The 57671-nt window shown below is 54.0% G+C and carries 51 protein-coding genes, 1 tRNA gene, 1 other RNA gene, 1 pseudogene and 1 riboswitch (2 of these 55 cut by a window edge); of the genes and pseudogenes, 9 read left to right on the forward strand and 45 right to left on the reverse strand.

Annotated elements, in window-relative coordinates; translation table 11 throughout:
- The 5 genes from AC3Y2E_RS17620 to AC3Y2E_RS17640 form a co-directional block, all read right to left on the reverse strand.
- Window positions 1–227 carry the 5' portion of a retroviral-like aspartic protease family protein gene (locus AC3Y2E_RS17620; RefSeq protein WP_379212606.1) on the reverse strand. It extends 154 nt beyond the left edge of the window, so only the first 227 of its 381 coding nucleotides appear in the window; its start codon is at window positions 225–227; its stop codon lies off the left edge, out of view.
- The gene (locus tag AC3Y2E_RS17625) at window positions 224–481 is read right to left on the reverse strand and encodes a hypothetical protein (RefSeq protein ID WP_332075295.1); all 258 of its coding nucleotides are present in this window, start codon (window positions 479–481) and stop codon (window positions 224–226) included. The genes AC3Y2E_RS17620 and AC3Y2E_RS17625 overlap by 4 nt, the downstream gene beginning before the upstream one ends.
- A 167-nt stretch (window positions 482–648) precedes the next feature.
- The gene (locus AC3Y2E_RS17630) at window positions 649–3372 is read right to left on the reverse strand and encodes a cohesin domain-containing protein (protein ID WP_379212609.1); all 2724 of its coding nucleotides are present in this window, start codon (window positions 3370–3372) and stop codon (window positions 649–651) included.
- A 51-nt stretch (window positions 3373–3423) separates the two neighbouring features.
- The gene (locus AC3Y2E_RS17635; RefSeq protein WP_379212611.1) at window positions 3424–5208 is read right to left on the reverse strand and encodes a carbohydrate binding domain-containing protein; all 1785 of its coding nucleotides are present in this window, start codon (window positions 5206–5208) and stop codon (window positions 3424–3426) included.
- Between the two features lie 12 nt (window positions 5209–5220).
- Window positions 5221–7131 carry an S-layer homology domain-containing protein gene (locus AC3Y2E_RS17640; protein ID WP_379212613.1) on the reverse strand — a complete coding sequence of 637 codons (1911 nt, stop codon included), beginning with the start codon at window positions 7129–7131 and terminating at the stop codon, window positions 5221–5223.
- Window positions 7132–7648: 517 nt separating this feature from the next.
- On the opposite strand from AC3Y2E_RS17640, the gene AC3Y2E_RS17645 reads away from it, so the two are divergent.
- Window positions 7649–8956 (forward strand): extracellular solute-binding protein, encoded by a 1308-nt coding sequence (locus tag AC3Y2E_RS17645; protein WP_332075299.1) that lies wholly within the window; start codon window positions 7649–7651, stop codon window positions 8954–8956.
- Between the two features lie 154 nt (window positions 8957–9110).
- Here the strand turns inward: AC3Y2E_RS17645 and AC3Y2E_RS17650 are convergent, their stop codons facing one another.
- From AC3Y2E_RS17650 to AC3Y2E_RS17695, 10 genes are all read right to left on the reverse strand, one after another.
- The gene (locus AC3Y2E_RS17650) at window positions 9111–9497 is read right to left on the reverse strand and encodes a hypothetical protein (RefSeq protein WP_379212616.1); all 387 of its coding nucleotides are present in this window, start codon (window positions 9495–9497) and stop codon (window positions 9111–9113) included.
- A gap of 405 nt (window positions 9498–9902) precedes the next feature.
- Entirely contained in the window at window positions 9903–10565 is a 663-nt protein-coding gene (locus tag AC3Y2E_RS17655; RefSeq protein ID WP_379212618.1) for a hypothetical protein, read from the reverse strand.
- Between the two features lie 592 nt (window positions 10566–11157).
- Complete coding sequence (locus AC3Y2E_RS17660; RefSeq protein WP_379212707.1) at window positions 11158–12456, reverse strand: NCS2 family permease; 1299 nt, start codon at window positions 12454–12456, stop codon at window positions 11158–11160.
- Window positions 12457–12514: 58 nt separating this feature from the next.
- Window positions 12515–12614, reverse strand: a riboswitch (purine riboswitch).
- A 96-nt stretch (window positions 12615–12710) separates the two neighbouring features.
- A complete protein-coding gene (locus tag AC3Y2E_RS17665; protein WP_379212620.1) occupies window positions 12711–14177 on the reverse strand; it encodes a M56 family metallopeptidase in 1467 nt (488 codons plus the stop codon).
- Window positions 14174–14536 (reverse strand): BlaI/MecI/CopY family transcriptional regulator, encoded by a 363-nt coding sequence (locus AC3Y2E_RS17670; protein ID WP_379212622.1) that lies wholly within the window; start codon window positions 14534–14536, stop codon window positions 14174–14176. Before AC3Y2E_RS17670 ends, AC3Y2E_RS17665 begins: the two co-directional genes overlap by 4 nt.
- Before the next feature lie 279 nt (window positions 14537–14815).
- The gene (locus AC3Y2E_RS17675) at window positions 14816–15574 is read right to left on the reverse strand and encodes an ABC transporter ATP-binding protein (RefSeq protein ID WP_379212624.1); all 759 of its coding nucleotides are present in this window, start codon (window positions 15572–15574) and stop codon (window positions 14816–14818) included.
- 4 nt (window positions 15575–15578) lie between these two features.
- Entirely contained in the window at window positions 15579–17897 is a 2319-nt protein-coding gene (locus tag AC3Y2E_RS17680) for an ABC transporter permease (protein ID WP_379212626.1), read from the reverse strand.
- A gap of 46 nt (window positions 17898–17943) precedes the next feature.
- Window positions 17944–18567 carry a TetR/AcrR family transcriptional regulator gene (locus tag AC3Y2E_RS17685; protein ID WP_379212628.1) on the reverse strand — a complete coding sequence of 208 codons (624 nt, stop codon included), beginning with the start codon at window positions 18565–18567 and terminating at the stop codon, window positions 17944–17946.
- A 352-nt stretch (window positions 18568–18919) separates the two neighbouring features.
- Complete coding sequence (locus AC3Y2E_RS17690) at window positions 18920–19903, reverse strand: hypothetical protein (protein ID WP_379212630.1); 984 nt, start codon at window positions 19901–19903, stop codon at window positions 18920–18922.
- Between the two features lie 304 nt (window positions 19904–20207).
- Complete coding sequence (locus tag AC3Y2E_RS17695; protein ID WP_379212632.1) at window positions 20208–21035, reverse strand: YitT family protein; 828 nt, start codon at window positions 21033–21035, stop codon at window positions 20208–20210.
- A gap of 396 nt (window positions 21036–21431) precedes the next feature.
- On the opposite strand from AC3Y2E_RS17695, the gene AC3Y2E_RS17700 reads away from it, so the two are divergent.
- Together AC3Y2E_RS17700 and AC3Y2E_RS17705 are read left to right on the forward strand one after the other, a co-directional pair.
- On the forward strand, window positions 21432–21716 hold the full coding sequence (locus tag AC3Y2E_RS17700; protein ID WP_379212634.1) for a hypothetical protein: 285 nt from the start codon (window positions 21432–21434) through the stop codon (window positions 21714–21716).
- Window positions 21717–21730: 14 nt separating this feature from the next.
- Window positions 21731–22087 carry a spore coat protein gene (locus AC3Y2E_RS17705; RefSeq protein WP_379212636.1) on the forward strand — a complete coding sequence of 119 codons (357 nt, stop codon included), beginning with the start codon at window positions 21731–21733 and terminating at the stop codon, window positions 22085–22087.
- A 217-nt stretch (window positions 22088–22304) separates the two neighbouring features.
- On the opposite strand, the pseudogene AC3Y2E_RS17710 reads toward AC3Y2E_RS17705, so the two are convergent.
- Window positions 22305–22403 (reverse strand): annotated as a pseudogene (locus AC3Y2E_RS17710) (SHOCT-like domain-containing protein); the annotation flags it as partial.
- A gap of 137 nt (window positions 22404–22540) precedes the next feature.
- Between AC3Y2E_RS17710 and AC3Y2E_RS17715 the strand changes: the two are divergent.
- On the forward strand, window positions 22541–23497 hold the full coding sequence (locus tag AC3Y2E_RS17715) for a sigma-70 family RNA polymerase sigma factor (RefSeq protein WP_379212638.1): 957 nt from the start codon (window positions 22541–22543) through the stop codon (window positions 23495–23497).
- 76 nt (window positions 23498–23573) lie between these two features.
- Complete coding sequence (locus AC3Y2E_RS17720) at window positions 23574–23999, forward strand: SRPBCC family protein (RefSeq protein WP_028548475.1); 426 nt, start codon at window positions 23574–23576, stop codon at window positions 23997–23999.
- Window positions 24000–24078: 79 nt separating this feature from the next.
- Here the strand turns inward: AC3Y2E_RS17720 and AC3Y2E_RS17725 are convergent, their stop codons facing one another.
- The 12 genes from AC3Y2E_RS17725 to AC3Y2E_RS17780 form a co-directional block, all read right to left on the reverse strand.
- A complete protein-coding gene (locus tag AC3Y2E_RS17725) occupies window positions 24079–24495 on the reverse strand; it encodes a VOC family protein (protein WP_379212640.1) in 417 nt (138 codons plus the stop codon).
- 630 nt (window positions 24496–25125) lie between these two features.
- Window positions 25126–25490, reverse strand: a transfer-messenger RNA (tmRNA) gene (gene ssrA, locus AC3Y2E_RS17730).
- A 211-nt stretch (window positions 25491–25701) separates the two neighbouring features.
- Window positions 25702–26181, reverse strand: a complete 480-nt coding sequence (gene smpB / locus AC3Y2E_RS17735; RefSeq protein ID WP_317891258.1) for an SsrA-binding protein SmpB — start codon at window positions 26179–26181, stop codon at window positions 25702–25704.
- 126 nt (window positions 26182–26307) lie between these two features.
- Window positions 26308–28893, reverse strand: a complete 2586-nt coding sequence (rnr, locus tag AC3Y2E_RS17740; protein ID WP_379212643.1) for a ribonuclease R — start codon at window positions 28891–28893, stop codon at window positions 26308–26310.
- 324 nt (window positions 28894–29217) lie between these two features.
- Window positions 29218–29454 (reverse strand): preprotein translocase subunit SecG, encoded by a 237-nt coding sequence (secG, locus tag AC3Y2E_RS17745; RefSeq protein WP_190930271.1) that lies wholly within the window; start codon window positions 29452–29454, stop codon window positions 29218–29220.
- A 329-nt stretch (window positions 29455–29783) separates the two neighbouring features.
- Window positions 29784–30476, reverse strand: coding sequence for a M50 family metallopeptidase (locus AC3Y2E_RS17750; protein WP_379212645.1), 693 nt, complete (start codon window positions 30474–30476; stop codon window positions 29784–29786).
- Between the two features lie 87 nt (window positions 30477–30563).
- Window positions 30564–31856 (reverse strand): phosphopyruvate hydratase, encoded by a 1293-nt coding sequence (eno, locus tag AC3Y2E_RS17755; RefSeq protein WP_379212647.1) that lies wholly within the window; start codon window positions 31854–31856, stop codon window positions 30564–30566.
- Window positions 31857–31994: 138 nt separating this feature from the next.
- Window positions 31995–33533, reverse strand: a complete 1539-nt coding sequence (gene gpmI, locus AC3Y2E_RS17760; RefSeq protein WP_379212649.1) for a 2,3-bisphosphoglycerate-independent phosphoglycerate mutase — start codon at window positions 33531–33533, stop codon at window positions 31995–31997.
- Between the two features lies 1 nt (window position 33534).
- On the reverse strand, window positions 33535–34287 hold the full coding sequence (gene tpiA, locus AC3Y2E_RS17765) for a triose-phosphate isomerase (protein WP_379212651.1): 753 nt from the start codon (window positions 34285–34287) through the stop codon (window positions 33535–33537).
- A gap of 112 nt (window positions 34288–34399) precedes the next feature.
- Window positions 34400–35581, reverse strand: coding sequence for a phosphoglycerate kinase (locus AC3Y2E_RS17770; RefSeq protein WP_379212653.1), 1182 nt, complete (start codon window positions 35579–35581; stop codon window positions 34400–34402).
- 144 nt (window positions 35582–35725) lie between these two features.
- Window positions 35726–36730, reverse strand: coding sequence for a type I glyceraldehyde-3-phosphate dehydrogenase (gene gap, locus AC3Y2E_RS17775; RefSeq protein ID WP_379212655.1), 1005 nt, complete (start codon window positions 36728–36730; stop codon window positions 35726–35728).
- A 75-nt stretch (window positions 36731–36805) separates the two neighbouring features.
- Window positions 36806–37828, reverse strand: coding sequence for a sugar-binding transcriptional regulator (locus tag AC3Y2E_RS17780; protein ID WP_332075325.1), 1023 nt, complete (start codon window positions 37826–37828; stop codon window positions 36806–36808).
- A gap of 268 nt (window positions 37829–38096) precedes the next feature.
- Between AC3Y2E_RS17780 and AC3Y2E_RS17785 the strand changes: the two genes are divergently transcribed.
- A tRNA-Arg gene (locus AC3Y2E_RS17785) sits at window positions 38097–38171 on the forward strand.
- Window positions 38172–38494: 323 nt separating this feature from the next.
- Window positions 38495–39076 carry an ATP-dependent Clp endopeptidase proteolytic subunit ClpP gene (gene clpP, locus AC3Y2E_RS17790; protein ID WP_379212657.1) on the forward strand — a complete coding sequence of 194 codons (582 nt, stop codon included), beginning with the start codon at window positions 38495–38497 and terminating at the stop codon, window positions 39074–39076.
- Between the two features lie 548 nt (window positions 39077–39624).
- Here clpP and AC3Y2E_RS17795 read toward each other — a convergent pair.
- The 17 genes from AC3Y2E_RS17795 to AC3Y2E_RS17875 form a co-directional block, all read right to left on the reverse strand.
- On the reverse strand, window positions 39625–41394 hold the full coding sequence (locus tag AC3Y2E_RS17795; RefSeq protein ID WP_379212659.1) for a stalk domain-containing protein: 1770 nt from the start codon (window positions 41392–41394) through the stop codon (window positions 39625–39627).
- A gap of 191 nt (window positions 41395–41585) precedes the next feature.
- Window positions 41586–41855, reverse strand: a complete 270-nt coding sequence (locus AC3Y2E_RS17800; protein ID WP_110842828.1) for an HPr family phosphocarrier protein — start codon at window positions 41853–41855, stop codon at window positions 41586–41588.
- 114 nt (window positions 41856–41969) lie between these two features.
- The gene (whiA, locus tag AC3Y2E_RS17805; RefSeq protein WP_379212661.1) at window positions 41970–42899 is read right to left on the reverse strand and encodes a DNA-binding protein WhiA; all 930 of its coding nucleotides are present in this window, start codon (window positions 42897–42899) and stop codon (window positions 41970–41972) included.
- 6 nt (window positions 42900–42905) lie between these two features.
- Window positions 42906–43892: a gluconeogenesis factor YvcK family protein gene (locus AC3Y2E_RS17810; RefSeq protein ID WP_379212663.1), complete on the reverse strand. Its 987-nt coding sequence runs from the start codon at window positions 43890–43892 to the stop codon at window positions 42906–42908.
- A complete protein-coding gene (gene rapZ, locus AC3Y2E_RS17815; RefSeq protein ID WP_190930282.1) occupies window positions 43889–44791 on the reverse strand; it encodes an RNase adapter RapZ in 903 nt (300 codons plus the stop codon). Before rapZ ends, AC3Y2E_RS17810 begins: the two co-directional genes overlap by 4 nt.
- 157 nt (window positions 44792–44948) lie before the next feature.
- Window positions 44949–45896 (reverse strand): ROK family glucokinase, encoded by a 948-nt coding sequence (locus AC3Y2E_RS17820; RefSeq protein WP_379212666.1) that lies wholly within the window; start codon window positions 45894–45896, stop codon window positions 44949–44951.
- 177 nt (window positions 45897–46073) lie between these two features.
- A complete protein-coding gene (gene trxB / locus AC3Y2E_RS17825; RefSeq protein WP_379212668.1) occupies window positions 46074–47021 on the reverse strand; it encodes a thioredoxin-disulfide reductase in 948 nt (315 codons plus the stop codon).
- Window positions 47022–47073: 52 nt separating this feature from the next.
- A complete protein-coding gene (locus AC3Y2E_RS17830; RefSeq protein ID WP_379212670.1) occupies window positions 47074–48816 on the reverse strand; it encodes a tetratricopeptide repeat protein in 1743 nt (580 codons plus the stop codon).
- A 132-nt stretch (window positions 48817–48948) separates the two neighbouring features.
- Window positions 48949–49899: a ribose-phosphate diphosphokinase gene (locus tag AC3Y2E_RS17835; protein WP_332075330.1), complete on the reverse strand. Its 951-nt coding sequence runs from the start codon at window positions 49897–49899 to the stop codon at window positions 48949–48951.
- A gap of 503 nt (window positions 49900–50402) precedes the next feature.
- Window positions 50403–51092 (reverse strand): bifunctional phosphoribosyl-AMP cyclohydrolase/phosphoribosyl-ATP diphosphatase HisIE, encoded by a 690-nt coding sequence (gene hisIE / locus AC3Y2E_RS17840; RefSeq protein WP_379212673.1) that lies wholly within the window; start codon window positions 51090–51092, stop codon window positions 50403–50405.
- On the reverse strand, window positions 51089–51847 hold the full coding sequence (hisF, locus tag AC3Y2E_RS17845; protein ID WP_190930288.1) for an imidazole glycerol phosphate synthase subunit HisF: 759 nt from the start codon (window positions 51845–51847) through the stop codon (window positions 51089–51091). The genes hisIE and hisF overlap by 4 nt, the downstream gene beginning before the upstream one ends.
- Before the next feature lie 103 nt (window positions 51848–51950).
- Entirely contained in the window at window positions 51951–52553 is a 603-nt protein-coding gene (hisH, locus tag AC3Y2E_RS17850) for an imidazole glycerol phosphate synthase subunit HisH (protein ID WP_379212675.1), read from the reverse strand.
- 3 nt (window positions 52554–52556) lie between these two features.
- Window positions 52557–53165: an imidazoleglycerol-phosphate dehydratase HisB gene (hisB, locus tag AC3Y2E_RS17855; protein WP_379212677.1), complete on the reverse strand. Its 609-nt coding sequence runs from the start codon at window positions 53163–53165 to the stop codon at window positions 52557–52559.
- Window positions 53162–54445, reverse strand: a complete 1284-nt coding sequence (hisD, locus tag AC3Y2E_RS17860; RefSeq protein ID WP_223836875.1) for a histidinol dehydrogenase — start codon at window positions 54443–54445, stop codon at window positions 53162–53164. Before hisD ends, hisB begins: the two co-directional genes overlap by 4 nt.
- Window positions 54446–54473: 28 nt before the next feature.
- Window positions 54474–55112: an ATP phosphoribosyltransferase gene (gene hisG / locus AC3Y2E_RS17865; protein ID WP_379212679.1), complete on the reverse strand. Its 639-nt coding sequence runs from the start codon at window positions 55110–55112 to the stop codon at window positions 54474–54476.
- A gap of 16 nt (window positions 55113–55128) precedes the next feature.
- Window positions 55129–56331, reverse strand: a complete 1203-nt coding sequence (locus AC3Y2E_RS17870) for an ATP phosphoribosyltransferase regulatory subunit (protein WP_379212681.1) — start codon at window positions 56329–56331, stop codon at window positions 55129–55131.
- A 180-nt stretch (window positions 56332–56511) separates the two neighbouring features.
- Window positions 56512–56658 (reverse strand): hypothetical protein, encoded by a 147-nt coding sequence (locus tag AC3Y2E_RS17875; RefSeq protein WP_190930294.1) that lies wholly within the window; start codon window positions 56656–56658, stop codon window positions 56512–56514.
- A gap of 126 nt (window positions 56659–56784) precedes the next feature.
- Between AC3Y2E_RS17875 and AC3Y2E_RS17880 the strand changes: the two genes are divergently transcribed.
- Window positions 56785–57264 carry a PH domain-containing protein gene (locus AC3Y2E_RS17880; RefSeq protein ID WP_379212684.1) on the forward strand — a complete coding sequence of 160 codons (480 nt, stop codon included), beginning with the start codon at window positions 56785–56787 and terminating at the stop codon, window positions 57262–57264.
- On the forward strand, window positions 57257–57671 hold the 5' end (the start) of the coding sequence (locus AC3Y2E_RS17885; RefSeq protein WP_379212686.1) for a PH domain-containing protein. It continues 1079 nt past the right edge of the window; only the first 415 of its 1494 coding nucleotides appear in the window; the start codon lies at window positions 57257–57259; the stop codon falls past the right edge of the window. The genes AC3Y2E_RS17880 and AC3Y2E_RS17885 overlap by 8 nt, the downstream gene beginning before the upstream one ends.

Genomic DNA, 57671 nt, shown 5'->3' on the forward strand with positions numbered 1-57671 from the left:
GCATCAACGGACTTGGTGTACACATACTCAACACCACCCACGCCTCTAATTGTATCAACTACATCATCTTTTTCAGGAATCATATCTATCTTTCCAACGATATCCGCATTTAAAAGTGTGCTTGCAGACCCGGTGTCAATCAGGACCTTCTCCAGACTCAGCATCTTCCCCCTAAATTCTATAACAATACTTACAAAAGGAAGTCCATAACATTCTATTATATTCATCTCGGCCCCCTGACACCTACGTAGCGTTCATTTGCTACCACTTCAGAACGGGATGTATGAAAAAAACAATACTCCCGATGAGGATCCTTTTTATGCAACTCACTGTATCTTTTTAAGGCTTTCACAGAATCGTCGAAAGAATCAATGACAGCCATCTCTTCAATAAATCGTTGCCCCTCCTTTGAGTAAGCCTTGGTTGCCTCAAGAACGACCCACTCATTAGGAAAACGCTCCTGAACCTCTTCCCATCGCATTGTAAACACCTCCGTATTACATCCTATATTCAGTATATCATCTCCGATTGCAACTCTTAAGCTACTTATTCAAATTTACATCCAAACAAAAAGACACCTCGCAGGGTGTCTAAATTTGCAGGGATTAGGGAGACTGGCTCAGCAATCTTCATCTTCCCCTGCGATGCTCACGAAGATCTATACACTTTCAATCCAACCAGACCGAGATCGGTTATATCAATCTTGTTGTCACGGTTGAGATCCATATGACGATTGGTATCGTTGATTCCGGCCCCGATCTGCCGGGCAAGCTCGATCAAGTCAGCCGTATCGACGGTCCCGTCCTGATTCATATCCTCTTCGTAAACGTCCCCGATTCGGATCGGCCATGCGGTGTCTGTGCCCTGACGAAACGTCACCCCGGTCACATCGCCGTCGATGCGGATCGTTTCCGACTCGCCGAGCAGGAGCAGCTTCGTGTTCACGTGATTTTTCTTGGCCGTTAACCTGATCTCCGCCACAGCCTTGCTGCCGCTAACACCTTGGCTGCCCAATTGCGTCCCGACGATGGTAACGTTGCTGCCGCTTGCCGACCAGGTCAAGTATCCATCCGTTATCCAGCTGTCCGAGCCCGTAATGCTTTTGACCGTCCACTGGTCGGGATCGATCGCAAGCTTGGCTTTGAAGCCGTACAGTTCATTCGCTTGATCCAGCTCCAAACGGACTGTAACCGTCTCGTTTTGCTGTGCGGACACGGCCCCGTTCCACTTCAGCTTGCCCGCATGCTCATACTGCACATCGGATACTTGAATGCGCTGCAGGCTGCCCATATCCGTAGCATCGGCGAAATAAATCTGTTCCCGGCCGTCCGCATCCGCGGCAAGCGCCATAAATTTGACCTCCATACTCTGAGGGAACAGGCGTACAAAGTCCAGCGTCTTCGGGTCAATCACGGTAATGCGGTCCGCCAAGTCCATGTACAGCAGGCCGTCCTTGCCCCAGTAAGGATGATAAGGGCGCCACATGCCGTAGTTCGCGATATCGGGATACATATTTTTATAATTCAAAATGTCATACGATTCCGGGTCCATCTTGAACAAAATGCCGTTCACCCCGCCCCAAATGTTGCCGTCCGGGCCTACGGACAAGCCGCTGATCATCGGCGGATTGCTAAGCCCCGGAATATCCAGGGTGAATTCGGTTACTTTACGCTCGTTCGCGACGTCCCATACGAACATTTTCGCCGAGCGTTCGGTAGCGGTCGTGCCGAGACCTCCATGTATCGTAGTGGAGCCGTAAATGTAGCCGTCTTTGTAAGCAAGACCGACGATACTTTGGTTTTGGACGATATTGCGGTGCACCTTAACCTGACCCGAAGCCGGATCGAAGATCGTCAGCGCGCCGCCAAGCTCGCCATAACCCGGAATCGTGCCGGTCATAATTTTATCGCCCATCGTTTTCATGATATAGGGGCGGTCCTGGGCCTCGCCGATGGTGAATACCTCCGAAGCGACCGGAGTGCTGCGGGTCGTATCGATCTTGTATACATGACCGCCCGGGTAAAGTCCCAGGTACATATCCGTGCCGTAGGCCACCATGCCTTCGGCTTGCTCCATTATTAAATTTTTGGTTGTGCCCGTACGCGGATCATAGACGGCGCCTACCCCCGCCGGATAAGCCGACATATACAAATTGCCGTCCGGCCCGACCTCGATATTATGAATTGGGTTCGGAGCGCCGACCAGTGCAGAAGGCATGCTGTATACCGTCTTGGCGTCTACGTTAAAGACCGCAATCTCGCCGTTGCCTTTCATCGAGACGAGCGACTGTCCCGGATACCCGGGCAACTGGTCGAATTGGACCCAGGCCGCCCCTCTCAGCGAAGTCCCGTATTTGATAAGCGGGGTCGTCTGGAAAGTCGTCAGATCGAGCTCGGTCAAGTAACCGTTGGCCGGAATGTACAGCTTGTTATCCCGGATGGCGGCCAATTGGGCGAAGTTGAATACGCCGACGCCTGTTCCGCCGTTTGCCGTGTCTTTATCGATTACATGCGGAAGCCACGCTTCATTTCTCAGATCATAGATCAGCATCTTGTACAGATCGCCTTGAAACTTCACCAGCAGCAGATCCCCGGCCACCGCCATATCGTAAGCGAAAGGCACTTGCGCCGCGGTAACGCCGAGCAGCCCGGGCACATCGGCGGCAATGCTCGCCTTGTAGCCTTGAGTAGCCTCCGTGACGCCCAGCTTCACGACATCGCCGACGGTGCCGACTCCGGCATAAATATACCCGTCATGGTAGGCAAGCGAGCGGACGTATTCCTGTCCGGCCGTCATCGTTCCGTAGTCGGTAAACGTCTTGGCGACGGGATCGTATTTGAACACCCGGCCGCTCTGAAACGTGCCTCCGTAGACGTTGCCCTTGTCGTCGACCGTCAACGACCAGATCGATTTCTCGCCCGGGATCGGCTCGCCAAGCTCCACGATCTCCTTGGTTACCGGAGAATATGTCCACAAGATCCCTCTCGTCTGTCCCGACGTCCGGATTCCGCCGATATACACCGTTCCGTCAGGAGCGATCACATGTGCCCAAGCCTGCTGAACGCCCGGCATCGGGAAACTGCGAAGCAGCGTATTCGTCTTGATGTCGACGATCTGGAACGAAGCGAGTTCGGCGTTCACCGTCGTGTAGAATACCGGCTGGCCGTCCTCCACGCCGACGACCGCCCCCGATAAACCCGCCTTCGTAATCGGTGTGGCGATTTTCTCCGGCTCTCCGAAGATTCTCCCTTTGAACGTCACCTCCGAATCACCGCCCGGGCTTGCTCCCGCCGGTACGGCCGGGAAAACGGCAGAGACGAGCAAGCAGCAAAACACGGCAATCGAGATCCATTTATTTCGTATGTTCCGCATCTTAAACCTCCCGTTGAAAATGTCATCTTCATGCCCACCCTTCATCCGGCGCTAGTTCGCGGCCAGCGCTTTGGCGAGAATGTCGATATCGGCCGTATCAATCTTCCCGTCGCCGTTCAGATCGTAATATTTTGTCATGCCGTCCAAGCCTGCGTTCACACTTTTTGCCGCCAGCAGAAGATCGACCAGATTGACAACGCCGTCATGGTTCACATCTTCAAGATGAGGGAGCAGCGTCGTTCTTGCTTTTACGTCGCCGGGGAACGTCTTGTCCTCCACCGTTCCGCCCTTGAGCGATTTCAATACGGAGTTCGCTTTCAGGGAAAGCACCGTATTGCCTTGCCCGCTTAACGCCTTGAAGGTAACCGTCACCAGACCGGCATGTCCGTTAACGACGCCGTTATCCGTTCTGGAAGCGCGGACAGTGAGCAGGTCTCCATCCACTTCCCACGTCAGCGTCGTATTGCCGCTTGTTCCAAAATCAGGATGAACCCCCGCTTCCACAACCTGGAGCTTCGTGTCGTCAAAGGCCACGTTCAGCTCGGCCGCTGTCAGCGACTCGGCGTACTTGGAGCCGAGCCGTACCGTGAAGGTCCGGTCTTTGACGGCGTATTCGGCTGGCGTTATATCCAGCTGCATCAGATCCCGCTCGTACGTAAACATCATATCGTCGTAATAAGCAACGGCCATATAGGCGTTGTTAACAAGGGCGAATAGTTTGGCGTGCTTGGCGCTCGCCGGAGCAACTCCTTTCAGCTCCACTTTGAACCATTCGTTCAAAGGCGATTTCAGATGCTGCAAAGTATCCGGTCCCGTCTGTTTGTCCTTATCGTCGAAAAAGCGCAGCAGGAACGTCGCGCCGCCCGTCGGCGCCGGGGTACTTTCCACGTACATCCTCACAGAAGCCGTATATTCCACGCCTGGTTTCACCGGGAGCGGCTGGCTTTCCATCGTGACGCCGTTATTGTTTTGCGTGTCCGTAAGCTTGAGACTTGCGCTGCCCGAATACTTCACGGCAGAAGACAGCTCGAACTTGACGGTTTCACTCGGCGCGGCCCAGTTTCTCCATCCGTCGACAGCTCCGCTGCCGGTCATCCCTCTCTCGAATCCGGCGTTCGGAACCGGAATGCTCACAACCTCTTTCAGACCATTGGAGGAAATCACCTTCTCCGACAAATCCTCCGGCGGCAGCGTCGGCGTCGTGGTTGTATATTTCAGCTCGAAATCGTCGAAATACGTATTGCCGGTCCAATAGGCCGTAATCAGGACTGCGACGGACACATATTTCGCTTCAGCCGGCACCACGTTGCTCTTGACCGAAATTTGCGTAAATTTACCGATTCCGCTTGGACTGTTATAGTTGTTCGCAACCCGGTTTCCGGTCAGCTCGTTGTTGTTCGCATCGTAGAAGCGAAGCTGAATCGTGCCGCCTATGGAGCCGTCCTTCCTCCCTTGCGGTTCGTTCGGATTGATCCATGCGCTGAGCGTATATTCGTTGCCCGGGATCACCGGGTATTTATCGCTCACAAGCTCAACCGTATGCTTATTCGAATTGTCGAACAGGTTCAAGCTTTTGCCGCCGCTTTTGGAGACCGTACCGTAGACGCTGTGCGTAACTTTGCCGTACACATCGTCTTTAACGGTGTAATTCGCATTCCAGCCGGGAATTTTGCCGTCCTGTCCGACCTCGTCCTCGAAGCCGGGATTCACCATCGCGACTATGCCCGGTTGAGACGGGTCCGCCGCGACGATCCCGGGGAGAGGCAAGCCTGCGAATACAGCCGCCAACAGAGCCATAACCGCAAGGACCGATATCCTTTTTCGCAATGTGCTCAATAGACTCACTCCTTATCGTTGTTCAATCAACCGCAGCAAAAGTACGGCAACGTCCGCGCGGTTCGCGCTTGCTTTCGGAGAAAGGGTGTTGTCGCCGACGCCCTGAATCAGGCCGCTCGCCCTTGCCGCATACACCGCCTCTTTCGCCCAATCGCTGATCGATTCGTCATCGGCAAATGTGTCCGTTGCCGCGCCGACTGCTACCACCAGTCCGGAGTTGACCAGCAGTACCGCCATCTGTTCGCGCGTCAGCTTGCCGTCCGGATCGAAGTTCACACCGTCGCCATGCACGATTCCGGCTTGTCGGGCGGCATGGATTACGCCCGCGTACCAAGCGTCAGCCGCAACGTCGCTAAAGGAGCCTGCATGCGGGGCAGCCGAATCCAAATCTAAAATCCGTACCAGCAAAGCGACAAACTCGGCTCTCGTCATCTCTCTGGAAGGAGCGAACTCCGCTTCCCCGGTTCCGAACATATAGTGTTTGGCCGCGAGCGCCTCGATGGCATGCCTTGCTTCGTTATACACGTTCCCGATATCCTTGTAATCCGCCTCAAACTCCATAAGGGCATAGACGCCCGGCTGATCGACCGCAACCTCAAACTTGCCGTCGTTCGGCTTAGCCTTCCGCACATATTCCCATGAGGAGGCCGCTTCGTTCCATACATATACGCCCAGCTTATGCGCTTGCGGGCTGGACTCGTCGTAATTCAGCGTCAGACGCAGCTGCCCGGCCGTACGCGTAACAGCAACCGGTTTCCCGTCTTCGATCGTCGAGATTTGCACGTTCAGTCCGGAAACGAAGTTTAATTGCGCATCGGCCTGCCGACCGGCTTGCTCACCGGCTTCGCGGAACTGGAGAAGCGTTCCTTTGTCATCAGCCAGAGCCTGATACGATATAAAGGCCGCCCCCCGCCCGTTCTCCAGCAGCAGCGATACTTGGCCGCCTTTCAGCTGCTTGGCTTGCTCGGGGGACACAAGCAGCCCCGGAGAGCTGCCATCGGCAAGCCGGATCGGAAGACTCGCCTCCGTCGGCAAGTCCAAATTGTTGCTTGCCGCCAGCTCGGAAAGCTGCTGCAAAGCCCGTACAGCTTTCGCTAAAGAATCGTTATCAAGCATCATCGATTGGGTCGACGGATCTGCAGTTGTCTTCACGCTAGTTCGCAGCTGCTGTTGCAGCTGGCCTGCCAGCTTCTCCAGCTGCTTCACCTCCGCAGGCGAATACGAACCTGCGCCGCCAGAGAACAACGCCGACAATTGGGCCAGAGCTTGCTCGGGATTGCCCGCGTCCAGCTTTTTCTCCAAGTCCTGCAGGCTTTGCCGGACATCCGGCCGGAACGGCGGAACGGACGCCGCGGGAGGCGCTGCAGTATCTTCAGAAGACGATGAGGAGCTTCCGATATGCAGCGTCCATTTCCCTCCGGGAACGACCGCGAGCTCCTTCAGATCTTTGTATCCGCTTGCATGTATGTAACTCTCGCTTGTGACGGCTTTGACGGTATCGATGGACAGCTCCGCCGTACCGGCATTACGAGCAGTGAAATCCAGCACTGCGATCGTTAGGGAAGATGCTGCCGAATCGGGGGAGGAAGCGCCTTCGCGCAGCAGAGGCAGCATAATCTTCCCTTCCGTTTGAAGAACTTGCTTGCCGCCAAAATCGTTGTAACCTCCTTGCGGGCTTACTTGATGGACATCCAGCTTGGACGAATCGTACCTCACCGCAACCTGTACTCCGTACAGATCAACCGCATTGCGGGCGACGATACGAACCGTAACCCGGTCTCCCTCCGTTATCGAGGTCCCATCAGCCTCCAGGCGGATTACAGCCGATGCCGGATCGGAAGCGCTTTGTGCAAACGCATACATAGGAGTGCATAAGAGAAGACTCCAAATAAGCAGGGACACAAACAAACGTTTAACGTTCATTCCGTAATGCTCCTTTCTGCAGCTATTCATTTACATACCGAGACTGCCCGGCTTGTGCGCCGTGCACCTATCGCTGCGGTTATAACCGCGCTTATCTTTTCTGTATAAACTGTATACCACCTCCAAAAATTCTTACTGTATCTACCACATATCATTAACACCATATATAATTATAGATTTATATATGATTCAGATAAGTAAATTAAAAACAATTCAAACAATCCTTACGTACTCAATCCTCCTTACTTCGAATGGTTTTCTGCTAATTTCTTGATCACAACTTAAACATTCGAGAATTACATGTTGCTTATCTGGTTCATAACAGATTATAATCACAGTTAAAAGAAACTGTCAACGGCAATTGAAACGCCTTGCAACTTCCTTAACAGTTCTGGATCAATATGGGGACTCCTGACTTTATGATATAATTAGCTGTTGTTGGATCACTATGCAATCGGGGTGCTTGGAGATGAATTCAAAGCCGAAGCGTTCTACGTTCAGGAGCCGCTATGAGGAAATGATGATCACGTTGCGAAATGAGATCATTACAAACATATGGGAAGAAGGAAGCTATCTGCCTTCCGAGAGCGATATTGCCGAACGGTTTCAACTGAGCAAAAACTCCGTGCGCAAAGGCTTGGACCTGCTCGCTTCCGACAACTTTATCGAGAAAATTCCGCGGGTCGGCAACCGCGTCCGCAAAGCTCCTACAGGGATTACCCTTAAATTCGGATACTACCCGTCCCTGATCCAGGAAGCCCGGATCTTTGACTTGGTCGAGGAATTCCACAAGCAGCATCCGTTGATCCGGATCAACATGATTCCTATGCCTTATTACCATACGAAACCGACTATGAAGGACTACATGGAATCCGACCATATCGATGTTATGGCCATCAATAACTATAATGTCGAGCTGTTCGTCAATCCGGACGGCCCGCCTGACATGCTGGAGCCTTTAATCGCCAAGGAAGGCATATATCCGGTACTAACGGAGCCTTTTACGTTTGACGGAACGTTATATGTGCAGCCCTTCATGTTCTCGCCGGTTATTCTTTGCTACAATAAAGATCACTTTACCGAGAGTCGGGTTCCGGAGCCGGATAGCAGCTGGACTTGGGATACGGTCAAAAAAGCGGCCCATCAATTGTCGGCCGGCACGAACAGGTACGGCTTCTTCTTCCATCTCTTGTCCGACAACCGGTGGCCGGTCTTCCTGCTGCAAAATAATGTCGTCTTCAACCGCGGCCGGGGAGACGGCAACAACAATCTGGAGCTCGACAGCGCTTCGCTGAAGGAAAGCTTTCATACGCTGATCGATCTGAGCGAGGAAGTATTCCCGCCGTTCCTGTCGGAAAACGACCACGATGTGGATATGCTGTTCCGCCAGCAGAAGGTATCGATGATTTTAACCTCGTACTTCTTTCTCAACATGATCGAAGACGTCGATTTCTCGTACGATATCTCGCCGTTGCCGTATCAGGGAACTCCCAAAACGATGGTGATCACGATCGGATTGGCTATTAACAAACATTCCAAGCATAAACAGGCAGCCCAAACGTTTATCGATTTCATGCTGTCCCACCAAGCCCAGCTCCAACTGCGTCAAAACACGCTCAGCCTTCCCAGTCTCAAAAGCGCCGCGGAATGGAACGGACCGGTTCATGTGAAGCAGCCCGACCGCTTCTTTATATTCCGGGAAACGTTCCCGACATTCAGCTATCACACCGCCCTGAATGTGACGTATTCCGAGCTGGAGGAGATCCGGCAAAATATGAAGCTTTATTTGTCCAAGATGGAAGGGATTCAGATTTTCAGCCGGTAAGCACACGAAAAGCCTCCCGGTTCACTTTGAAGTGAGCAGGAGGCTTTATTTAACCTAGAATGGGGAAGCGGCGGGACGGATCGCCCGGCGCGCAGGCCAGTCCAAGACGTCCTTTCTCCGGGGAACATGACCCGTCAGCGGAACGCCGCTATGGCTAAGGCTGGTCCTCCCGACAGTTCGGACACCCCTCCGGAAAACGCAAACCTTCCATTGTATAACACTCCGGATTCAACCCATCCCATACGAACGGACGGTCGCATTGCTGACAGGCCAAAATAACCGGCTCACGCGAGCGAAGGAGCAGCGATGGTATCCGTTCCTCGATCAGCCGTTCCCAATCGGACGGGCTCAGACGCTCTTTTTGCTTCAAAGCGTCGATCACATGCTGAATCTCAACCCGCACTCTCTTGAAATCCACTCGTTCCCATAACTCCAGAAACGGAATATATTTCTTATTACCGGAACATAAAATTTTGAACAAGAACAAAAAGATCATGTCCCGGTCCCGTTCCTTCAAATACTCCATGCTGATCGGCGTCACATTATTCTCCAGCCAGTGGTCTCATTCCTGTATAAATTCTTCCGCCCGCCGCTCTCTTTCGATCGCCCATCCGCGAGGGGTAAATACAATCCTTGGAAGCTTGTTTACTACTTCGGTCTCCAAAAATCCGGTTCGAATCATATGATCTACTTTATCCGTAATCTGCTCCAAGGAGAGGTCTCTATATAAAATCCGTATGAAGGGTTCCGATCCAGCCCCAGCTCCAACAGCTTCCGCTCTTTGGACCCCTTTAAAATTTTGGAGAGCAGCGTTCGTCCGCCTTCATCAATGATATCGTCGGCCGCCCTCAGAATCGCCCGCAATTCAGGCTCCGGTAACGGTATGTTCTTCGTTTTCAAGGCCAACTCTCCCTTTCATTCTTCTTAAACGCTATTCTTCTCTATTCTACACAGAATTCGGATCAAAACCAAAAACGTCCGGCGTCGTATCCGCCAACTCGTAGAAAGTCCCCTCGGTCGGAGGCGCGATTCGTACAGATTCGCCGATTTCGAACGGCACTTCAACATTCGCATAATATTTCATGCAATCATCCAGATCGAACGGCACTTCTTCCGCCTCCCGTGCTGGAACAAGGGGACGCCCCGCTTCATCCGCCGGCTGCCGATTTCGGCTCCGGGGAGGAGCTGTGCGATCCAGACTTTCCTGATCGGCAAACCGTTCCATCTCTTCCCAGGTAATGCCATACGGAACCCCCCAGTCCGTATACCCGGCAATGTAGGCAAATGTTCCATCCGACCAAGGGGCTTCTTCTTGTTGCTGCTCTTTTTGACGCTGCAGCCTTTTTTTCTTCCGGGTTTGTTTGGCGTTTGCCGCCGCCCGCTCGCCTTCTCTCGCTTTCCGGATCTCCTCGTCGGTCAGCGGTACGCCCAACTGGCGCAGTTCTGCAATAGCCGTACCTGCGTCGACGCCAAAATGTTTGCGGTAACCGCGGATGCGTCGCTTCCCGTTATAGGTTTCAAGCCAGCTCGATGCAGCAGAGGCCAGACGGCCCTCCCTGTTCATTTGCTTAACCCTCGGCGTGTTTGTTTTATTCTTTTTCTTCCCCAACGCCGTACCTCCCCGAAAATGGCGAATGGAAATTGTATTACTTGTTCTATATCTCAAGTCTTCACTTTTTGTCAAGACAAACGCGCCGCGTCACTATAAAAGATGCGTAGCAATAAGAAAAAAGGGGGCCCGAAAGGGCTCGCATGACAGGGAACGTCCCGATTTCCAAACGAAAGGACCCCAAATTCCAGTCATGTGGAGGTTAAGGTCCTTTTGCTCAAGGAATCGGTTTCCAAGTGAGCACTGTACATCCCAAAATGTTTTCTGAGGCAGCCCTTACTTTCGGCCTCTTGGGAGGAAAGAAACAAATAGAGGCGATTCGTACCTCTTATTTCCACCACCTGAAGGGGGCTACGCCTTTTTTGCGGATATTAGCAGCTTCAAACCGCTCTTATTCCGTGTCCAAACGGGTTTTCGGACAAAATAGCGGGTACAAATCGCTCTTATCCGGTTCCTTCTCCGCTTGAAGCAGGGCAGACAGCCTAAAAGGGGCTACCCGGCGACAACAACTTACGCCCCTTGCCGGCTCGGCAAGTAAGGAGTCCCTCCTCTCCTTTACGAGCACAGCTCAACGTGAAAACCTTCGATACCCTTAATGCCCAAAAAATGCAAGCTGGATAAAAAACAATACAGCGAACAAGTAAAAGATCGGATGAACTTCACGCCATTTACCTTTTACCGCCTTAAGGATCGGATACGTAATGAAACCTACGCCGATTCCCGTTGCGATACTGTAAGTCAAAGGCATCAGCACGATAATCAGAAACGCCGGGAATACGACCTCGAAGTCGCTCCAGTCGATCTTGGACACCACACTGAGCATCAGAAAACCGACAATGATCAGCACAGGCGCCGTAATGGCAGGAACAGCGGCAAGCACCCCGATGACAGGCGAGAAAAATAAAGTCAGCCCCAGCAGCAAGCTGACCGTAACCGCCGTTAATCCCGTCCTTCCGCCTACGGCAACGCCGCTGCTTGATTCGATGTACGCCGAGGTTGGACTCGTTCCCAGCACAGCGCCCGCCGTAGTCCCCACCGCATCCGCAAGGAGCGCTCCGCGCGAGCGGGGAAACCTCCCGTCCTTCACCAGTCCCGCCTGCTCGGCAACCCCAAGCATCGTTCCCGTCGTGTCGAATAGGGTAATGAGCAAAAAAGTGAAAACAACAGCGTACAACCCGTTCGTAAAAACACCGCCGACGTCCATCTGCAGCATCGTCGCGGACAACCCGCTTGGCAGGGAGACCAGCTTCTCGGGCAGCTTCAGCAGACCCATCCATCCCGCAAGGACCGCCGTAATCAGCATCCCGATAAATAAATAACCCTTCACCCGGTACGACATCAGAATCAGCGATACGATCAATCCGATCAAGGTCAGCAACGTCATCGGCTCGGTGAGCGAGCCTAACGTAAGCAAAGTAGCCGGAGAGTCCACAATGATGCCGGAGTTTTGAAGACCGATAAACGTAATAAACAATCCGATCCCTGCCGTAATCGCATGCTTCAAGCTGGAAGGAATCGCATCCAGCAGCATATAGCGGAACGAAGTCAACGAAAGCAGGATGAACAGCAGCCCTGCCACGAAGACGGCTCCGAGCGCAGTCTGCCACGTAATGCTTTGGCCCCCGACGACGGTAAACGCAAAGTAAGCGTTAAGCCCCATCCCCGGCGCGATCGCAATCGGGTAATTGGAGGCAAGTCCCATAATCAGCGTACCGATTATGCTGGCCAATACCGTAGCTACAAACACTCCGTTAAAATCCATGCCGGCTTGGCTGAGTACGCCGGGATTCACGATCACGATATACACCATCGTGAAAAACGTAGTCATCCCCGCCAGCAGCTCCGTGCGGATCGAAGTGTTTCGTTCTTTCAACCTAAACCAGGCTTCCATCATTCGCTTCTTCCTCCAAAAAAATAAAAATCCTAACCAAGGTATAGGGTACGCAGAAATACAAGCACCCTATACTCGTAGTTAGGATTGTTCGGCTCCTAGTAGAGACCCTCAAACCGTATTATTGAGGTTATACGAGATGTTCACTTCCTTGGATAGGATAATGAATTTCCCGCGGCATGTCAACGTGTCTTATGAATTCCACAGTCGAATCACGAACTATATCGGCAATTCTATTGCAAATATTCGTGAATTTACAGAGGAACGACGCTTTCGCTTTTGGCATTTGGCAAACGGTCGATCAGCCGCTTCAAGCCGACTTCGTCTGCGGCATGCCGGCGGACATCTTCTCCGATCTGCTCGTCGATCTGTTCCCTAGTAAAGGTGTAGCTATAAACCGCATCGTCGTACCGGCCGGCCTGATCTGCAATCGAATAGGTGATCCAATCGACATTATCGATCAGACTTAACATCAGGATCGAGTTGCGATAGAAAGTCTCTCCGTTAACGGCTCCTTCTTCCGGTATCCCGGTCGGATCATTTCGGACATAATGAACGGTTACCCCATAAGGCGGAGCTTTCGTGTGAAGCTCCATACCGTCAGCGGTCAAACCGGCAGGCTTGGGCATTCCGCCAATCAGACCGCCTACCTTGCTGGCGCTCCCTACGTACAGCGTTTTGTTAGCCAGCAGTTGCTCCAGGCTATATCCCGAGTAGTGCGGCTGCGCCACCCGCTGCAAAGACGAAGACAAAGGCGGCTGCTTGGGATCCGCCGTGCATCCTACGACCAGGACGGCGATTACCAGCGTGTAGGCTGCCATCCTCCATGACGAAGGCTTGCGGTACGTAATGATATGTTTAATTCTGGCTTTAACGTCATTCTCTCCAAAGGCAAGCGGACTGCCGGTCAACGCCCCGCTTCTTCCCATGGACATGTTGAGCAAGGAGGTTGAATAGCTCGCTTTAATCCGGTCCCCCATCTTGTTTACGACACGTTCATCGCAAGACATCTCCATATCTTTGCTCATAAGCGAATAAGACAGCCACATCAGCGGATTGAACCAATGGAGGATCACCAGCAGAAAGGCGAAAGGTTTGATCAAATAGTCCCCTCTCCGGATATGCGTCTGTTCATGCAGTACAATGTAAGACCGTTCATGCTCGCTCATACCGGTCGGAATGTAAATCTTCGGTTTCCAAAAACCGCAAACAAAGGGCGTGTCGATCTGGTCCGTCTCATAGACGTTATCTTGGACGAGGGTGGCCGTCCGGAGCCTGGATACCAGGTGCAAGTACGAAACGATGCTGCGAATCAGGAGACCGGCCACGCCCGTTATCCATATCGCGCTTCCGATCGTCAGGATCAACTGCAGCGGGCTTGTGCTTGTCGCAGGAGCGGCGATTGCGGGAAGGGCCGAGTTTACCATACGGCTCATCTCTCTAATTCCGGCATCCACCACGGGATTTTTCTGCACCTCCATCAACTTCGCTACTCTCCCTATGTAGCCCCCACCCGCGTCGGCTTGAGGTTGCACCAGCCGTAGTAGGCTAAAGTCCGAACTGAAACTGACGGGGATAAGCAGTCTGACCGCTACCGCCGACCACAGGATATAGGAGAACAGTTTAGGAGCGCGCCTCAAACACAATCTCGCGACCATAACCGCTAATGCGACCAAACTTGCCGTAATACTCATAGGAAGGATCATCAGAAACAAGTTCATCCTCTCGACGCCTCCTCAATAATCCGCTTCAGCTCCTCCGCCTCCTTCTCCGAAATTTTCTTGCCGCCCAGAAATGCGGTCAAAAATTGGGGCAAGGACCCGTTAAACGCTTTATTCACAACCGTCTGACTTTCGTATTTCTGCGCATCCGCTTTTTTGATCACGGCCGTGACCGTTGCGCCCTCGTTTCTAAGAATTCCCCGTTCGCACAGCTTTCTTAACACCGTGTAGGTCGTCGACTTCTTCCAGCCGAGCTTCGTCTGGCTCAGCTTCACCAGGTCGGTGGAATTGATCGGCTCATGATCCCAGATCAGACATGCAAATTTATACTCAGAGTCGAACAGTTTGTACGATTCCATGTCTCGCTCCCCTTTCGACGGGTTTATTGCAATAAACCTTATAAAAGAGTTTATTGCAATAAACCTCCTTTGTCAAATCTCGCAGAAGAAGGATCAGCGGACCGGCAAGCGTCTTCGTTCCTTTGCCCAAGTTCCGTTTCCACGCAAAAAGCACCCTTTCGAGTGCTCGTTCTGCTATGGGATTATCTCCTCATGTGCTCCCGATCCTGCTGGCTTCGGCTGAAGGCCGACTGACTGAGGCTTCCGTACCGCGAAAGCTCCAGCAAAGACGCCCCCGGATTAGATGCCGACTTCCCTCATCTTCACCGTTACTTCCTCGACCCGTCCGTCCAGATCCGTTCCGTCAAACTTGGGCAGCATCAGCTCGCTCACGATCGTCCCGTCGCGCATAAACAAAATCCGCTCCGTCCGCGCCGCAACCTTGGCATCGTGCGTGACCAGCATAATCGCCGTACCCTCCCTGTTAATTTCGGAGAAGATGTCCATAATCTCCTGTGCGGATGAGGAGTTAAGCGCGCCTGTAGGCTCGTCGCCGAATATAATGGCCGGGCTGTTCATCAGCGCACGGCATATGCCCGCACGTTGCAGTTGACCGCCCGAAACCTGCGTAATGTCGCGCTCTCCAAGCTCCCCGATGCCCATCCTTTTCATAAGCGCTCTTGCTTTTTCCGTTATGGTTGCGGTGTTTTTCCGGTTGTCCCGCATGGAGGGAAGAATGATATTGTCGAGAATATTCAGGTACTTCAGCATCGTCGGCTGTTGGAACACGAATCCCATCTTCGTCCGGCGCAGATCGGACAGCTCCTTTTCCCCGATCTCCGATAAATCCTTGCCGTCCACCACGACTTTTCCGCCATTCACGCCATCCGTCCCGCTCAGCGCAAACAGCAGCGTTGATTTCCCCGAACCCGAAGGCCCCATAACCGCAACGAACTCGCCCTCGCCGATTTCGACTGACACCCCGTCAAGCACCTTGCACGTTTCATCGCCCGTTCCGAAAGACTTAACGATACGATCGCCGATAATCACCTTCTTCATCTGCCTACCCCTTCATACTTTCCGAAATATGGATGCGTCCCGCGCCTGAGATGCCGATCCGTGTTGCGAGAAGCACCGTGCCTATCATCAACAGCGGACTAAGCAGATACGCCGAAAGCGGATTGGCCGTAAACTGAAACGCCGACGCTCCAAAGGAGGAAATCATCGCGCCCGCAAGTCTTTCACCAATCGTGTTCGCCAGCAGCGTGCCGAGAACCATACCGACAATGAGGACGAAGACCGCACGCGAAACATACTGCGCCGTCAGATCCGAGTTGGTAAAACCGAACGCCTTCAAAACGGCAATGGAATATTTGTCTTTCGCGACAAGCATTTTCATAAACAGCAAGGTGATCAGCCCCGTTATGATCAGCGCGATTGCAATTGCAGAATAGGCGGCTTTTTCAACCGCGCTTATGGTCGGGCCGTATGTCTGCGCCATATACTCATCAATGTCCGAAACTTTCGCATACTCAAACCTGCCCGCATATTCGGAAACTTTGCTGTCGACCATAGCCCGATCCGTAAGCTCCGCGCTGATCACGTACCACATGACAGCCGCCGACCGATCGGTGAAGACGGCCTTTGCGGTTTTGCCTCCATTCGTGATGTCGGAGTAAATCCCGCTGATCTTGAGCTTTCGTTCCTTCCCCTCAACCAACAGTGTAAGAGAATCGCCCACCTGCTTGCTTAGCTCACTCGCGTTCATCGCAGAAAGCGCCATTTCGTCTTCCGCGGCAGGCGCTCTGCCCTCGGCATATTGCACAGGGAACACGGAATGGTCGCCCAGCTCAACTTTTAACCGTTCCTCCGAACCGTTCTCCATCCGGGCTTGGAACGATTGCGTTGTAAGCACAGCATACTTGGAGATCGCGCTGTCGCCGCTCATCGTTTTAACGATATCTGCGGCTTTCTCGGACATCCGGTCGGTCTGCTGAATATCGATGCGCATATCGCTGTTGCCGATCCCCATGTATTGGCTGAAGCTTTTGGAGGATATCGTATGATACAGATTCTGCGGAACGATCATGATAAAGGCCGAGATCATTAGCACCGCAAGATTCGTGACATATAGTTTTTTTCTTGCGAGCACATCTTTGACGCCAAGAAACACATTCGTGCTGAGCAGCCTGTTACCGCTCAAGGTCAATCGTCTGGCTCCCGCTGTTTGTTCCGGAGAAGTGCCTGCACGGATCGCTTCGGCGGCGGATATTTTCCGGAAACGTCTCAACACTCCGCTTACATAAGCAAGGACGGCAGCGAATACAAGCAGGATGCCGATCATTCCGAACAGCGAAGCGTAAGAACCATGTTCGCTCTCCCCCATATTCAGCCGGATATTTTCAAGAAGCAGGTCCTGCAGCAGGAACGCAAGCAGCAAACCAGCGATACATCCGGCCGCTGCAATCACCGTATATTTTGCCACGTAAATCTTCTTAATGTCGGAGAGCCGCAGTCCGATCGCCTTCATCACGCCGATCTCTCGGTAATCGTCTTCGATTTTGGCCAGAAGCGTAAAGCGGATGCACATCAAGGCGATGGCCACGACCAGCACGCTGACTAGAAGTATTACCCCGATCATCATACCGTCGGAAAGGGCGTTAATCGTTCTGAACAGCGGGTATGTAATCGTCGGTCCGTTCGCTTCAAGCCCCGAGGACGCATAAGCCGTTTCGAATTCGCCGAGCTTCGACATATCCTTTAAGCGAAATTCGATCAGATACTCGATGTTCCCGCGTCCTTTTAATGCCTCGAAATCGCGTTCGCTGAGCAGAAACCGTTTGGAAGAGGCCAGCGTGGAGTTCATCTGCGAATCCCGGAGGAAACCCGCAACCGTTAATTCTTTTCCGGCAATCAACGGTTTATCGCCAATTTTCGCGGTACCGTCCTTCATATAGCTGACCGGAACATACAGCTCGCCATCGGATACGCGTATGATTTGCCCATCGAAGTCAAGCAGATAATCAAACTTCTCGCTCTGGGTAATGAAGCCGTTATCCTGAACGCTGCCTGCCAACGAACGATCGCCGAATCGGATGCGCGAGCCGTCCATGTTCAGAAATTCAACCACTTGAAACTTTTCCACATTGCGGTTCTGCTCCGCAAAAGCGGCCAGCCGCGCACGATCCAGACCGCCCGAATGCATCTGCATAAAATGCGGGGTTTCCGCCTTCGTCATCAGCGTATCGATCGCGCCCGATAGATGGACGACGAGGATCGCCGCCAGCGATACCAGCATAGCGGCCGCAGCAACAAATACCATCGTTGTGAACGTGACCAGTTTGCTCGCCGATATATCGTTGCGGATTATCCTGTAGTACATGGGTCACCTCTGTCGAGTCAAATTCCAATGAGTTACCGCCGAACCCTTAGCCAAACATGTTCATCGTGTCCATCAGACTTCCGCTCTCCGCACCGAGCAGCCTTTCCACATTGCCTATAAAAGCCAGCATTCGCGACACGCGCTCCTCGTCTGTCATGATTACGATATCATCATCAAAAACGGTAATCGCATAGATCACAACCATCTCCATGCACTCATACGGATACGGCGTGCGGAACATCCCCTGCTCGATGCCCTCGCGGATAATTCCCGTCAGGATCGGCGTCACGCCGTTGATGATGACCTTCTGGATTTTCTGATGCATCAGCGCGTTCTGCGGCTTGTGAATGTGATCCATAATTTCACCGCTGCTTCCGCCGCTTATGTTCAGCGCCGCCACAACCCGGACGATACGCTCGACTATGGGGATGCCCTTGTCTTCGGCTATTTCCCGGGCCTCTCCCAGGAGACGGGCGTTATACCGCTCAATCAGCGCATCCATAATCTCTTCCTTCGACTTGAAGTGATGATACAGGGTTCCCCGCGCGATTCCGACCTTATGGAGAATATCGTTTGTACTTGTGCCGTCAAAGCCCTTCTGGCCGAACAGCTCGTCCGCCGCGTCCAGAATTTCGTTCCTGCGCTCTTCCGCTTCTTTTACAATTCTCAATAGTATACCCCCTTTATACCGACCGACTGCCTGTCGGTTTAATCGTAACATGTTTTTTGGCAATGTACAAGCTTTCTCTTCTTCTATAACCGGGCAAGTATCTTGACAGGATTCAACTGCAGCGCGCCGTCCACTTGCAAAGTCCGTTCACGAACGCCTCCGGGTCCCCTCCTTCACGCTGAGGTTCTCTCCCCCAAGCTTATTTTGCAACGCGCACGGTTTTGATGCCCCATCGTGACATGGTGTGCAGGCAAAAGGACGCTCCCCCCACCTCTATCAAGGTTTTGGAAAGCGTCACTGCTAGCCGCCTTGGATCGGCTCACCTGCCGGTGTCGTTCTGGGACAAGTCCGATTAATTCAGATGCTCATAGCCGTCCTCGAACCGCAGCACCCATTCAAAGGAAATTTGCTCCGCCAAATCGCGGTTAAGCTTCAATTCCGGGTAATCTTTAGCAAATTCAATCGTATACAGCAGCGAATACTGCGCATAGGGCGACGGCTCGCCCGCCGTGGCGGTCGGAACGTACCGATCGGGATCGAAGCCTTTGTCGCGGGCAAATTGCTCCAGCGTCACGGAATTATCGATCTGACCGGAAGCGCGCGCTACTTTGTAATGATCCTCGATCTCCCCGTACAGGCCTGAGCGCGGCGTCGCTTGCGCCGTCACATCGATCTCGTCATATACCTCGCCGCCTTTTCGGATTCGAAGCAAGGCCTGCTCCAGCCCGGTTCCCGGTATCCCCAAATCTTTTAATAAAAAGGAAAAGTCCGCATTCAACCGGTCATTGGAAAGGGAGTTCCCCGTATTCGCCTTGGTCACACGGTTGCGATACACCTCGTCCATCAGCGGCAGCCGGCGCGTCTCGGCGTTCAGCTGCTTCTGTCCGGTGCCGCTTCGTTCCCATACGGTCAGCTCGTAATTATGCTCCAGAGACAGTTCCAGCTCGGTTCCATACTGCATGCCCCCTTGAGGCTCCAGCACCGCTTCCAGCGGCATCACCTGGCCGTCGCCGCGCACAGACACCGCAATGACGGCGGAGGGCGACACTTCTTTCAGCGCCACTTGCAAACCAACCTTCGCTTTCTTCTGAGCCAGATCCGCTTCGGTTAATTCATAGTCGAGCCGTTCCACCTTGTCGGCCTGGGCGGTCAGCTCACGGCTGATCCCGTTTACAATCTGGCTTTCCAGCATCTGCACCTGCTGCTGCAGGATGTGAAGTTGCGAGTCTGTCTGGCTGCTCTGTCTGCGAATTTCGCCATTATGCTTGTATCCGATATACAGAACGGCCAGCAAGTTCACGACCAGCAGCGTCACAATCGCTTTGGATCGGTCCATAGCGCCTCCTCCTCCTTGTCTCATGGGATGGGTGCGGAGCGAAAAGAGCAGTACGCCCTTGCCCTCGGGGAAAACTCTCACCTAGGCTATAAAACAACGCATTCTGTATCCATAGTGCCTTATTCTAGCGACATCCGTCAAACCTTTGGCAGCAGATTGCGCATTCGGATGCGCGTCCGGCGGGCCAGAAGGATGCATGTTATCGTATATTACGTGAAAAAGCACCGGGAGTTTCTAGCTGCCCAGTGCTTCCTTGTATCGATGCGATGACTACACCGCCGTTAGCGTCGTCACCGGCTTCCGTCTAGTGGATATTGCGCTTACGGAAGTTGCCGCCTTTCACTTCCGCTATATCATATACGATAATGAACGCTTTATCGTCGATCTCATTAATAATCTCCCTCATTTTGCTTTCCTCAAGCCGGTTGATCACGCATGTGATTTCTTTGAACTGCTCGTTGGAATAACCGCCGTGCACGAACGTGTAGGTGGAGCTGCGCCCCAACCGGTCGCGGATCGTCTCAATCATCTCATCCGCCTGGCTGGTAATGATCTTGTACGTTTTGGAGCCGCTTAATCCTTCCTCTACAATATGAATGACCTTGGAAGCGATAAAATAAGCGATACCCGACAAGATCGCGCCTTGAAGCCCAAATACCGTCGAGACCACTATAAATACGAACAAGTTCAGAAACAAAATCAGATCGCTCGTTCCGAACGGCAGCTTGCGGGCCAGCAGCACGGCCAGCATGTCGATTCCGTCCAGCGCACCGCCGTTACGCAGCGCCAGTCCCATGCCAAAACCGATAATAATACCGCCGACCACGGTAACTAGCAACGTATCGCCCTGCACAATCGTCGGGATATGGTGCATCACCGTTGTACCGATCGCAAGCGACGCGATGCCCAGCACCGAGAAAATCGCAAAGCTTTTGCCGATCTGCTTGTAACCCAAAAAAATGAAAGGAATGTTAATCACGGCAATCAACAGAGCAAGCGGAAGACCGCTCCATTGCGAGCCGACGATGCTCAGGCCGGTCACGCCCCCGTCCGATACGTTGTTGGGGATCAGCACGGCTTCCAAACCATACGCTGTAATAAAACCGCCAACGATTACAGAAACTGCCTTCAATATCTTTCTTCGAATGATCGCTTTCCTAGAAACTGCTCCCACTTTAGTTCCTCTCTTCTTTATCGCGTCAAACCGAACCCGGGGAAACGCTAGAATCAGTCTGCCATAGAATGAGATGGTGCCGGCAGTACCCTCGTCTCGTCTGAATCCCTATCGTAACGACATAACACAGTTCGTTGCTTTTCAATTTTATTCGACAATACGGGCTGCTGCAAGATTTTTTGAAAAAATGCATCGTCCTTCGGGCAATTTTTTGAATCCAGAACGGGACAATCAAGAAAACTTGATAATGAAGAATTGCCGCGATCTCTCCTTTATCGAACCTGGGTGCTCGGATATTTATTCATGATTAAGGAAGGCTAATATTGAAAACCTGTAACCAAGAAAGGAGTCCTTATGGAACAAAACCAAACTCAAGGGCAGCAGCAGCAACCTGTGTTACCCCAACCGCCTCAAATCATTACTACAAAAGACCATCTTTACTTAAAGGATCAATTATCGTGGGAGCTTGTTGCAATGAAAAAATGTCGACATTTCGCCCAAGAATGCTCCGATCCGGAAATTAGCCAGGCCATTGATCGGGCAGGTCAAATGCACCAGCGTCATTTCGAGTTATTATTAAAGCATCTGCAAAACAATAACACGATGGAAATGCAAAAGGTACATCAGTACCAACAATAAGGAGTGTACTTGAAATGAATCAAAGCCAGAGCCCAAATACGATCAAAAACCCTAAACCAGCCTACGAGCCGAAAGTTAAAGGCCCCGAGATGAATGACAGGGATCGAATCAATGACATTCTTGCACTTGAAAAATATTTAACCGACAGTTTCAATATATCCGCCAGAGAAGCGAGCCATGCGTTTCTTCATCAAGACATCATGACGATATTGAACGAAACGCATCAATGTCAGTATGGGATGTATGAGCTGATGTTCCGCAAAGGGCACTATAAATTAGAGGCTGAGGAACAAACCAAGCTTGATCAAACCCATATGCAATTTAGCAACTATAGCTCACAATTCCCTTACCCAAGCACACTGATCCAGTGAACATCCACGAATGATACATACAGAGAAAAGCGACCTATCACGGTCGCTTTTCTCATGGTTTTTATCCAATACTCCACTTTTGCGGGAGGGAACAGCTTTTTCAAGCGTCCCATTGGCAAAGTAACACCGCAAATCCGCCTTTCGATCTTGAGAAATTCATAGGTCATCCTACCCGCTTTACAGTCAATAAACTCAATGCTTGCGATGCAGGCGCCGTCTGCTTCTCCTTTAGGGCGTTAATTAATTCCGAAGCCTTGTCAGAATCAATTTTGCCTTCCTGCATCATGGACAGCACTTTGCCGATTTCTTCTATCATCGTATGGCCCTCCAAGTCCTCGAAGGCCTATGATAAATGACCCCATAATCCTGCCTATTTATTCGGATTGAGGCTTTCCGCTTCATTGCATATAATGAAGGTACCACCCTTCGGGGAGATCGTTAAGGGAGACCGCGATGAACGAGACCGCATTTGACGAACCATTATTTGCAAGCTTAAAGCCGGGCCTAACCTCGTTCTGTTACCGAATGCTAGGCTCCATGGACGATGCGGACGATGCCGTTCAGGAGACGAGTATTCGGGTCTGGCAGAGCTGGAGCAAGTTCAGACAGGATTCCTCGTTCAAAACTTGGGTCTATCGGATTGCCTCCAACCTGTGCTTGGACAAGCTGAGACAATCCAAACGCCGCGCGCTTCCCGTTGATCTGTTCGACCCGGCCGTCGTCATCGTCGAGCCGCGCGACACACTGCCGGACTCTGCCTGGATCTGGCCGTCTCCCGACTTTGGGGGCAATCCGGAGGATCGGCTCGTCCGCAGAGATACCCTTCAACTGTGCTTCATCGCTCTCCTGCAGACCTTGCCTCCGCGGCAGCGCGCGGTACTCATTTTGAAGGATGTATTTGAATGGTCCTCCAAGCAGATCGCGGAAACGTTGGCGATGTCGCCGGCAGCGGTGAATGGCGCCTTGCAAAGAGCCCGAAAGACGATGGACCGGGCGCAGCTTCGCTCGGATGAGCTCAGCAGCATGGACGTTCAACCGGAGCAGGAGTTGCTGTCCCGGTATGTGGAGGCCTTCGAGCAATTCGATATTGCTGCGCTCGTCGCGTTGTTCCACGAGGAAGGCTGCATGTCGATGCCGCCCTTCGAAATGTGGATCCGCGGCAAGGAAGATTTGTCCGCCTTCTATTCGCTTACTCGCTGGCATTGCGAAGGTTCGCGATTTGTGCCCATTACGGTGAATGGCGGTTATCCGGCGTTGGCCCAGTATATGCCGGACAAAGAAGGCTCTGGTCTGGTACCCTGGGGCATCCACGTCATCGAAACCAAAGAAAATCAAATCCTGCACGTTCAAAACTTCATTCATACGCCATTATTTTCGCGATTTGGGCTGCCTGAGCGAATGGACCAATGAATTTCGCCATTGGCTTACGTCTATATCATTGAGAGTAACCAAACGACGAATATCATGAGAGAGGTGTCTATTTAAAATGGAAACGAGTCAACCGACGAAAGTAACCGTGCAAGCCGTCATTCAAGCCCCTGTCGAGAAGGTATGGCGCTATTGGACCGAGCCGGATCACATCACGAAGTGGAATCAAGCGTCCGAGGACTGGCATGCGCCGAGAGCCGAAAACGATCTGCGGGTCGGCGGCAAGTTTCTGACACGGATGGAAGCGAAGGACGGCAGCATGGGCTTTGATTTTGGCGGCGTCTACGATGTCGTGAATCGGCATGAGGCGATCGGCTACACCATGGAAGACGGAAGAAGAGTGGATATTGCTTTCGTCGATCAAGGGAATGAGACGAAGGTCATTGAAACGTTCGACGCGGAAAGCTCCAATCCCGTCGAGTTCCAGCAAGCAGGCTGGCAAGCCATCATGGACAATTTCAAAGCCTATACCGAACAAAACTAATCATCGCGAAGAAGACGCCGGGGAAGATGCCCGGCGTCTTTCTTTTTGAACCCTAGTACGAGCGAGCTCTCCGTTAGCCTTAACCTTGTGCCGCATCCATGTTCATATAGTTAATGGCCCATAGATGGCCGTCCAAGTCCACGAAGCCCCAATGATACATGAACCCATGATCTTCAGGTTCAGCATGCAATTTCCCGCCCAAGGAGACCGCAGTATTCACGATTTCATCGACCTTTTCCCGGCTTTCGAAGGCCAATGCGATCGTCATCTGCGCATACTTGCTCGTATCGACGGATTCCTTCTCCGTGAGCGTATTAAAGAATGCTTGATTGATCAGCATGACCTGCAGGTTCTCGCCGATCACGATGGCTACCGAATTCTCGTTCTCGGGGAATTGCGGGTTGAGTTCGAATCCGAGTCCGGTGAAGAACGCTTTCGACTGTTCTACGTTTTTTACAGGCAGGTTGAAGCTCGTTAATGCGGACGTTAATGCCATTTTCAAAACACCTCTTCGTCAAATTAGTTTGTGTTCATTTATGTCTTCGTTTATTTAGACGACAGCCGATCCGGAAATTCATCGGTCTCATGGATTCGGATTCTTATTGTGCAAGGATAAAGAAGATTGAACCTCTCTAAAAAGGAATTTGTCTGAATATATTAAAGGGTGGGTATCGAGTGACGAAATGAGAAACGGTATGGAAATTAATGATAAAAACCAGGCACGAAAGAAAAAGTTCCCGTAGCCAAATCCTTATAACTATTGAACCCCTAGTAAGAGAAATTGCGAAAAAACAGAGAGCTCCCTCCGCTTCGCTCCGGTCCGCGCGATCTGCCCCCAATTGTCCTTTTCGGACAGGGGTTCTCCTCCCAATTTCCATACCAAACAAAAAAGCACCCTTAGGGGTGCTTTCGTTTGGTATGGAGGCGAGGGGAGTATCGACAATCTTGATTATACTTTCTGCCGATGCCCATTCGACGATGCAGATCGCAGCGGTAGATTTCGATTGCGTGCTCCCTCCGCTTCGCTTCGGTCCGCGCGATCTGCCCCCCAATGTCCTCTTCGGACAGGGGTTCTGCCTCCCTGCCTAATAGCATGCAAAAAGCACCCTTTCGGGTGCTCTGCATGCTATGGAGGCGAGGGGAGTCGAACCCCTGTCCGAAGATAACGCCACACCAGCTTCTACGGGTGTAGTGACAGATTTGATGTCACCCTAGAGTCGCCCCGTCACCGGCTACCCTTCAGGTCAGCCTGATTGTCTTCTTCAGCTAGCCCCAGGCGGAGACTAGACAGCGTATCCCACTAAGGTTGAGCCCCTATCCCGACACATGGGCGATGCAGGGTAGAAGCCGCATCACAGGTTATTAAGCTGCGAAAGCGAGTTTTGGTTGTTGTTTGCCAGTTAAATTGGCGTTCGCGTTGTTGAAGTGGACGCAGCCCCACTACCCGCTACTCATGCTCGAACTATCCCCGTCGAATCCAAAAACGCCCCCGTGATCGGAAGTCTCGTCTGGAACGAGGTGCTTCGCAAGTTCGGCTTGCGGAGCCGAAAACCGACAGCGCATCGTATCGCTGTATACACAGTATATCACATTTGGCTGCTTCCGACACCGCTTCTTGATGGAAACGAAGGTTCACTCTGACAACGATCCCATGGAAAAAACAATGGCGATCTTATCGGCGAATCCCAACGCACCTGTCTGCCTAGCGGGCAATCTTCTGCTTCTCACGCAACGCGCGCTGGATATCGCGCTGAGCATCCCGCTTCGCGTCGCTTTCACGCTTGTCGAACTGCTTCTTCCCTTTGCCGACGCCGATCAGCAGCTTGGCATAGCCGTTACGCACGTAGATCTTGAGCGGTACGATCGTGTAACCCTGCTGCTTCGCCAAGCCTAGCAGCTTGTGAATCTGTACCTTCTTCAGCAGCAGTTTCCTCGCTCGGGTCGGATCGGACGGATTGTGGCGGTTCCCTTGCTCAAACGGGCTGATATGCATATTGTTCACGAACGCTTCACCGTTACGGATCGTACAGAACGCGTCGGATATGTTGGCCCGGCCGCCTCGCAGCGACTTGATCTCGGTACCGGTCAGTACAAGTCCGGCTTCATACGTATCCTCGATAAAGTAATCGTAGGACGCCTTCTTGTTCTGAGCCAGCTGCTTGCCATCGTTTTTCTTGGTCAATTCCATCCCCTCCTTCCGAGTAAGGAACGGACGAACCTTGCGGTCCGTCCGATACCGTTCGTACTACGCTAGGAATTCATTGTATCAACTTCCCTGCGCAAAATCAATGAGGGGCTACCGCTATAATCATTTTTTCCCGCGCTTTTTGCCGCCTGCCAAAGCGCCGCCTTTCACACCGCCGCCGCCCGGCTTGCGCGACGCGCCAAAGCCGCCTCCGCGCTTACCGCCGCTTCCGCTGCCACTGCCGCGCGCGCTTCCTCCGGTGCCGGTGCGACCGCGTCCGCCCCGGCTGCCTCCGCCTGCTCCTGCGCCGCGCTTGCCTCCCGGCCGCACATTGGTCCACTCGCCGCCGTCGCCGGCCTCGCTCGCCCGGCCGCTTCCGGCCGCTCCCGCGCTTGTGCCGCCGCCTGCTCCCGCACCGCCGCCAGCCCGCGCGCCGCGATCGCCGCGCTTGCCTCCGCCGCCGCGGCTGAAGCCCCACATGTCGACGCCGCCCCGTCCGCGTTCGCGATCCTTGCCTTCGTCGCCGCGCTTACCCCGCTGTCCGCGGTTCCCGTCGACGAAATTCACCTTTTGCCCGCGCGGCTGCGCATCTACCATTTCAAAATCGATGTTGTGCTCCTCAAGGTTGACCCGGGCTACGCGCACCTTCACTTCGTCGCCGATCCGGTAAATCTTCGACGTCCGCTCGCCGATCAGCGCATGCTGCAGCTCATGATAATGATAATAATCGTCGGACAGATCGCTTAGCCGGATCAGCCCTTCGACCGTATTTTGCAGCTCAACGAAAATACCGAAGTTGGTCACGCTGCTGATGATCCCCTCGAACTCTTCGCCGACCTTGTCCAGCATATATTCGGCCTTTTTCAGAGCCTCGGTGTCCCGCTCCGCATCCGCCGCCAGCCGTTCCCGCTCCGACGACTGCTTCGCAATATCGTCCATCCGTCCGCCCAAATACTCATGACGCAGCTCGCTCAGCGAACCGTTCTCCAGCACCTCGCGGATCACCCGGTGGATGATCAGGTCCGGATAACGCCGGATCGGCGAAGTAAAGTGCGAATAATACTCGGCGGCCAAACCGAAGTGGCCGAGGCTGTTCGCATCGTACTTGGCCTGCTTCATCGAGCGCAGCATCACCGTGCTGATAATCGTCTCTTCCTTCGTTCCGCGGATTTCCTCCAGCAGCGTCTGCAACGCCCGAGGATGAACGGTATTCCCTTTCCCGCGCACGACATAACCGAAGTTGGTGATGAACTCCATGAAGTGCTGCAGCTTGTCGCCGTCCGGATTTTCGTGAATCCGGTACAGGAAAGGCACCTTCAGCCAGTGGAAATGTTCGGCTACCGTCTCATTCGCGGCCAGCATGAACTCTTCGATAATCTGCTCGGCGATCGAACGGTCCCGTTTGACGATATCCGTCGGCTTGCCGTTTTCGTCCACGAGTATTTTCGACTCCTGGAAATCGAAATCGATCGCTCCGCGTTTCATCCGTTTCCTGCGAAGCTTCATCGCCAGCTCTTCCATCAGCTTGAAGAAATCGACGAGATCGGCGTACCGGCTCGTCACCTCTTCGTCTTCACCGGCCAATATTTTGCGCACATTCGTATAGGTCATGCGCTCCGTCGTCTTAATCACGCTCGTGAACACATCGTGGCGCACCACATTGGCGTCTGCGTCGAACTCCATCTCGCACGACATCGTCAGCCGGTCAACCTTCGGGTTCAAGCTGCAGATTCCGTTGGACAACCGGTGCGGAAGCATCGGAATGACACGGTCGACCAAATAAACACTGCAGCCGCGATTATACGCTTCCCGGTCGAGCGGGGAGTTCTCGCGCACGTAGTAACTGACGTCGGCAATATGAACGCCCAGCAAATAGTTGCCGTTCGGCAGCAGCTCCACGTTGACCGCGTCATCGAGATCCTTGGCGTCTTCGCCGTCGATCGTCACAATTGTCCGATCCCGCAAATCCCGGCGTCCGCGGAGGTCTCCCTCGCTGATCGAATCCGGCACGCCTTCCGCCTCGGCGGTCACTTCCTCCGGGAATGCTTCCGGCAGCTGGTATTTGCGGATAATGGACAAAATGTCCACGCCCGGATCGTCCTTATGCCCGAGAATTTCCACAACCCGGCCTTCCGCCGCCGCACGCCCCTGCGGGTAGGTGACGATATCGACGACGACCTTTTGACCGGTTACCGCGCCTTCGAAATAATCTTTCGGGATAAAAATATCTTTCGTAATCCGTTTGTCGTCCGGAATAACGAACGCATAACTTTCGAAGCTCTGGAACGTCCCGACGATTTGCTTAATCGCGCGTGTAACGATCCGGACAACTTCCCCCTCCAGCCTGCCTCCGGCCGCGCTTTTGGAGGTGATGCGGGCCAGCACGATATCCCCGTTCATCGCCCCGTTCATGTCGTTCGCATGAATATAAATATCCGGATGTTCTTTGTCGTCCGGCAGCAAAAACCCGAACCCTTTGGCGTGAGCCTGAAGCTTGCCCTTCAGCAAATTCATCCGCTCGGGAACCCCATAACGCTCCGTCCGGGTGCGAATAATCTCTCCGGCTTCCTCCAACTGATTCAGCAGTTTCAGAAACTGTTTAAACGCATCGGCATCCGCAATCTCAAAATGCTTCTCCAACTCCTGATACGTCATCGGCTTGTACGCTTTCTCGCGCATAAAATCAAGCAATAGCTCGGCTGTCATCATAAAATCACCTGTTTCCTGTCGATAATTACTCTGTATGTTAGTATTGACGTTTTCGACCCGCTCATCCCCCTAATCATGACGTTCTCCGATAAAGAATGTTCTCTTTGCTTTTACACGATAACCAAGCACTTTAAACATTCGATACAGCTGCGGCCAGTTTCCGAAGGAGGACTGCCTGCGCAGCCGCACCATCTTGGTGGTAGAGACAGCCTATTCCCGGCAACCATGCCGCCCGCAGCCTTCGCTCACTTGTAAGGGCAACCACGATTTGCCAACTAAAAAACAGCAGGAGCTTAGCACCCCTGCTGCGTTCGATGTCGACATTTAAGCTTTTACCACGTATGCTACGATAAGGGACAACAGGAAAAACGATACGGCAAATCCGACCGTTACCCGGGACAGAAGTAATTCCAATCCGCGTGCTTTCTGTTTACCGAAGAGGTGTTCCGCACCGCCCGAGATGGCACCGGATAATCCCGCACTCTTCCCTTTTTGCAAAAGAACGATAGCGATCAGGCCAATCGATGCGATGACGAGCAAAATTTTCAGAAAAATTTCCACTTGATCCACCTCCAGTTCGAAATCCCTATGTATCTGCGTACATGATCTTACGATCAAATGTTTCAAACCCACAGTACAAAGCAATATTTATTGTATCACAAACGGCGTCCCAAGACAAGTTCATCATCCTGCATTTCGCCCGGAACGAAGCTCGAATCCGCATCTTTGCTTATCCGCCTTGTCTGCAGCCGATTATTGTCGCTAGTTATAGGATCAGTACTGTGTCACACGGACAAGCTGCGATCCTTTACAATATGAATCGTACGCCTCATTAATAAACAAATGAAGCTAATCCTTCATATCTTTAAATGATAGCCGAACCAATCTGATCAAACCTGGCTTTCCCAGCGGGGAGTCGGCGTTTTGCGGGCACGGTTAACCGCCATAAAATCGGCGATCGCTTTTCTGGCGCACAGCAGTGAAAAAATCAGGAACACAATCGCCCACAACATCGCGGGCAGTCCCGTCGAACGGCTTAATCCGCTTGCATCTCCAGCCCGGCTCGGATCGATGACCGACATGTAGATCAAGTTGATCGGCCCCATGACCGATTCCTCGAGACAGATAAACGAGACGAGCAAATAGTAAAACTTGCGCAGAAACGGGAACGGTACGAACATAGCGATCCCATTCACCACGATAAACCCGATCAGCCATAGGACGCCGAACGTATTGTTGACGAAAAAGGCGAGCGACAGAACGGCCAGCAGCGACATCGCCACAAAACCAAGCCCCAGCTTCCCTTTCCTGTAGCAATTGAACAAAAAGACAGCGAACAGCGACGCGGTTACATACCCCGCAAGCCCGAGCGGTATCGTCTTCCACCCTTGCTCGATGTACGAATACGTCACGCCCGCATGATTGGCATACAGCTCGATGTACAGCACCTGGCCGGACAATACCAGCGTAGCGACCGCATGACCGAGCTCATGTACCATCGTATCGACATTTCGAAAAAAAGAAGAGTAGGGGATCCACCCCGTCAGTATGGCTGACCCCACCAAAAACAGTATCGTTGTCATCCACCGACTCATCCGGATCCCCTACTTTCCGAGAGTTACCCTGTAAATCTGCTGACCTTACAAGTATTCCGCAGTGCGGAAAGCTTTTTATTTGAAGTTTTTCAGGTTGTAGAACGATTGGCGTCCCAGATAACGAGCCGTCGTGCCAAGCTGATCTTCGATGCGGAGCAGCTGGTTGTACTTCGCAACGCGGTCCGTACGGGAAGGCGCGCCCGTTTTGATCTGGCCTGCATTCGTTGCAACCGCGATGTCGGCGATCGTGCTGTCTTCGCTTTCACCGGAACGGTGCGAGATAACAGCCGTGTATCCTGCGCGTTTCGCCATTTCGATCGCGTCGAACGTTTCCGTCAGCGTACCGATTTGGTTGACTTTGACAAGGATCGAGTTGCCGATATTTTCTTCGATACCACGGGACAGACGCTCGGTGTTCGTGACGAACAAATCGTCGCCCACAAGCTGAACTTTGCCGCCCAGCTTCTCGGTCAGCAGCTTCCAGCCGGCCCAGTCGTCTTCAGCGCAGCCGTCTTCGATCGTCACGATCGGATATTTCTCAGCCCAGCCGGCCAGGAAGTTAACGAACTCTTCCGGCGTGTACGATTTGCCTTCGCCTTCGAGGTGGTATTTGCCGTCTTTGTAGAACTCGGTGGAAGCAACGTCCATGCCGAGGAAGACGTCAACGCCCGGCTTGTAGCCTGCGCGCTCGATTGCTGTAATGATCGTTTGGATCGCTTCTTCGTTGGAGCTCAGGTTTGGAGCGAAGCCGCCTTCGTCGCCTACAGCGGTGTTCAAGCCTTTTTCCTTCAGAACGCTTTTCAGGCTATGGAAAATTTCCGTTCCCCAGCGCAATCCTTCTTTGAAGGACGCAGCGCCTACAGGCAGAACCATGAACTCTTGAACGTCTACGTTGTTGTCCGCATGAGCTCCGCCGTTGATGATGTTCATCATCGGAACCGGAAGCTGCTTCGCGTTGAATCCGCCCAGGTACGTGTACAAAGGCACGTTCAAAGCGTCGGCTGCAGCGCGGGCTACCGCCATCGATACGGCCAAAATCGCGTTAGCGCCCAGCTTCGCCTTGTTCGGCGTGCCGTCCAGCGCGATCATTTTATTGTCAATCGCTACTTGGTCCAAAGCGTCCAGACCGATCAGCTCCGGAGCGATGAGCGTGTTCACGTTGTCTACAGCTTTCAGAACGCCTTTGCCCAGGTAACGGCCTTTGTCGCCGTCGCGAAGCTCTACAGCTTCGTAAGCGCCTGTCGAAGCGCCGGACGGAACGATCGCATGTCCTTTTGCACCGGATTCGAGGTATACTTCCACCTCAACGGTCGGATTGCCGCGGGAATCGAGCACTTCGCGTGCGTAAACGTCGGAAATAATAGTCATGGTTCGTAGACACTCCTTCACTTAGATAAAGTATGTAGCCTGCCGGTGAAACAGAAGCAGACCGTATAAACGCGAGGCCGGGACTTCCAAGAGAAGTCCGGTCCCGCGAATGTTTACCTGAAACCGCTCTTGCCCGAATTACTTGCTCAGCATCGATCGTCCGGTCATCTGCTCCGGCTTCGCCACCTGCAGCAGCTCAAGTATCGTCGGGGCGATATCCGCCAGGATGCCGTCGCTTCTTAGTGTAACAGATTTGTCGGTCACAATGAAAGGCACCGGATTCGTCGTATGTGCGGTGAACGGACGGCCGTTCTCGTCAAATACCATATCCGCGTTGCCATGGTCCGCTGTAATGATCGCGACTCCGCCTTTGGCAAGCACCGCCTCGACCACTTGGCCGAGACAATCGTCCGTCGCTTCGACCGCCTTGATCGTAGGCTCCAGCATGCCGGAATGGCCGACCATATCCGGGTTGGCAAAGTTCAGGATGATCGCATCATGGTTCTCGGCTTCGATCTCTTTCACAGCCGCAGCCGCCACTTCATAAGCGCTCATCTCCGGCTGCAGATCGTACGTCGCTACCTTCGGCGAATTGATCAAGATCCGGGTCTCGCCCGGAAGCTCGACGTCACGGCCGCCGCTGAAGAAAAACGTCACGTGCGGGTATTTCTCCGTCTCGGCGATCCGGAGCTGCTTCAAGCCGTTTTGCACGAGCACCTCGCCCAGCGTGTTATCGAGGTCTTTCGGTTTGTACGCAACAAAGCCGCCTACGGTTTCACTGAATAACGTTAAACAAACGAAATACAAGTCCTGAGGGGCCCGGTCGCCCCGGTCGAAGCCGCGGAAGTCGCTGTTCGTGAACACTTGGGACAACTGGATGGCACGGTCCGGGCGGAAATTGAAGAACACGACCGCATCGCCCGATTCGACCAGTCCGGCCGGCTTGCCTGCCGCATCCGTAATGACCGTCGGCATGACGAACTCGTCATAAACCGACTTCTCGTACGATTCGGCGACCGCCTGCAAAGGATCGGTATACTGAGGTCCTTCTCCGTACACCATCGCGCGGTAAGACTTCTCGGTCCGCTCCCAGCGCTTGTCGCGGTCCATCGCGTAATAACGGCCTTGTACTGTGGCGATCTGGCCGATACCGACTTTGGCGATGTGAGCTTGTACCCGCTCGATGTAGCCTTTGGCGCTGTCCGGAGCCACGTCGCGACCGTCGAGAAACGCGTGGATATAGACGTTGTCCAAGCCTTCTTTCTTCGCGAGGTCAATCAGCGCAAGCAGGTGCTCGATATGGCTGTGCACCCCGCCGTCAGACAGCAGTCCGTACAGATGAAGCTTCTTTCCTTGCTCCTTCGCATGACGAACCGCACCGATAATCGTCTCGTTCTCGAAAAACTCGCCTTCACGGATCGACTTGGAGATCCGGGTCAAATCCTGATACACGATACGGCCTGCGCCGATATTCAGATGACCGACCTCGGAGTTGCCCATCTGCCCTTCAGGAAGCCCTACGGCTTCGCCGCAGGCGGTCAGCGTCGTATTCGGATAGGTCGCCATGTAACGGTCGTAATTCGGCTTCTTAGCCTGCGCTACGGCGTTGCCTGCGGTTTGCTCCCGCAAGCCGAAGCCGTCCAGAATGATCAGCGCAACCGGTTTCGGTCTGGCCATCTTAGCGCGCCCCCTCGACGAGCTGGACATAAGAAGCCGGCTCCAGGCTGGCGCCGCCTACGAGTGCGCCGTCGATATCTTCTTTTTGCATAAATTCGCGGATATTGTTCGGTTTGACGCTGCCGCCGTATTGAATCCGCACTTTGCCCGCGACTTCGCCGCCGAACACCGCCGAGATTCTTTCACGGATGTAGCCGATCACGTCAGCCGCGTCTTCAGCCGTCGACGTTTTGCCCGTTCCGATCGCCCAGATCGGCTCATAGGCTACAACGACTTGCGACGCCTGCTCCGCGCTGAGGCCCTGCAGAGCCGCTTCCGTCTGTACGCGGCAGACGTCTTTCGTCTTGCCTGCTTCACGCTCTTCGAGGCTCTCCCCGACGCATACGATCGGCAGAAGTCCGTGTTTGAACGCCGCATGGACTTTTTTATTGACGTTCTCATCCGTCTCGGCGAAATAAGCCCGGCGCTCGGAGTGGCCGATGATGACGTAGTCGACGCCCAGATCTTTCAGCATGGCGCCGCTGATCTCGCCTGTGAACGCGCCGCTGTCTTCCCAGTGAAGGTTTTGCGCTCCGACTTTGAGCGACGTTCCTTTCACCGCTTCCACCAAAGCCGGCAAGCTCGTATAAGGCGCGCAAATGACGCTTTCCACGCCGTCCACTTCCGCTTTGCCTTTCACTTCCTGAATGAACGCAGTCGCTTCGCCGACCGTTTTGAACATTTTCCAGTTGCCTGCAATAATCGAAGTTCTCATCGGATTTTCGAACGCTCCTCTCGAATGTAAAGTGGGGACGTCCCCTTGGTAAAACTACATGCTATGTCCATCGTGATGCGCGAATGTGTATATGAAAAGCGTAACGCCGTTCTTACTTGTCGTTCAGTGCAACGACGCCCGGAAGCGCCTTGCCTTCCATAAATTCAAGCGATGCGCCGCCGCCGGTGGAGATGTGGTCCATCTTGTCCGCCAGGTGGAACTTCTCGGCTGCCGCAGCGGAATCGCCGCCGCCGATAACGGTGTAGCCTTGCGTAACCGCACAAGCTTCCGCGACCGCTTTGGTTCCGTTCAGGTACGGATTCAGTTCGAATACGCCCATCGGTCCGTTCCAGACGACCAGCTTCGATTTGGCGATGACGTCCGCGTACAGCTCGCGGGTTTTCGGTCCGATGTCGAAGCCTTCCCAGTCCGCCGGAATTTCGTTGATCGGTACGACGCGGGTGTTGGCGTTATTGCTGAAATCGTCTCCGATCACGATATCGACCGGCAGCATCAGATTGCAGCCTTTTTCCTTCGCTTTTTTCAGGAAGCCCAGAGCCAGGTCGAGCTTCTCGTTGTCGACGAGCGATTTGCCGATTTCGTAGCCTTGAGCTTTCAGGAACGTGTACGACAAGCCTCCGCCGATGAGCAAGTTATCGGCAATACCGAGCAGATGTTCGATCACGCCGATTTTGTCTTTGACTTTGGAGCCCCCGACGATCGCCGTGAACGGACGGTCCGGGTTGTTCAGCGCTTTGCCCAGAACTTCCAGCTCTTTCTCCATCAGCAGTCCCGATACGGCCGGCAAATGATGCGCGATCCCTTCGGTGGACGCATGAGCGCGGTGAGCGGCGCCGAAAGCGTCGTTTACGTACAGCTCGGCCAGCTCGGCAAACGCTTTTGCCAGCTCCGGGTCGTTTTTCTCTTCGCCTTCGTAGAAACGTACGTTCTCGAGCAGCAGTACATCGCCATCATTCAGGCTGGCGATTTGCGCCTTGACCGTTTCGCCGATCGCTTCGTCGGCTTTGACCACCGGCTTGCCGAGAAGTTCCGACAGACGTGCCGCTACCGGAGTCAGTCTCATCTCCTCGACGACCTGTCCCTTTGGACGTCCCAGATGGCTCGCGAGGATGACCTTCGCGCCTTGTTCCGTCAGGAAGCGAATCGTCGGCAGCGTCTCGCGGATCCGGGTATCGTCGGTAATTTGGCCGTTTTCCAGCGGTACGTTGAAGTCGACGCGGACGAATACTTTCTTGCCGGCCGTCTGAACGTCCCGAACGCTTTTCTTATTCATGGGAACTCCCCCTCTTGTAAAGTGTCTACCGTCAAACAAGGAGGCACACACAGGGAAAGAGGAGAATCGCTTCTCCCCTTCCCTTGCCTTCTTACGCGGGCGGAACGTACGAGAGCGTCCCGCCTGTAGCGCGGTTATTCGATATTACAGTCCTTTGCTGGCGATGAAGTGAGCCAGGTCTACGACGCGGTTGGAGTAGCCCCACTCGTTGTCGTACCAGGATACGACTTTCACGAGGTTGTCGCCTACGACCATCGTCGACAGCGCGTCGATCGTCGAGGAAGCCGGATCGCCGTTGAAGTCGCTCGATACAAGCGGCTCTTCGGTATAAACCATGATCCCTTTAAGCGGTCCGTTAGCCGCTTCTTTCAGAGCTGCATTTACGTCGTCAACCGTCACGTTAACTTTCAGCTCGGCTACGAGATCCGTTACGGATACGTTCGGAGTCGGTACGCGGAATGCCATACCGTTCAGCTTGCCTTTCAGCTCAGGCAATACGAGGGATACGGCTTTCGCTGCGCCCGTCGAAGAAGGAATGATGTTCTCGGCTGCTGCACGCGCACGACGCAGGTCTTTATGCGGCAGGTCAAGCACTTGCTGGTCGTTCGTGTACGAGTGAACGGTCGTCATCATGCCTTTAACGATGCCGAACTTGTCGTTCAATACTTTGGCGAAAGGCGCCAGGCAGTTCGTCGTACAAGAAGCGTTGGAGATGATCGTATGCTTGGTAGGATCGTATTGGTCGTCGTTAACGCCCATAACGATCGTGATGTCTTCGTTGCTGGCAGGTGCGGAGATAATAACTTTCTTCGCGCCGCCTTTCAGGTGAAGCTCGGCTTTTTCTTTCGCCGTGAAGATACCGGTCGATTCAACGACGATTTCTACGCCTACGGAAGCCCAAGGCAGGTTCCCGGGATCGCGCTCGGCGAATACTTTGATTTCTTTACCGTTTACGAACAACGCGCCTTCGCCTGCTTCTACTGTAGCGTTCAGGCGGCCATGCGTCGTGTCGTATTTGAGCAGGTGCGCCAGCGTGCTGACGTCCGTCAGGTCGTTAATCGCTACGATTTCTACATTCTCGTTGTTCAGCGCTGCCCGAAATACGTTCCGTCCGATACGTCCAAATCCGTTAATCCCTACTTTAACCATTGAAAAGTCCTCCTCGAGAGAAATGGAATCTTGTATGTCAAGACAAGCCTGTAGGACTTGTCAAGATAACCTGGCCTATACGTACTTCAGCAGCTCGGTGGCCGCCGCTTCGTCCGTTACGAGCACATCCTCGTGCCCGAACTTCATAACCGCCGCGATCGCTTCACCCTTGCTCTTGCCCCCGGCTACCGCGATGACGACTTCCGTCTCCTGAATGTCCTCCAGCCGCAGGCCGACCGTCTGCATCTTGTGCACGACATGGCCTTCGCGATCGAAGTAATAACCGAACGCTTCCGCCAGCGCGCCTTCCGCCGTCAGCTCTTGAATCGTCTGGAAGTCTACCTTCCTCCGCCGCGCCATCACCATCGCGTCGCCGATTCCGTGAACGACGATACGCGCACTGCGAATAACCTCGACGATTTCCAGTATGTTCGGATCCTGCATGAGAGATACATAGGCTTCCTCGCCTAAATGATCGGGCACGTGCAGCAGCCGGTATTGTCCGCCTGCTTTCTTCGCCATTGTCGAAGCGATCGAGTTCGCCTGCAGCTCGACGCTTTCGCCCAAACCGCCTCTTGCGGGCACGAACATGCTGCCTTTCATCTGAACCGACGGGGTCAAAAAGTTCGCCACTTCCGCAAGCGTAGATCCGCCTGCTACGGCCACGACATCGTTTTTCGATGCGTATCTCCGCAGCGCGGCCGCTCCGGCCCGGCCCACTTCCTTCTTCGTCAGTTCGGATACATCCGAATCTCCGGGTACGATCACAACCTGGCGCAGCGAAAACCGCGTCCGCAGCGTCTCCTCCAGATCGGACAACCCGAGCAGCTCCTTAACGATCGGCTCCATATCCTCCAGCAGCTGTCTGCCCGAGTCGCTGAGCTTCATCCCGGACGATTCCGTCTCGAGCAATCCTTGCTCGCGCAGAAAATCGACCTCGCCCCGCAGCACCCGTTCGCTTAGCTCCAGATGGGTGGCCAAAGCGCGACGGCCCACAACTCCCGTCGTCGAAATATGATGCAAGATGGTGTAGCGTTTCTTCAAGACGTCCGTCAAATCCGGCAACAGCCTCTTTTGAATATCCAAAATCTGCCTCATGGATCGCGGACACACTCCCGAATCGGATTGCAGCTAGCGGGATTTTGTTTTCGGGACATTTTTCGTCCCGCACTTTCATTTTCCGTCCCGCAACTTCCACTTTATTATATGCATCTTTTTCTGAAAATGCAAGGCGACATTTGTTCGCATCTTTTGTCGAAACAGTAGGGGTTAAAATTCCCTCAAAAGAAACAGCTTGCTTTTTTTTTATCGATGTCCTATAATAACCTTTGCGTCCGAAAAACAGTTATGACGCAAACAACAATATGCGCTCGTGGTCCAATGGATATGACGTAGGCCTCCGGAGCCTGAGATCAAGGTTCGATTCCTTGCGAGCGCGCCATATATGACACCGACAGACGTCCTTTGGACGTTTTTTTGCATTATAGGGCTAATTTCACAATTCGGCCTGCCCGCTTCAGTCCAAGGTTTCACTCTCGTCTCCAGCCCTATTTATGGATCGTGCTATTCCTTCCGTCGATCCTTGGAGTATCCGGTGCGCTTGGCCTTATAAACTGCCAAACCGGTGGCTATACTGGAAAAGCAGCCGGAATAAACATCGTTTTAATTGATTTGACCTTTCTTGACCTTTGGGCCGTTTTCCGTTATGATAGAGGTAGTTTCCACCCCGAGTGGACGATCCGTTCAATTAAGGAGGCTTTAGCTATGAGTTTTATCCCTATGGTAGTCGAACAGGACGCACGCGGTGAACGCGGGTACGATATTTATTCCCGTCTGCTCAAGGACCGGATCATCTTCCTCGGCACGCCCGTAAACGACGCAATCGCCAATGCGATTATCGCCCAGATGCTGTTTCTGACGGCGCAAGACCCGGATAAAGACATAAGCCTGTACATCAACAGCCCCGGCGGTTCGATTACGGCCGGTATGGCGATATTCGATACGATGCAATTTATTAAACCGGACGTATCCACGATCTGCGTCGGCATGGCCGCTTCGATGGGCGCGTTCCTGCTCGCTGCAGGCGCCAAGGGCAAGCGCTACGCGCTGCCGAACAGCGAAGTGATGATTCACCAGCCGCTCGGCGGGGCCGAAGGCCAGGCCAGCGATATCGAGATCCGCGCGAAGCGCATCATCAAGCTGCGCGAGAAGCTGAACGGCATCTTGTCCGAACGTACGGGCCAACCGCTCGAGCGGATCGACAAGGATACCGACCGCGACTATTTCATGAGCGCGGAAGAAGCCGCCCAGTACGGCATCATCGATAAAGTCGTCTCCAAGATTTAACCATTCCATACTTCACTAACCCAGAAAAGAGCTCGCTGAACCGGACCGGTTTGGCGAACTCTTTTTTTATAGACTGGAATGAGCTGGAAGCGCCCATAAGAGCGGTTCGCACCCTTTATTTTGTCCGAAACCCGCTCCGACGAAGACTTAAGAGCGATTTGTAGCTGCTAATATCCGCGAAAAGAGTGCAGCCCCCACTAGTTGGTTGAAATAAGGGGTACGAACGAGACTGTCGATTCATTGTGTAGAAGTGTTAGCAGACCGTTCCAAGTGAAAAGTTACCTTCTTCTGCTCAAACAGGTTGTCCGGAATCCCTTGATTGAATAAGGATTGTAAGGTAGGGGATTCCAGACAAAACTCGCCAGAAGCTAATCTTTTCCCTTTCCACTTGGTTGTCCACATTGAATCGACAGCCTCACGAACCACCTTTATTCGTCGCTGTTTCCCTCATATGCCGAAAATAGAGGGCTCTAAAGACTCTTATATTGTTCAGTGCCTGCCTACCAAAAAAAAGCCGGGAGCCGTTTAAGCTCCAGGCTATTGTTCGATTAATCGAGCGGATAAAAGATCAGGTTCATCGGGAATGCCGAACCGGCCGGCGGCGTAAATTCGATATCGAGCGATGGCTCTTCGCCTGTCGTTCTGGCGAGAATTTGCACGCTTTCGAACGCCGTAATGACACCGGACGGCGGCGCCAGTACGAATTCGCCGTTGATTTTGAGCGGGCCCTTGAACGGGCCTCCCCGCGCCTGCAGCAAAATCGCCATCTTCCGCGGCTTGTCCGAATGGATTTTGTAGACGACTCCGTAGTTACCGTCATCGGTCACCTCCGCATTCAGCGTCGGGTCGATTCCCTTCTGCCACTCGTCGTAGTCGTTGTCGCCAAAGATCAGCCGGGTCGGCTTCGTAAAGGCGCTTGCATCGATATCCCAACGTTTTTCGGTTACCGGGAACGTCCCCCGGATGTGCCCATCGCCCGGCAACTGCTTGTACAGCAGCGGATACGTGGAGGTCGGAGACTCGATGCTGGAATCGATCGCCATGAAGGAAAATTCGATCAGACCGTCGGTTTCCACATCGTATATGACGTTAACGCCTTGCCCCGGCAGGAATTCCGGCATTTGCACGTACACGCGGGATTGTCCCGGCGGCACTTCCAGCTCCCGGCTTGTCGGATCGGCGAGCAGAAACTCGACCGATGCCTCATGGCCGATCAGATTCGCATAAATCGACGGATACACTTCTCCTTTGTTGGTCGTCTTGATTTTGACCGGCTTCGTGCCCGGATTCGTGGCCATAATGACGAACTGCACGGTCTCGTCCGAGCCGTTAATGTGATCCGCATACAATCGCGCTTTGCCCTGTACCTTGTCCGCATACAGAATGCCCTTGTCCTCGAACGTCTCCGGGCTGTCGCTGACGAGCAGCTTGCGCGAGCGGTCTTCGGTCACCTTCTTCTCGAAGGCCGGCAAATCGTTGAAGTACGCGTACACTTCCGTCCAGTTCGTCGGTACGAGCGTCTGAAGCGGGTAGACGTGAAGTTTGTAGTCCATCGGAGACTTGTACATCACTTCCGAGCTGATCTGAATGTAGCGGGAGTACGTCTCGCTGACGAGCCCTTTCCCGTCCTTGACCTTCAGCGTGATCAGATGTTTGCCTGACGAGAAGAAAGCTTCCTCCTTGCCCGCCCACTCGTACACGAGCCCTTCGGCGTCCGGATCGTAGCTCAGGTCGATATACTGGATCGGCTCACCGATTTTGTACACGGGCTTCCCGAATGTAAACCTGGCGACCGGACGGGAGTTCCCGTCTTTGTCGACGATCGACGGCGGCCGTTTGACATACGTGATCTCCAGCCGTTTCTGCTCGGCATTAAACGTGTACTTGGCTCCAAAAAAGTCCATCAGCCAGCTTTCCTTCACCATCAGCTTGTCGTTGAACATCCGGGCGACGGAGTCGAACGGCAAGTAAACCCCATTAATAAATACCGACTTGTTCACCGAGTCCAGCTCGATGACCGCCCGGGACGTCTTCACTTCCACCCGGTGCGACTTGTCGTTCCATTTCACTTCAAACCCCATCTTCTCGCCCAAAAACTTAATCGGCACAAACCGCATATTGCCGTCTTTCAAGACCCCCGGCGTGTCCAGATCCACCTTGGCCGAATCGACGTAAGCGACCGGCTCATCCAAGTGCAGCCAGATGTTCATCGTGGTCGTAGATACTCCCCCCGCTCCGGATACCGGAACGACAGCCGCCGCCATAAGCACGCACAGCAAAGCAAGCCCCATCCACTTGCGCAAACCTCTCCTGTTCAACTTCTCTCTCCACTCTTTCTATGTATAATATAGGTTGTCTGTACATTTAGACGCGATGCAGGGAGAAAGGTTGCACGTAATTTTCAAGGTTTATTTGCCGCCGAAACGCCAAAAAAGCCTCCTCGATAAAAGGAAGCTTTCGGATACTCCGTATGAAGCGGCGGGCCGGTTTACGGCCCGGGGAGAACGTCTTATTGGTTCTCCAGCTCTTCTTTGCCGACCAGGGCGACTAAAGCGGTTACAGCCTGTTCTGCGTCCGAACCTTCCGCGCTGATGTGTACTTCCGTGCCGGAGCTGATGGCCAGGCTCATAATGCCCATAATGCTTTTGGCATTTACTTTCTTATCGTCCTTCTCGACGAAAATTTCCGACGAAAACTTGTTCGCTTCTTGGACAAACAATGCCGCCGGTCTTGCGTGCAATCCCGTTCTCAGTCGTACGACTGCTGGACGTCTGGTCATGTAACCGATACCCCCTACATCTTATGATCAACGTTCCGTTGAAATTCGTTATTGACATATTATATCATTTATTACCGAACAGTTAAAGGAAAGTTCCCCATGATTTCAAACTGTTCAGGAATTTCTCATTTTTTCGGCGAGTTCGTCCAGCTTGCGGAGTCTGTGATTCACTCCGGACTTGCTGACACTGCCCTTCAGCAGCTCCCCGACTTCCTTCAGATTCATATCCGGGTGAAGCAGACGAACCTCCGCCACTTCCCTCAGTTTCTCCGGCAAATTCTCAAGACCCAGCTCTTTCTTCAAATACCGGATATTCTCGATTTGTCTGACGGCTGCCCCAATCGTCTTGTTCAAGTTGGCCGTCTCGCAGTTGACGATCCGGTTGACCGAGTTGCGCATATCCTTCATGATGCGGACGTCTTCGAATCGCAGCAGCGCCTGATGCGCGCCGATCAGATTCAAAAACTGGATGATTTTCTCGCCTTCCTTCATATAAAACACGTACCCTTTTTTCCGTTCGATGCAGCGCGCGTTCAAGTGAAACTTGTTGGCCAGCTGACACAAGGCGTGGCAGTGCTCCTCGTACATCGAGGCTATCTCGAGGTGATACGAGGAACCCTCGGGATTGTTGACCGAACCTCCGGCCATGAAGGCCCCCCGCAAATACGCTCGCTTGCAGCAGTTGCCGCGCACGATCCGCCGGTCGATCCCCGGGGTAAACTGAAACCCTTCGGATACGATGCGGAGGCTGCCAAGCACTTCCTGAACCTGATTCGGCACTCGGACGATATATACGTTGTTTTTTTTGAGTCTCATCTTTTTGCGGACGAGCAACTCGGTATGAAGGTTGAAATTTTTCTTGATCAGCATATAAATACGCCGGGCGATGGCCGCATTTTCAGTGGAGATGTCAAGCACGATGCGCTGGTTCGTCAGCTGGACGGTCCCGTTCATCCGGATGAGTGCTGCCATTTCCGCTTTCTCACAGCACTCCTCGGCCTCAACCATGGTCAGCTCTTTTTTCGTTTGCGCCGCAAAAGACATCCCTTGTCACCTCTTTCGCACCATCCAGCTTTCCACCAGTTGAAAAATATGGTGGCTCAGCCTCGCCGCGTCATGGCGCAAGTAAGTCCGGAACAGAACAAGCCGGTCGGCGATCACCTTGTAACCCCGTCGGGTCACTTCCTCCATATCGAGGTGTACCGCTTTCGCGCCTTTCTCCGCATACTTGCTCTGAACTTGCGGCGGAATTTCTCCATTATTCACGATGACATAGTCGAACAGATGGTGTCCCACATGATCGTATACGGCCTGCAAATGGTCGCTGACCGTAAAATCGTCGGTTTCACCGGGCTGTGTCATCACGTTGCAGACAAAGATTTTGACCGCCTCGGAACGCATAATCTCTTCCGCCAGCTTAGGGACGAGCAGATTCGGCAAAATGCTCGTATACAAGCTTCCCGGGCCGACCAGAATCGCGTCCGCCTCACGGATCGCCTCCACCGCTTCTTCGAGCGGAGAAACGTCCGCCGGTTCGATGAATACCCGATTAATTTTTCCTCCGGCGTTCGGAATATTCGACTCGCCTTCAATAATCGCCCCGTCCTTCATCTCGGCCTTCAGGATGATCTGGTGATCGCTTGCCGGCAGCACGCGGCCCCGGACAGCAAGCACCCGGCTGAGCTCCTTGACTCCGGTTACGAAATCGCCGGTAATATCCTTCATCGCGGCCAGCATCAGATTGCCCAGACTGTGCCCGGCGAGGCCCGCTCCGCTCGAGAACCGGTGCTGAAGCAGCTTCGACAGCAGCGGCTCTACGTCGGCCAGGGCGATCAGCACGTTGCGAATATCGCCTGGAGGCGGGATTTGCAGCTCGTTGCGAAGCACGCCGGAGCTGCCCCCATCGTCCGCCACCGTGACGATAGCAGTAATATCGAGAGGCTTCTCCTTCAGTCCCCGGAGCATGACGGACAGACCGGTACCGCCGCCAATGACGACAATCCGGGGAAGGCTGCCCTCCTGCACATTTTCGCTCATCGGCTCACCTCGGGACGGCGATCCCGATCCGCGTCCCGATGACTGATCCGCGTCACTTCGGTTTCGCTGCTGCCGAGCATCTTGCCCAAGTATTCGGCGATCGCCACCGAACGGTGCTTGCCTCCCGTACAGCCGATCCCGACAACAACCTGACTTTTGCCTTCCTTCGCATACTGCGGGATGAGAAATTGGAGCAAATCGATCAGTTTCGTCAGAAACTCCTGCGTCTCGCTCCATTTCATCACATAATCGTAGACGTCCGGATCAAGGCCGGTGTTCGGTCTCAGGTGTTCCACATAATGCGGATTCGGCAAAAAACGGACGTCGAAAATAAGGTCGGCGTCAATCGGGATTCCGTACTTGAATCCGAAGGAAATCACGTTAACCGAGATGCTTCCTTTGCCCATGCTCGTAAATCGGGAAATAATCCGTTCCTTCAACTCGGCCGGCTTCAGACTGCTCGTATCGATCACTTGATTGGCCATGCCTTTGAGCTCTTCAAGCAGCTTACGCTCGAGATGGATGCCGTCCAGCGGAAGTCCGTCCGGAGCGAGCGGATGACGGCGGCGGCTTTCCTTGTAACGCTGGACGAGCGTCGAATCGGTAGCGTCCAGGAACAAGATTTCGTACGTAATCGTATAGTTTTCCTTGATCGTGCGCAGCGATTCGGATAACGAGGTGAAAAATTCGCGTCCGCGCAGGTCGATGACGAGGGCCACTTTGCCGATCCGTCCCTTGGACTGGTCGATCAACTCCGCGAACTTCGGGATGAGTACGGGAGGCAAATTGTCTACGCAGAAAAAGCCAAGGTCTTCCAGACTTTGCACCGCGATCGTTTTCCCCGCTCCCGACATACCCGTAATGATGACTAGTCTTGCAACGTTCGCCATGTCCTCCATACGTTTCCCCTCCCATCGCTTGAGAGAACCGCCGGGCGCTGCGGACACTCTATTCTCTCTATTAGAGGTTGTTCATAAAGCCCATTTCCTGGCTTCATCCCATCTTCTCGGTGCTGAAAACCGGACTTTTTGAACTCGCTCTATTACTGTATGAGGCTTACTTCAAATTTAATCCGGCCGCTCCCACAACACCCGCGTCGTTTCCGAGCGTAGCCGGAACGATATCAACACCTTGAGCGAACACATCAGGAACGTTCTGAACGTACACTTTGCGGATCTCATCGAACAAAATATCGCCGGCTTTGGATACGCCGCCGCCAATGACAAACCTTTGCGGATTCAATACAACCGCCACAGCCGCCATCGCTTTGCCCAAATAATACGCTGCCCGCTTCACGATGCGGATCGCCACTTCATCCCCGTCTTTGGCCGCATCGAATACGTCCTTCGCCGAGATCGTTTCATTCAGCGATAGCGAAGTCGCTTCGCCGCGGCCGACTGCATCCTTGGCCATTCGGACGATGCCCGTAGCAGACGAAACCGTTTCCACGCAGCCCAACTGGCCGCATCCGCACTGGATCGCTTCGAGGTCGGGAACGACCTTAATGTGACCCAGCTCCCCGGCCATTCCCCGGAAGCCTTGATAGATCCGGCCGTCGATAATAATGCCGCCGCCTACGCCCGTTCCAAGCGTAAAAGCAACGATATGTTTGAGGCCTGCGCCCGCTCCGCTCCAAGCTTCTCCGAGCGCCGCCACGTTTGCGTCATTGTCGAGCGCTACCGGAAGCCCAAGTCGCGATTCCAGCTCGCTCTTCACGGCAACGTCTTTCCATTTCAAGTTCGGTGCGAACAGGACGACTCCGTTTGCCAAATCGATAAATCCGGCAATTCCAGCTCCAACGCCGGCCACCTGTTCCCACTGGTAGGTCGAGTCGGACACGATCTTCTTTACATATTGCGCGATACGGTCAAGCACCGCTTCGGGACCGTCTTCTGCTCCAGTAGGGCCTTCATAAGTGTGAAGCAGCTTACCTTGCTCGTCGCAAATGCCCACCTTAATATTGGTGCCGCCCAAATCCACTCCGACATAAATCTTCTCCGACATTCCCAATGTCACCTCAACCGAAATTGTATTCTACTGTTCCAACTATAAGCCAACCCACCTATTAGGTCAAGTAAAGCGGGAGGCTCCAAAAGGGCGGAAAAGTCCGTCTCCGCACCCGTGCAACTATTGGAAAAGGAAAAGGGAGAACCCGGGTTCTCCCTACGATTCGTTGTCCAATTACAGCGACTTGCTCCAGTCGTGAACCGCGTTTCCTTCCAGAAACTTCTCGCAATCGAGCGCCGCCATACAGCCGCTGCCCGCTGCCGTAATCGCTTGGCGGTACTTGTGATCCTGCACGTCTCCGCAAGCGAACACGCCGGGCACGTTGGTCTCGGACGTTCCTGGAGTAACGAGCAGATAGCCGATCTCGTCGGTGTTCAGCTGTCCGTTCAGGAAGCGCGTATTCGGCGTATGCCCGATCGCTACGAAGATACCGTCCGTCTCGATGATCTCTTCCACTCCGGTCGTGCTGTCTTTCACTTTGAGGCCCGTAACTCCCTTGTCGCCCGACACGACTTCGACCGGAGCCTTGTTCAAGCTCCAAGTAATCTTCGGGTTTTCGCGGGCGCGGTCCTGCATGATTTTCGAAGCGCGAAGCTCGTCGCGGCGATGCACGATGCGTACTTCGGTAGCGAAGCGGGTCAGGAAGTTCGCTTCTTCCATCGCGGAGTCTCCGCCGCCGACCACGATAATCTTTTTGCCGCGGAAGAAAAATCCGTCGCAGGTGGCGCAGGTGCTGACGCCGCGTCCCATGCTTTCCTTCTCGTTAGGAATGCCGAGCAGCTTAGCCGATGCTCCGGTGGATATAATAAGCGTCTCGGCAACAAGCTCCTCGCCGCCTTCGATCTTCAGCTTGAACGGACGGTTCGACATGTCGACCTCGTTCACCCAGCCGGTGCGGAATTGCGCGCCGAACCGTTCGGCCTGCTTGCGCATATTATCCATCAGCTCAGGACCCATGATGCCTTCCGGAAAGCCCGGGAAATTTTCTACTTCCGTCGTCGTGGTCAGCTGTCCGCCCGGTTCCGGTCCTTCGATAACGAGCGGATTCAGGTTGGCCCGAGCCAAATAGATAGCGGCTGTAAGTCCCGCAGGACCTGTGCCGATTACAATCGTTTTGTACATGCTTATTCTCCTCCTTCGCTTCCTGCTTGTGATTGGCTGTATAGGGGTTGGATCAGAACGGCTCCGAGCTGGTCAACTTCGGAAAGATCGCGTCCATTTTTTCTTTAAGGCCGCAGGCGACGTCAATCACTTTGACGTTTTTGCTTACGGTGGTGACGGATACGCCGTAACGGATCGCGACTTCATGGTAAGAGATCGCTCTGCGGTGCATTTTGGCCGTCAAATATTCCAGCGCGGCGGCCCAGCCTTCCACTTTGCTGATTCGGGGAGCGTCCGGGTACACCCGGGTCAGAAACTCTACCCATAGCGTCTCCAAGTCGTGCTGTTGAATCATGTCGTACCGTTTATCCATTTTTCGGAGGGCGGCTTCCATGACCTCCTGCCACTTGTCCTTCCACACCGGCAGATGCGGCGACCAGGGGGAAGACTGCAACGGCGTCTCCCGGCCGTCCAGATTGACGTAGATCGGCTCCTTCGCGCGCATGCTGCGCAGCACGAAGATAGCGACCTTCTTTAAATATTCGTCTTCCTCCGGATCGAGCAAAAATTCGCGAAGCGCGTCCTCCACCTCGCTGTCGGCAATAATGCCGAACGCCTGAATGACTTGGAGCTTCGTCTCCACGTCTCCATGCCGCAGCGCCCAGAAAAACGAAGATCGCACCAGCGGGTCCCGCTTCAGATGATCGGGAATGCCGTCCGTCGCTGTCTCCAGCACGCGAAACTGCTCTTCGAACGGAAGATGGTAATGATAACCGATCGGTTTCTTGTTCCCTGCTTCCGCATCCCTCAACTGAGTCAAGTAATACCGGGGAATATCCGTACCCGGATCGAGCTTCTCGACGGTCCGCCACAGCTTCTCCGCTTCGGCGTATTTGCCGATATTATAAGCCGCCACCGCGGTGTAGTGATAAAGACAAGGATCAAGACCGGACTCGCCGGATTTGAGCAGACGCCGGAACAACCGGTGGGCGGTTTCGTGCTCGGATAGTATGCCCATTGTCGTCGCCAGCTTAAAGATGTGATCATGGTGCATCGGATACGTTTTCCGCAAGCTTACGAGCAGTTCGCCGAGCTCCTCCCGGTTGCCGCTATGCTGGTGAAAAATGGCGAGGTTGCACAAGGCGTGCAAATTCCCGGGCTCCAGCTCCAACACTTGATGGATCGACGTCATCGCTTTGTCAAACAAGCCCATATAATAATAGGCAAGCGCGAGATTGTTGCGGGCGGCCATAAAGTCCGGCGACTTTTTTACCAGCTTCTCGAGAATGCGCACCGCCTCGGAAAATTTGCCTTCTTCCAGCAGCGTACGCGCCCGGTCATGCTCAAACAGCCCTTCCCTGCTTTTGATCGAGGTGAGCTTCGTCGGCCGTTCCAGCTCATATCCGAGCAGGTCCATCATTTCCTCCGCTTCGTCCAGATACTGGCCGTTCGGATCGTGTTCCAAATAATAAACGAGCGCCTCTTCGGCCGCTTCGTAGTTTTCCATGTTGGCGTAATTGTTTGCCATATAAAAATAACATTCCGTCATGGACGGATCGATTTGTTCGACAATATGCTGCAGAATCCGGTTCGATTCCTCATAATCGCCCGTTTCCGACAATACGCCGGCCAGGTTGCAATGGTTGACCGGATTATCCGGTTCGAACTCGACGGCCCGCCGGAAGTATTTCAACGCCTTATCGTAACGGTGACGGTCCAAAGACTGGACGGCTCTTTCGAAAAAGAACGTGGCATCCATTTCGACCGTGATGACGTTGCGCTTTTTCGTCTTGGCCACATGCTTTTTCTTTGCCATACTTCAGACACCTCCGGCAACTCTACTTATTACCTCAAAGTATAACACACATCCGGCGAGTTTACCTACTGCTTTGCTGGCATTTCGCGGCGGCGTCCGGCCGGAGGTCGGCCTGATTGCAATAGGCGAGCCTTACACGCCGCCGTATTTGAACAGCGTGCTGATCGATCCGCCTTCACGGATAATCCGAATGGCGTCAGAGAACAAGTGGGCGAGCGACAACACTTTGAACCGCTCCGGATGTCCGTCCGGCAGCGCGATCGAATCGGTAATGACCACTTCCCGGATATTCGGATGATCCAGCCGCTGAAGCGCCGGTCCCGAGAAGATCGGATGCGTCGCACAGACGAAGCAATCCTCCGCTCCCCGTTCCTTGAGACCTTCCACGACTTTAATAATCGAATTGCCGGTGTCGATCATGTCTTCGATAATGATTGGAGTGCGGCCTTCCACGTCGCCGATGACGTGCGTAATCGTCGCTTCGTTGTGGGCGTGGCGCTTCTTGATCATGATCGCGAACGGAGCGTTGAGAATGTTCGCCAAATTTTCGGCGGTAGACGCACGTCCGACGTCCGGAGAGACGACGACCGGATTCGGAATCTTTTTGTTGCGGATATAATCGCTGATCAGATCGAGTGAGGTCATGTGGTTAACCGGTATATTAAAGAAGCCCTGAATGGCCGGCGCATGCAGATCGACCGTCACAATGCTGTTGGCGCCCGCGGTCGTCAGCAGATCGGCTACCAGCTTGGCCGATATCGGTTCGCGAGGAGCGGCTTTGCGTTCCTGTCTGGAATAACCATAGTACGGGATGACAAGGTTGATCGTTCTGGCGGATGCCCTCTTAGCCGCATCGATCATAACAAGCAGCTCTACGAAATGATCGTTGATCGGATGCGAGAACGTCTGTACCAGGAAGACGTCGCAATTACGGACCGACTCCTCGTACAGGCAGTACACTTCGCCGCTCTTGAAGCGGGAAAGCTTGATTTGACCGAGCGGAATACCCAGTTCGGCGCAGATGCTTGCGGCGAGCTTCGGATTGGACGATCCGGAAAAAATTTTACAATTGTCCTTGTACATGGTTACCTCCTAGAAATGGTTGAAGCCTTCCAGCACGTTTCATCAATTATTAACTTGTTTCGACAATACCCAGGCGTGCCTGTCCAAGCACTATTATACTCCCTCGACAAGTTTTTTCAAAAGCTTTCATATCCGCATTTCATCAATTCGTCACAAATAGCCCCGTTTTACTTCCAAATCCGACCGAAAAAAAGTCAAGTTTAAGCATCTTCTGGAAATAAAGGCGAATCAACCGGCTGGACTGTACATCTTCCTTAGTCGGTTAGCATCTCCATCCCGGTCCAGATTACGTATCGGATATTAAGAAAAGCTTCTAAACGAAGCCTTTGCCACGATGCATGACCTTGCGTAAGAGGCAGCTTTCCTTGGTTCAAAATGTCTCGATTCGCTTTAGCACTTTAGCGAACGTTTAAACTTACTTGCGTGAATCGTAAAAAAACACCCACCCTTACTCCATAATGACAAGTCTCGGGTGGGATCGTCCTATTCGATACATTTCAGGCTCAACTGATCGCGTAATCGCTTTTTTGTTTCATATACCGGCGTTCCAGCTCTCCGAGCAGGTCATCGAGCGGCAGTTTCTGCTCGCGCAGCAGCACCATCAGATGGAAGATCAGGTCGCTGGCTTCATAGCGCAGCTCCTCGTGGCTGCGGTTTTTGGCTGCGATGATCACTTCGCCCGCTTCTTCCCCGACTTTCTTCAGTATTTTATCGACGCCTTTCTCGAACAGATACGTCGTGTACGCCCCTTCCGGACGTTCCGCATCGCGCTGGGCGATCGTCGCTTCCAGCTTCTCGAGAATCTCGAACCGGTTCTTCGGCCCGGAAGTTGCCTCGCTTCCGTCCGCTCCGCTCACATCGGCGACATTATAGAAGCAGCTGTATTTGCCGGTATGGCAAGCCGGCCCCGTCTGCTCCACCGTCACGAGCAGCGTATCGCCGTCACAGTCGTAGCGCAGCGAGCGAACCCTCTGGATATGTCCGGATGTCGCCCCTTTATGCCACAGCTCCGAACGGGAACGGCTCCAAAACCAGGTTTCCCCGGACTCGGCCGTAAGCTTCAGCGATTCCCGGTTCATGTAGGCGAGCATGAGCACTTCCTTGCTGACCGCATCCTGCACGATAGCCGGAACGAGCCCCGCCTCATCCCATTTGATCGCATCCGCCAGCTGTTCAAACGTTTGACCGCTCATCGGACCTCCACTCCTTTGCCTCTCAGATCGTCCTTAACCTCTTGAATCGTCATCTCTTTATAGTGAAAAATCGTCGCGGCAAGTCCGGCATCGGCTTTGCCTTGCGTGAATACGTCGTAGAAATGCTCCTTGCTTCCCGCTCCGCCGGAGGCGATAACCGGAATGCCGAGGCTTTCCGATACCGCCTTCGTCAGCGCCAGGTCGAAGCCGTCCTTCGTACCGTCCGCATCCATGCTCGTCAGCAGAATCTCCCCCGCTCCAAGCGCTTCCGCCTGCTGCGCCCATTCGAGCGCCTTGATGCCCGTCGCATTGCGTCCGCCGTGCGTGTACACTTCCCATTCGCCCCAAGACTCGTTGTACTTGGCGTCAATCGCGACGACGATACATTGCGATCCGAATTTGGACGCGCCCTCTTCGATCAGACGCGGATTTTTGATCGCGGCCGTGTTGATCCCGATCTTGTCCGCGCCTGCGCGCAGAAGCCGCTTCATATCGTCCGTGCTGGAGATGCCGCCGCCGACCGTGAACGGAATCGTAATCTCCCCCGCCGTTTTCTTCACAACCTCGATCATCGTCGCGCGTCCTTCCACCGAGGCGGAGATATCGAGAAATACGAGTTCGTCCGCGCCTTCCCGGTCATACACGGCCGCAAGTTCGACCGGATCGCCGGCATCCCGCAGGTTGACAAAATTGACGCCTTTTACGACCCGTCCGTCCTTGACGTCCAGACAAGGTATAATCCGTTTCGCCAGCATAGTCTCTTCCCCCGCTTTTCTTCCATAGTAAACTGACAACACTTCTCTCCCCGTCAAGGTAATCTGCCCTCACCGGATAAAACGGATGAACAGCCGCCGGTCGTCAGCGGCAAAGCTTCAGGAAACGCTCCAGCAGCTTCATGCCGAGATCACTGCTCTTCTCCGGATGAAACTGCATCCCGTACACGTTACCCCGTCCGACAATCGCCGTGACCGCCTGGTAATAATCCGTCGTAGCGAGCAGATCGTTCGTTTCCTCCGGAATGACATGGTACGAGTGGACAAAGTAAACGTGTCCTTCCTCCAACCCTTCCAGCAAAGGCGAGGCGCGGCGGAACGACAGCCGGTTCCAGCCCATATGCGGCACTTTGTACGGCCCGCGGAAGCGGACGACTTTGCCTGGCAGCAAATTCAGCCCGCTATGCTGCCCGTGCTCCTCGCTTTCGCTGAACAGCAGCTGCATCCCGAGGCAAATGCCCAGCAGCGGCTTGCCGCTGGCTGCGTACTCCAGCACCGTTTCCTTCAACCCGGTCTCGCGAAGATTGTCCATCGCGTCGCCGAATGCACCGACACCCGGGAGCACCGCCCCATTTGCAGACAGGATAACCTCAGGATCGGACGTTACGACCGCTTCAAACCCTAACCGCTCGACCGCTTTGCTTACGCTGTGCAAATTCCCCATGCCGTAATCGATAATGGCGATCACGCGTTAGAGCACTCCCTTCGTAGACGGAACGCCCTGAACGCGCGGATCGATCGTGGTCGCCTCGTCAAGCGCACGGCCCAGCGCCTTGAAGATCGCCTCCACCATATGGTGCGTATTGCTGCCGTAATGGACGATGACGTGCAGCGTAATCCGGGCTTCGAGCGCGAATTTCCACAAAAATTCGTGTACAAGCTCCGTCGTAAAGCTGCCTACCTGAGCGGAAGGGAACTCCGCCCGGTATTCGAGGTGAGGACGGTTGCTGATGTCGACCGCGACCTGGGCCAGCGCTTCGTCCATCGGCACGAACACGTTCGCATACCGCTTAATCCCCCGCTTGTCGCCGAGCGCTTCGCGGAACGCCTGGCCGAGACAGATGCCCATATCCTCCGTCGTATGGTGATCGTCGATCTCGATGTCGCCGTCGGCTTCGACCCGCAGATCGAACAGGCCGTGCTTCGTAAACAGGTCCAGCATATGGTTCATAAAATGGACGTCGCTCTGAATCTCCGAAACCCCGGTACCGTCCACATTGAAAGCAAGCTTAATATTCGTCTCGTTCGTCTTCCGTTCGATGGCCGCCGTACGTGTTGGCCGATTCGCTATATCACTCATGTGCGCTTCCCTTCCTTTTCCAATCGAATTTGAACCGCCCTCGCGTGGGCTTCCAAGCCTTCGTGCTTCGCCAGGGTGATGATGTCCTCGCCGCTGCGCAGCAGCGCTTCCTTGCTGTAGTGAATGACGCTCGACTTCTTCAGGAAGTCGTCGACGTTCAGCGGCGACGAGAACCGCGCCGTTCCGTTGGTCGGCAAAATGTGGTTCGGTCCCGCATAATAGTCGCCTACAGGCTCCGTGCTGTACGGTCCGAGGAATATCGCGCCGGCGTTCTCGATTCGTCCGAGCATGCCGAACGGCTCGCGGACGAGAATCTCCAGATGCTCCGGCGCCAGCCGGTTCGAGGTCGCGACCGCTTCCTCCTCGCTGTCCGCCATCAGGATCGCGCCCCGCTCGCGGATCGAGCGCTCGGCAATTTCTTTGCGCGGGAGCGACTCGAGCTGGCGGGCTACCTCGGCCTGAACCGACTCGGCGAGCGATTGCGAAGTGGTGACGAGGATGGATGACGCCATCTCGTCATGCTCCGCCTGCGACAGCAGGTCGGCGGCGATATAAGCCGGGTCGGCGCTATCGTCGGCAAGCACCAGGATCTCGCTCGGGCCGGCGATACTGTCGATATCGACTACGCCGTACACGTACCGCTTCGCGAGAGCGACGTAGATGTTGCCCGGCCCGACGATCTTATCGACAGGCGGGATCGTAGCGGTGCCGTAGGCCAGTGCCCCGACCGCCTGAGCGCCTCCGACCCGGTACATTTCGCGAATGCCGGCTTCCGCCGCCGCGACCAGAATATACGGATCGATCCCTTCCTTGCCTCCCGTCGATGCCGGGGTCACCATCACGATCTCGGGCACTCCGGCCACTTGCGCCGGGATCGCGTTCATCAGCACGGACGACGGGTACGCCGCTTTGCCGCCCGGCACGTACAGTCCGACGCGTCTTAGCGGCCGGATGATCTGGCCGAGCGTCGTTCCGTCCGGCTGCACATCCATCCACGACGTACGCTTCTGCTTCTCGTGGAAGCTGCGGATATTGGCCGCCGCCCGCCGGAGCGCCTCGATAAACCGCGGCTCCACACGGTCATAAGCGGCCAAGATCTCCTGCTCCGTGACTCGGAGCTGACCGGCCTCCAGCTTCACCCGGTCGAACCGCTCCGTATACCGCAGCACCGCGGCGTCTCCCTCCGTGCGAACGGCGTTCAAAATCTCGTTAACCGCTGCATTCTGCTCCGGCGAGCCGTATTCCACTTCCCTCGCCAGCTTGAATTCGTTAGCCTTCATGATGCGCACGTTGCCAGCCTCCTTTCGTTCATCGTACAGCCGCAGCGTTAATCGCCGACTGCAGCCGGTCGCACAGCTGCTGCACCGCTCCGTTTTTCATCCGGTAGCTGACCCGGTTGGCCACGAGACGGCTCGTGATATCCGCTATTTTCTCCAGCTCCACCAGTCCGTTTTCCCGGATCGTATTGCCGGTCTCGACAAGATCGACGATCCGGTCGGCGAGGCCGATCAACGGCGCCAGCTCGACGTTTCCGTTCAGCTTGATCACTTCGACCTGCTGGCCCTTCTCGCGGAAATATTGCGATGCGACATTCGGAAACTTGCTCGCCACCCGCGGATTAAGCACCGGCTTCCAATCCGGCAGGCCGATGACCGAGAACCGGCAGCGAGCGATGCCCAGATCGAGCAGCTCGTACACGTTGCGGTTTTCTTCCATCATCACGTCTTTCCCGGCGATCCCGATATCCGCCACCCCGTACTCGACGTACGTCGGCACATCGGCCGGTTTGGCCACGATAAATTCCATGCCCATCTCGTGGGCGGGGATAATAAATTTGCGCGAATCGTCCAAATCCTCCGGCAGCGGCATGCCCGCGTCCTGGAACAACCGGTGAATATGCTTGACGATTCTCCCTTTCGGAATCGCTACCTTCAACAGGTCCTGCATCTCAACCATCCTTTCGTCAGCCAAACTCGATGACTTCGCTGTACGCTTCGAGATTTACCGGACTGGCCGCACGCTCTGTCAAGCGGGTACCGGAACCGTCCTTCTTGTCCGCATCCACGCGCAGCGTCTCCACCATCACATTCGGTCTGCTCCGCAGCTCCTGAGCATGCGCGAGCGCCTCTCCAACATTCCGGGGCGTATACACCACGAGAACGCGGTACAGCTCTTCGGCCGGATCGCACACGGCGACCTCCAGCATCCGGTTCGTCTTCAGGGCAAATCCGGTGGCGGCTGCCGGTCGGTCGAACTGCTTCAGCAGATTGTCGTACCGGCCCCCGCTGCAGACGGGGAACCCGAGATCCGCCGCATATCCTTCGAACGTCATCCCCGTGTAATACGTAAAATCGCCGATCATCGTCAGATCGATCAGCACATGCTCGCTGACCCCATACGCTTTCAGCACGTCCCATACCTCGCACAGATGCTGAATCGCATCCTGCGCCAGCCGGTCGAGCGACAACCCTCTCGCCTGCTCGCATATTTCCTGACCGCCGCGCAAGCGCAAGATGCCCTCCAGCTCGGAGCGAATGCCGTCTTCAAGTCCGTATCCGGCAAGCAAGTTCCGGTAGCCGACGTGATCCCGCTGCAGCAGCCGTTCCTTAAGCGCGCTTTGCTCCTCCTCGCGTCCGGACAGCGCCTCCTGGAACAAGCCGTTCAAAAATCCGACGTGCCCGATCGCGATTTTGAAATCGCGTACCCCAGCCGCCTTCAGGCAAGCGATCGCCAGTGCGACCACTTCCGCATCCGCGTCGGCGGAGCCGTCTCCGACCAGCTCGACTCCGGTTTGGAAAAACTCCGCTTCCCGCCCCGCTTCTTCCTCGAAAGCCCGAAAAACGTTCGAGTGGTAGGAAAGCCGCAGCGGGAACGGATGATCCTTCAGCAGCGATCCGACAACGCGTGCGATCGGTCCGGTCATTTCCGAGCGGAGCACGACCGTCGTCCCTTTTTTGTCCAGCAGCTTGAACAGTCTCCGGTCGGTCGTAGAGCTCGCCACTCCTACCGTGTCGTAATATTCCAATGTGGGCGTTATGATTTGGCGGTACCCCCACTTGTGCATGCATTCCAGCACATTCGTCTCGATGCGGCGCAGCTTGGCGACCGTATCCGGCAAATAATCTTTTACGCCAGTCGGCTTTTCAAATACTTTTGGCTTTGACATGGGCCACTCCCCTTTTCCCCGACAGTTGTATCGTTTTCCCCCGCATATTGTCGCTTTATCGCGTTAATGTATTACCAATCTACCATGCTAACAAAATAAAGGAATTTATCTGATAGTGTACCACGGACGCTCTACAGCGTCAATTGCAGGTTACTTGACCGCTTGTCTTTTTAAAGCCCATCATTCGGAGCTGTTTTCTTTCTGTTTGGCCCTCTCTTGATCTCGTTTAAGCGCCTCTTGGATGTAGTCTCTGCCCGGCAGCTTGCTGTTTATATGCAGCAGCAGGAGTATAATGATAATTAATAAGATTACAATCAGGATCGTCATCCATATGTCCCCCTTGCTTGCTGTAACCAACCGTCTTTTGGACCGTTTTAATAAGGGATAGAACGATTGGGCCTCTTTAACGTATTACCAATAAGGATATACTACATCCAAGGAGTGACTGCATATATGGAACCTGGTCTGACTCAGCGGCTTCACCCGGATTCGATCAAAGCTTCCCGCATTAGCGCAATGATCTTGAACGGTCTGCTGCTCCTCCTGTCGGCCGCTTATCTGGTCGCGGCAAGCCGGTGGGACTGGATACTGCTACCCGGCTGGATCGCCCTCGGTCTGTTCGCCCTGACATTTGTCGTCTTTGTTTGGATCGTTCCGACTGTGGAATTCCGCCGTTTCGCCTATGAAGTGTTCGAAGAGGAGCTGGAGATCCGCTCCGGACTTCTCTTTATCAGCAACGTACTTGTTCCGATGGTACGGGTGCAGCACGTCGAGATCGAGAGCGGGCCGCTGATGCGGAAGTACGGGCTGGCTGAAGTGAAAGTCGTCACGGCGGCGACCACTCACCGGATCAGCGGTCTGAAGCAGGACGATGCGGAACGGTTGAAACGGCGCATAGGCGTGCTGGCGAAAGTGGTGGACGACGATGAATGAGACGCGCCGGCTGCACCCCGTGTTTGTTGTATTTACAACCGTTCAATGGATTAAAGCGATGCTCCCGCTAATTATTCTCATTCTCTTCAAAGACATTGACTGGAGCAATCCTCACTGGGCCGTGTACACCGTTGCTCCTGCACTTCTGATCGTACTGATCGTTTTCGGCGTGTTGCAATGGAAAAAATTCGTTTATGTGCTTGAAGACGACAAAATCGTAATTCGCAAAGGGGTCTTATTCCGCGAGGAAAAGTCCATCTATTTTGGCCGCATTCATTCCGTCAACACCGAACAGCCTCTGCTCCAGCGGCTGCTGGGCGTCGTTCAATTAAAGATCGAGACGCCCGGCGGCAAAGCCGATTCGGACGGAGTATTACCTGCGGTGGCTGTCGCGGACGCTGAGCGGT

The sequence above is a fragment of the Paenibacillus sp. MAH-35 genome (assembly GCF_058135425.1).

Excerpts from the sequence above, each read along its gene's own strand:
- AC3Y2E_RS17630 (WP_379212609.1), bottom strand. The coding sequence starts at position 3,372 with ATGCGGAACATACGAAATAAATGGATCTCGATTGCCGTGTTTTGCTGC.
- AC3Y2E_RS17875 (WP_190930294.1), bottom strand. The coding sequence starts at position 56,658 with ATGACGATCCTGATTGTAATCTTATTAATTATCATTATACTCCTGCTG.
- tpiA (WP_379212651.1), bottom strand. The coding sequence starts at position 34,287 with ATGAGAACTTCGATTATTGCAGGCAACTGGAAAATGTTCAAAACGGTC.
- AC3Y2E_RS17870 (WP_379212681.1), bottom strand. The coding sequence starts at position 56,331 with ATGTCAAAGCCAAAAGTATTTGAAAAGCCGACTGGCGTAAAAGATTAT.
- AC3Y2E_RS17830 (WP_379212670.1), bottom strand. The coding sequence starts at position 48,816 with ATGGCAAAGAAAAAGCATGTGGCCAAGACGAAAAAGCGCAACGTCATC.
- hisG (WP_379212679.1), bottom strand. The coding sequence starts at position 55,112 with ATGCAGGACCTGTTGAAGGTAGCGATTCCGAAAGGGAGAATCGTCAAG.
- AC3Y2E_RS17725 (WP_379212640.1), bottom strand. The coding sequence starts at position 24,495 with ATGGCATTAACGTCCGCATTAACGAGCTTCAACCTGCCTGTAAAAAAC.
- rnr (WP_379212643.1), bottom strand. The coding sequence starts at position 28,893 with ATGATGACAGCCGAGCTATTGCTTGATTTTATGCGCGAGAAAGCGTAC.
- AC3Y2E_RS17770 (WP_379212653.1), bottom strand. The coding sequence starts at position 35,581 with ATGAATAAGAAAAGCGTTCGGGACGTTCAGACGGCCGGCAAGAAAGTA.
- AC3Y2E_RS17810 (WP_379212663.1), bottom strand. The coding sequence starts at position 43,892 with ATGAGCGAAAATGTGCAGGAGGGCAGCCTTCCCCGGATTGTCGTCATT.
- hisB (WP_379212677.1), bottom strand. The coding sequence starts at position 53,165 with ATGAGTGATATAGCGAATCGGCCAACACGTACGGCGGCCATCGAACGG.
- AC3Y2E_RS17690 (WP_379212630.1), bottom strand. The coding sequence starts at position 19,903 with ATGGACCGATCCAAAGCGATTGTGACGCTGCTGGTCGTGAACTTGCTG.
- AC3Y2E_RS17880 (WP_379212684.1), top strand. The coding sequence starts at position 56,785 with ATGGAACCTGGTCTGACTCAGCGGCTTCACCCGGATTCGATCAAAGCT.
- trxB (WP_379212668.1), bottom strand. The coding sequence starts at position 47,021 with ATGTACAAAACGATTGTAATCGGCACAGGTCCTGCGGGACTTACAGCC.
- eno (WP_379212647.1), bottom strand. The coding sequence starts at position 31,856 with ATGACTATTATTTCCGACGTTTACGCACGCGAAGTGCTCGATTCCCGC.
- rapZ (WP_190930282.1), bottom strand. The coding sequence starts at position 44,791 with ATGGAGGACATGGCGAACGTTGCAAGACTAGTCATCATTACGGGTATG.
- AC3Y2E_RS17675 (WP_379212624.1), bottom strand. The coding sequence starts at position 15,574 with ATGAAGAAGGTGATTATCGGCGATCGTATCGTTAAGTCTTTCGGAACG.
- AC3Y2E_RS17800 (WP_110842828.1), bottom strand. The coding sequence starts at position 41,855 with ATGACCAGACGTCCAGCAGTCGTACGACTGAGAACGGGATTGCACGCA.
- hisIE (WP_379212673.1), bottom strand. The coding sequence starts at position 51,092 with ATGAGCGGTCAAACGTTTGAACAGCTGGCGGATGCGATCAAATGGGAT.
- AC3Y2E_RS17665 (WP_379212620.1), bottom strand. The coding sequence starts at position 14,177 with ATGAACTTGTTTCTGATGATCCTTCCTATGAGTATTACGGCAAGTTTG.
- AC3Y2E_RS17700 (WP_379212634.1), top strand. The coding sequence starts at position 21,432 with ATGGAACAAAACCAAACTCAAGGGCAGCAGCAGCAACCTGTGTTACCC.
- AC3Y2E_RS17680 (WP_379212626.1), bottom strand. The coding sequence starts at position 17,897 with ATGTACTACAGGATAATCCGCAACGATATATCGGCGAGCAAACTGGTC.
- AC3Y2E_RS17645 (WP_332075299.1), top strand. The coding sequence starts at position 7,649 with ATGATGATCACGTTGCGAAATGAGATCATTACAAACATATGGGAAGAA.
- AC3Y2E_RS17625 (WP_332075295.1), bottom strand. The coding sequence starts at position 481 with ATGCGATGGGAAGAGGTTCAGGAGCGTTTTCCTAATGAGTGGGTCGTT.
- AC3Y2E_RS17780 (WP_332075325.1), bottom strand. The coding sequence starts at position 37,828 with ATGAGGCAGATTTTGGATATTCAAAAGAGGCTGTTGCCGGATTTGACG.
- AC3Y2E_RS17670 (WP_379212622.1), bottom strand. The coding sequence starts at position 14,536 with ATGGAATCGTACAAACTGTTCGACTCTGAGTATAAATTTGCATGTCTG.
- whiA (WP_379212661.1), bottom strand. The coding sequence starts at position 42,899 with ATGTCTTTTGCGGCGCAAACGAAAAAAGAGCTGACCATGGTTGAGGCC.
- hisF (WP_190930288.1), bottom strand. The coding sequence starts at position 51,847 with ATGCTGGCGAAACGGATTATACCTTGTCTGGACGTCAAGGACGGACGG.
- AC3Y2E_RS17820 (WP_379212666.1), bottom strand. The coding sequence starts at position 45,896 with ATGTCGGAGAAGATTTATGTCGGAGTGGATTTGGGCGGCACCAATATT.
- gpmI (WP_379212649.1), bottom strand. The coding sequence starts at position 33,533 with ATGGCCAGACCGAAACCGGTTGCGCTGATCATTCTGGACGGCTTCGGC.
- AC3Y2E_RS17750 (WP_379212645.1), bottom strand. The coding sequence starts at position 30,476 with ATGACAACGATACTGTTTTTGGTGGGGTCAGCCATACTGACGGGGTGG.
- AC3Y2E_RS17715 (WP_379212638.1), top strand. The coding sequence starts at position 22,541 with ATGAACGAGACCGCATTTGACGAACCATTATTTGCAAGCTTAAAGCCG.
- clpP (WP_379212657.1), top strand. The coding sequence starts at position 38,495 with ATGAGTTTTATCCCTATGGTAGTCGAACAGGACGCACGCGGTGAACGC.
- AC3Y2E_RS17660 (WP_379212707.1), bottom strand. The coding sequence starts at position 12,456 with ATGGAAGCCTGGTTTAGGTTGAAAGAACGAAACACTTCGATCCGCACG.
- gap (WP_379212655.1), bottom strand. The coding sequence starts at position 36,730 with ATGGTTAAAGTAGGGATTAACGGATTTGGACGTATCGGACGGAACGTA.
- AC3Y2E_RS17835 (WP_332075330.1), bottom strand. The coding sequence starts at position 49,899 with ATGTACAAGGACAATTGTAAAATTTTTTCCGGATCGTCCAATCCGAAG.
- AC3Y2E_RS17640 (WP_379212613.1), bottom strand. The coding sequence starts at position 7,131 with ATGAACGTTAAACGTTTGTTTGTGTCCCTGCTTATTTGGAGTCTTCTC.
- AC3Y2E_RS17720 (WP_028548475.1), top strand. The coding sequence starts at position 23,574 with ATGGAAACGAGTCAACCGACGAAAGTAACCGTGCAAGCCGTCATTCAA.
- AC3Y2E_RS17705 (WP_379212636.1), top strand. The coding sequence starts at position 21,731 with ATGAATCAAAGCCAGAGCCCAAATACGATCAAAAACCCTAAACCAGCC.
- hisD (WP_223836875.1), bottom strand. The coding sequence starts at position 54,445 with ATGAAGGCTAACGAATTCAAGCTGGCGAGGGAAGTGGAATACGGCTCG.